This is a genomic window from Pseudomonas sp. BAY1663, from assembly GCF_000582595.1.
Classification (GTDB): domain Bacteria; phylum Pseudomonadota; class Gammaproteobacteria; order Pseudomonadales; family Pseudomonadaceae; genus Stutzerimonas; species Stutzerimonas stutzeri_AF.
In genome coordinates this window covers 1-57,426 of record NZ_AZSV01000021.1, presented here as the reverse complement: position 1 = coordinate 57,426, position 57,426 = coordinate 1, and the positions used below count along the sequence as shown (strand labels likewise).

Genomic DNA, 57,426 nt, shown 5'->3' with positions numbered 1-57,426 from the left:
CCTGCCGATCGGCGACGCCGGGGAACTGTTGCGCCGGCGTCCGGACATCCGCGCCGCCGAACGCCAGCTGGCCGCGGCGACCGCCACTGTCGGCGTGGCGACCGCCGACCTGTTCCCGCGGGTGAGTCTGACCGGCTTTCTCGGCTTCATCGCCGGACGCGGTTCACAGATCGGCTCCAGCGCAGCCGAGGCTTGGGGCGTAGCACCGAGCATCAGCTGGGCGGCGTTCGACCTGGGCAGCGTGCGCGCCCGCCTGCGCGGCGCCGAAGCCGACGCCGACGCTGCCCTGGCGGGCTACGAGCAGCAGGTGCTGCTGGCACTGGAGGAGTCGGAAAACGCCTTCAGCGACTATGCCCGCGCCCAGGAACGCCTGCTGTCGCTGCTGCGCCAGTCCACGGCCAGCCGCGCGGCCGCGCAGCAGGCGGAAATCCGCTACCGCGAAGGCACGGTGGACTTCCTCGTGCTGCTGGACGCCGAGCGCGAACGGCTGGCTGCCGAGGACGCCCAGGCGCAGGCGGAGGTGGAGCTATACCGCGGCGTGGTGGCGCTGTACAAGGCGCTCGGCGGCGGCTGGCAAGCCGAAAGCTGAGCGTTCGGTCATGCGCGCGCGTCTGGCGCCCGAGACTCCGCCAGGCGCGTGCCTGCTGCCGTGAAAATGTGATCTGATCCCGCTCCCATCATGTTGGCCGCGCAAAGCGCTTTCGATCGTCATCCATCTTTGGCATAAGGAACGGCTGAAAGCCCGAACGCGCTCGGCGGTGGCTCCACGCCCGCACGGACGCACTGCCAACCAACCAGAATAAAGAGTCTTTCATGAAGCCGATCATTACCCTTGCCGGGCTTGTGCTGGCTGCCGCCAGCGCGTTCGCCCAGGCCGAGCCCATCGTCATCAAGTTCTCTCACGTAGTGGCCGAAGACACGCCCAAGGGCAAGGGTGCGCTGATGTTCAAGCGCCTGGCCGAAGAGCGTCTTCCGGGCCAGGTCAAGGTCGAGGTCTATCCGAACTCGACGCTGTTCGGCGATGCCACCGAACTGGAGGCGCTGCGTAACGACGAGGTGCAGTTGCTGGCTCCGTCGCTGGCCAAGTTCGAGCAGTACACCAAGCAGTTGCAGGTATTCGACCTGCCCTTCCTGTTCGACGACCTCGATGCGGTCAACCGCTTCCAGAAGCGCGCCAAGGGCCGGCAGTTGCTGCGCTCGATGGAAGACAAGAACATCACCGGCCTGGCCTATTGGCACAATGGCATGAAGCAGCTCAGCGCCACCCGCGCGCTGCGAATGCCACGCGACGCCTCCGGCCTGAGCTTCCGCATCCAGCCTTCGGCAGTGCTCGAAGCGCAGTTCGGCGCGGTGGGGGCTTCGACCCAGAAGCTGGCCTTCGCCGAGGTCTACAACGCACTCAAGGCCGGCACCGTGCAGGGTGCGGAAAACCCCTGGTCGAACATCTACAGCAAGAAGATGCACACCGTGCAGCCCTACATCACCGAGACCGATCATGGGGTGCTGGACTACATGGTGGTCACCAATACCCGCTTCTGGATGGGCATGCCTCACCAGATCCGCTATGAACTGGAAGCCATCCTCGACGAAGTGAGCTACATGGTGAACCTCGAGGCCGAGAAACTGAACCAGGCCGACCGCGAGCGCATCCGCCAGTCCGGTACCTCGGAGCTGATCACCCTCACGCCGGAAGAACGCGAAGCCTGGCGCGACGCGATGCGCCCGGTCTGGCAGCGGTTCGAATCGGTGATCGGCGCGGACATCATCAAGGCGGCGGAAACCGTCAACCGCAAGCAACGCAACTGAAGGATCGATGGGCAGGCCTACGGCCTGCATCGCCGCGGGGGCGTGCCCACAGGGGGACGGCGTGCACAGGCTGCTCTTGTGGGAGGCCCGACCTCGGGGCGAGGCTCTTGAGCTTCGGGCAGGCCTACGGCCCGCATCGCCGCGAGGGCGCGCCTCCCACTGGGTTCGGTGTGCACCGGCTGCTTCGTGGGAAGCCCGACCTCGGGGCGATGCTTTATAGACTGTCCCCGAGGCGCGCCCACGGGTTCGGGCGTATCCGCCGCGCCTGTGGCCCGCCCCTACTCGTCCACCCGCTGCAGCTGCCTGGCTTCGTACCCCGGATAGAGATGACTGACGCTGCGAATCAGCTCGTAGCGCGTCAGGCTGACGCCGGCGAAGCGTTCGGGAATGGCGCTGTGGATCACCTCGTTCATGTCCTCCCCGTTGGCCGCCGCATCACGCAGCAGGCCGTCGAGCCAGCCGAGATAGTCACGCATTTGCGCGAACGGCGCCGCATCGTCGGCGAGCGGGCCATGGCCAGGCACCAGGCGCTTCCATGGCAGGGCTTCGAGGGCGTCGAGATCCGTCAGCCAGACATCCAGGCCCGGGCTGTTGGGCGTGGTCAGGGCACGCTGGTAGAAGAGAATGTCGCCGGCGAACAGCACGCCGCTGCGTTCATCGAGAATCGCCAGATCGGCTCCGGTATGCCCGCGCAGTTCCAGCAGGCGCAACCTGCGCCCGCCGATTTCCAGTACACCGGGCTGCAGCGTCTCGGACGGCAGCAACACTTCGGTTCCGCGCATCCAGTCGCCGACCAGGCGGTACATGTTCTCGGCCATGGCATCGCCCTGCTCGCGCAGCAATTCGGTGGTGCCGGCCAGGGCGGCGATGGGCACGTCGGCGAAGGCCTGGTTGCCGAGCACGTGGTCGGGGTGATGATGGGTGAGCAGCACCTTGACGACGGGCTGTTCGGTAACGCCAGCGATGGCCGCGCGCATGGCCTCGCCGTAGCGTCGGGACGGCCCGCTGTCGATCACCAGCACACCGGCACCGGTGACGATGAAACCGGTGTTGACGATATTGCCGCCGTTGCGCTGGTCGAAGTTGTCGGTCGAGCCTTCCAGCAACCAGACGTTCTCGGCGATCTGTCGCGGCTGCAGCTGGTAGCGCAACTCGGCCTGTGCCGGCAGCGCCAGGCAGAGCGCAATGATCAGGATGGGCAGGCGCATGTCATCTCCTTTGCCTGGGTGTTTCGCCGCTGGCACGTGCCGGGGCGGGCTACAACGCCGCCTCGAACTCGTTGCCATTGTTGTCGCGCAGCCATAGCCGGGCGCCTTGCCGGTCCTTCACTTCCAGGCTCAGCGTCGGGTTTTCGCTGACGGCCGGATACAGTTCCAGCGTGGCCAGTACGTTGCCGGCCGTATCGCGCAGCTGTGCCTGGTTGAGGAAGAACTCCGGGATTCCGCCGACCAGGCCGTTGTCCATCGGGTGCGATACCTGTAGCCGCAGGCGGCTGCCGTCGCCGCGCCCGAAGCGCTTGCCGACGATCGTGCCCAGGCGGTCCTCCCATCCGGGTTGCGCCCGCACCACGCTCGGTGCGGTGCAGCCGCCACCGGCGGCATCGACCTTGGCCGACCCCACGTGCCAGAGACCATCGCGGGTCAGCACCGCCGCGCGGATCGGCGTCGCCTGTTCCACGCGGATGCGGATGGCCACCAGTGGCAATACCTGCGCGCCGGGCACGAAGCTGAACACCCGCGGAATGGGGTTGAGATCGGCCCAGGCCTCGATGCGCACCACCTCGTCGCCCAGCGCCCGGGCATCGATATGCACCGGCACCTGGCGCGCATCCTCGGCGAACGGCGGCACCTGCACCCGCACGCGTTCGTCGAACACGTAGGGTTCACCGCCGAGCAGGCCCTTGTGGTGGTATTCCCACATGACCGATTGCAGCGGATCGGGCTCGGCCGCCTGCAGGACAGCGGCCTGCACGGCCAGCAGGAACACCAACAAGACTCGAATGCTCATGTCGCCTCCTCGGCATGGGGCCATATCGCCTCAATGCCCCGCCACGTCACGCTCCACATCCTGGTACAGCCCGGGCAGCTCATAGTGCAGCCCGTAGCCGGCGTAGAGCTTTTCCATGTCCCCGTCCTGGATCAGCGTTTCCAGCACTTCCTCCAGCGCATAGGCCAGTTGCCGGTTGGACTCGTGGACCGCCATGCCCAGGTCCCAGACCTGCTTGCCCATGTTCGGATAGGCGTTCTCGGCGAGCTTCAGGTGGCTGTCCCCAGCCTGCGCGAGCAGCCACTCGATTTCACCGCGCATGGCCATGGTCGCATCGACTTCGCCCCGACGCATGGCAGCGAATGCTTCCTGCACGGTCGGATAGTGATGGGCGTTCTTGGCCAGCCGCCCCTCGAACACCGAAGACAGGTAGAACGACGGTACGCTGTCCACCTCGACGCCGATCGGGTGGTACTGGAAGATCGCCACGCTGGGAACCGCGTCGATCCGCCGGTCATCGTAGGCCGCCTGCCAGCGCTCGCGCTGGTAGGGCCCGAACATCACCACCAGTTCGTTGATCAGCTCGCCCAGCTCGTTGCGCTTGTAGGAGAACTCGCGGTCGTAGGGCACGCGCAGCATCACGTCGGCCAGTACGCCGCTGCGCAGGTAGTGTCCCTTCCAGATGAAGTTGCGCAGGTCGTCGTCCAGGGTTTCGTCCGGGGTCACCCACAGTATCTGCAGGTCCAGCCCCAGGCCTTCGGCGAGCTTGCCGGCCAGCTCCACGTCCACGCCGCGCGGCCGGCCATCCTGCAGGTAGCTGTACGGTGGGAAATTCTCGTACATGGCCACCTTGAGCACGCCCGACTCGATGATGTCGTCGTAGGCGCGCACCTTCACCACATCCGCCTGCGCGAATGCGCAGCAGAGCAGCAGGCACAGCGCCAGGACCCGCCGGCCCAGGCACCTCACTGCTTGGCTGCCTCGGATTCGATATAGGTACGGATCGCCCACAGCGCTTCCTGGCTGAGGGTGTCGGCCATGCGCGGCATGTACACCGCACCGTCGCGCACCGCACCGTTGATCACGCGCTCCTTGAACCACTCGTCACCGTCGTAGCTGGCCTCCAGCTCGCGCAGGTCCGGGGCGATGCCGCCGGAGATGGCTTCCAGGCCGTGGCAACGGGCGCAGTTCTGGTTATAGGCCGAAGAGCCGATCTCCACCGCCAGGTCATGATGTTCGCTCGGCGCGCGGTAGGGATTCTCCTCCACCCATTCCTCACCGAGCGAGGGCAGGCCCTTGGTGTTGACGGGTTGCGGCGTCACGTCGCCATGCGCCAGCACGAGGCCGGACATCCCCAGAAAGCCTGCGGTCAGCAGTGCGCGCATATGCATCTTGTTATTCATGACTACCACCTCATTTGCTAAAACCGTGCAAGGCAGCTCCCATCGGAGCGCATGGTGGTCATGTTGGCGGTGCGGCCGAGCCGGCAGAATCCTGCTTTGGACGCCTGCTTCTCCTCCCTTGGTAGTGGGTTTTGCCACCGTCTTTGGCAGCAGGTCGGATGCCACTGCGGTAGCAAGGCCAAATCACCGGGCGTTTGGGAAGTTTTCCCGGCAATCGCGGGAGCATTTCCGTATCGGCGCCGTCGTCGCGCTTTCGATAATCGAATCGCCAGGCCACCGGCAGACGGCGGCCTCGTCCGAATCGACCAAGGGAATCGCAACCATGACAACAAGATCGCACCCCGGCACAACCCGCCCGCTCGCCCTCGCGGTACTCGCCGGCAGCCTCGCGCTGGGCGGCAATGCCCAGGCCAAGCCGGTCAGTTGGGAAGACATCGCCAACGACCATCTTTCCACCGAAAGCGTCCTGCAATACGGCCTGGGCACCCACGCCCAGCGCTGGAGCCCGCTGGCGCAGGTCAACGAGCGCAACGTGTTCAAGCTGACACCGGCCTGGTCGTTCTCCTTCGGCGACGAGAAACAGCGCGGGCAGGAATCCCAGGCCATCGTCCACGACGGCGTGATCTACGTCACCGGCTCCTATTCGCGCGTCTTCGCCCTGGATGCCAGGACCGGTAAGCGCTTGTGGAGCTACGCCCACCGCCTGCCCGACGACATCCGCCCGTGCTGCGACGTGGTCAACCGCGGCGCCGCCATCTACGGCGACAAGATCTACTTCGGCACCCTCGATGCCCGCGTCGTGGCGCTGAACAAGGACACCGGCAAGGTCGTCTGGAACAAGAAGTTCGGCGATCACGCCGCCGGCTACACCATGACCGGCGCGCCGACCCTGGTGAAGGATGGTAAGAGCGGCAAGGTGTTGCTGATCCACGGCAGCTCCGGCGACGAGTTCGGCGTGGTCGGCAAGCTCTTCGCCCGCGACCCGGACACCGGCGAGGAAATCTGGATGCGGCCCTTCGTCGAAGGCCACATGGGCCGCCTCAACGGCAAGGACAGCAGCCCCACCGGCGACATCAAGGCGCCGTCCTGGCCGGACGACGCCAACTCACCCACCGGCAAGGCCGAGGCCTGGAGCCAAGGCGGCGGTGCGCCGTGGCAGAGCGCGAGCTTCGATGCCGAGACCAACACCATCATCGTCGGCGCCGGCAACCCGGCCCCGTGGAACGGCTGGGCGCGCACCGCCAAGGACGGCAAGCCGCAGGACTACGACAGCCTCTACACCTCCGGCCAGGTCGGCGTCGACCCGAGCACCGGCGAGGTGAAGTGGTTCTACCAGCACACGCCGAACGATGCCTGGGACTTCTCCGGCAACAACGAACTGGTGCTGTTCGACTACAAGGACAAGGCCGGCAAGACGGTCAAGGCCACCGCCCACGCCGACCGCAACGGCTTCTTCTACGTGGTCGACCGCAAGGACGGCAAGCTCAAGAACGCCTTCCCCTTCGTCGACGGCATCACCTGGGCCAGCCACATCGACCTCGAGAGCGGACGGCCGGTGGAGAACGAAGGCCAGCGCCCGCCCAGGCCGGAACCGGGCGAGAAGCACGGCAAGTCGGTGGAAGTCTCGCCCCCCTTCCTCGGCGGCAAGAACTGGAATCCCATGGCCTACAGCCAGGACACCGGGCTGTTCTACGTGCCGGCCAACCACTGGAAGGAGGACTACTGGACCGAGGAAGTCAGCTACAAGAAGGGCTCGGCCTACCTCGGCCAGGGTTTCCGCATCAAGCGCATGTACGACGATCACGTCGGCATCCTGCGCGCCATGAACCCCACCACCGGCAAGGTGGCATGGGAACACAAGGAGAAACTGCCGCTGTGGGCCGGCGTGCTGGCGACCAAGGGCAACCTGGTGTTCACCGGCACCAGCGACGGCTATTTCAAGGCCTTCGATGCCAGGACCGGCGATGAGCTGTGGAAATTCCAGACCGGCAGCGGAATCATCTCGCCGCCGATCACCTGGGAGCAGGACGGCGAGCAGTACATCGGCGTGACCGTCGGCTACGGCGGCGCGGTACCGCTGTGGGGCGGCGACATGGCCGTGCTGACCAAGCCGGTCGCCCAGGGCGGCTCGTTCTGGGTGTTCAAGCTGCCGCAATGGGAGAACAAGACCGCACGACGCTGAACCGGGCCGACGCCGTGCCCGCCGCCTCGACGGGCACGGCCACGCACAGGTTCGCGGGGCGATCCCATCGCATGCCCGGCTCCGGGTTGGCGCTCTCGCCGGTCATGCCGGAGCGCCCCGCGCAACCGCCCTCCTCCCCTTCGAACGAGAACTGCCATGAAGACACTTCACAGCCTGTCGTTGCCCCTGATCCTGCTCGCCGGCACCGCCGCGTTCGCCGCCGACGACTTGCCGCTGACCATCAACGGCTGCGTCATCCAGCCGCAAAGCCACTGCCCGAACGCCGACCTGCGCGGGGCCGATCTCAGCAACCAGGACCTGCGCAAGATCGATCTCGCCGGCGCCAACCTTGCCGGAGCCAACCTGCGCCACGCCAACCTCGACCTGGCCAACCTGGAGAAGGCCGACCTTTCCGGCGCCACCCTCAACCGCGCCAGCCTGCAGCAGGCCAACCTGCGCCTGGCGAACCTCACTGGCGCCCGGCTGGTCGCCATCCAGGGCTGGGGCCTGTTCGCCCAGGCCGCGCAGTTCAAGGGCGCCGACCTCACTGCCGCCTACCTCGAATTCGCCCGCATGAGCGGTGCCAGGCTGCACGACAGCAACCTGCACGCCGCCGACCTGGAAATGGCCTGGCTGAGCAAGGCCGACCTCGCCGGCGCCAACCTCACCGATGCCAACCTGCAGGAAGCCAAGTTCAACGATGCCAACCTGGCCAACGCCATCTTAAGCGGTGCCCGGCGGCATTATGCGACCTTCCAGGGAACCCATATGGAGGGTTGCCGGGACTGCCCGCTGGATTGGGAGAAGTAGCCCAGGCGCTCAACCAAGCCCACGCACCGTGCGCTGCAGCAGCGACAGCGCGGCATAGGCCAGCACCCCCAGCGTCGCCGACAGCCACAGCGCGTCGACGCCGAAATCATCGATCAGCACGGCGAACACGAACGGCGACAACGCCTGGGCGAAACGCGCCGGGACCATCAACAGTCCCTGGCGCAGGCCATAGCCCTGCGCTCCGAAGATCACCAGCGGCAAGGTGCCCTTGGCAATGGTGAGGATGCCGTTGCCACCACCATGCAGCAGCGCGAATACGGTGGTAGCGGGGGCGCCAGCCAGCATCACGCCCACCGCCCCGAGGGGATGCGCGATGGTGGCCAGCCGCGCCGAGAACAGGGGGTGGAAGCGTTGCAGCAGGACGAACTCCAGGCAGCGCGCGCCCACCTGGGCCGGCCCCACCAGCGCCGCCACCCCGATCGCTGCGGCAGCCGAAAGCCCGGACGCCTGCAACAACCGCGGCAGGTGCGCGGCCATCGCGGTGCTGGTGAACCAGGTGGCCGCGAAGACGAAGGCCAGCAGGCCCATGGTCAGCCCGGCCCGGGAGTTTTCCTCGTCCGGGGGCCTGCCGGTGGACGCGGGGATGGGCTGGACACCCACCGGAAGCATCAGCCGGTTGAGCGGCAAGCCGAGGAACACATGCATCGCGGCCCAGGCCAGGCAGGTCGCGCGCCAGCCGTAGTGTGCCTCCAGCCAGCCGCTGATCGGCCAGCAGACGGTGCTGGCGAAGCCCGCGAGCAGCGTGATGCCGGTGATCGCGCCGCGCGCATCGCGGCCATAGATGCCGGCCAGGGTCGCGAACGCCGCCTCGTACAACCCCAGCGCCATGCCGATGCCGATCACCAGCCAGCCGAGCCAGAGCATCGACGGGCCGCTCGCCAGGCCCAGCGTGGCCAAACCGACCGCGAAGACGATACTGGAAAGCGCCAGCACATCGCGGCCGCCGTGGTGGTCGATGCGCTTTCCGCAGAGCGGCCCGAGCATGGCGGTGACGATCAATGCCAGGGAGAATGCGGCGAAGACATTGCCACTGCTGATGCCGAGGTCGCGTGCCATCGGCTCGGCGAGAATCGCCGGCAGGTAATAGGTCGAACCCCAGGCCAGGGTCTGGGCGGTACCGAGCGCAAGGATGATACGCAAGCGTGGCACCATGCTCTCAGCCTCTCTGGTCGGCTGCTGGCGCCATGCGGGAGCGAGGGGCTGCATGGATGCGGATCATTCGGACTCCTGTCGCTGCCGCCGGGGACGGCGGCCAAGCTCGCCAGCATACGCCATCCGTCGCGATGATCCTGCATCCAGCAGTCCATGCGCGGCGTGGTGCCGGGCATGGGCGTTTCCGCCGGCTTACAGCGCCCCCCAGCGATAGCGCACACCGACCCAGGCGGCACGCGGTGCGCCGGGGGCGATGAACTGTTCGTGGCGCCATTCGTCCGGGTCTGCCTCGAAGGCATGGCCAGCCCCCACGAAAGGGTTCTCGGCCAGGGCGCCGCCCGTGGCGTAGCGCTTGTCGAACAGGTTGTCGACGCGACCGAACAGCGTCCAGTCGCGGGTGAAGCGGTAGTCGGCCGCCAGGTTGACCACGGCGTACCCCGGCAGCTTGCCGCGGCCTTCGAACTCGTCGTTGGCCTGGTGACGGTTGTTCTCGTTGCCACGCACGTATTGCGCGGAATAGGCCAATACGCTGGTGCCGATGCGCAGCCGGTCGTTGAGATTCCAGTCCAGGCCGAGCTTGAGGTTGTGTTTCGGCAGCCCCGGCAGATAGTCGCCGCTGGAAATGCGGATCTCGTCCTCCGGGCAACCGCCCTCGCCTTCGGTGCTGTTGTTCTCGGCAAGGATGCATGCCGAAGAACGGAAGGTCGCATGCAGGTAGGTGTAGTTCACCTGCCAGTCGAACGGCCCCTGCTCGCCCGCCAGGCCCAGTTCGATGCCCTGGCGCCGGGTGCGGCCGAAGTTGCTGAAGTAGCCTTTGCTGCCGCCCGTACCGACGAACAGCAGGTCGTCATGGTTGATGCTGCGAAAAGCCGTGGCGTTCCAGCGCGTGCCGCCGGCCAGTTCGCCGCGCAGGCCGAATTCCAACGTGCGGGTGACCACCTGTTCGAGAAAGGGATCGGCGGCCATGGCGTTGGGCAGGCTGCAGGGGTTCGCCGGGTCGGCACAGCCCAGCTCGATCGGCGTCGGTGCCCGGTTGCCCTGGGAGAAGCCGCCATAGAGGGTCAGCGCCTGCCGCAGCTGCCAGGCGAACCCCAGTGCCGGGTTGAGCTTGCGGTAGCTGAAGTCGCCATCGAGCGCATCCCCCATGCGGTCGGTGTTGATCACCCGGGTACGGTTGTAGCGCAGCGAGCCGGTCACATGCAGGCCCTCGCTCAGTGCCCAGGTATCGGTGGCGTAGAGGCTGGCGGTGCGGGTGCGGCCCAACAGGCTGTTGACCTGCTCCACCTCCTCGCTGGCGAGGATGCCGCGGGTGGCAGTCAGCTCGCCGCCCTGCTCGCTCTGGCGGAAACTGGCGCGGGTGTTGTCGTAAGCCAGGCCGAAGGCGAGCCGATGCGCACCGGCCTGGCGGGCCCACTGCAGTGCCAGGCCGTAGGCGCGCTGGGCAGTGCGCGTGCGGTTCAACACCCCGCTTTGCGGCCCTTCGCCGAGGAAGCCGCCGTCCGCCCATTGCTCATATTCGTCCTCGTATTCGTCGTTGCCATCGCCATTGAGGGTGTTGGTTCGCGTGCGGCGCAGGTAGAGCGTGGCGGAGAGGCGATCGCTGTCGCTCAGCCAGTGGCTGCCGGACAGCGCCAGCAACTGGCTGCGGTTCTCGGTCTGGTCGGGATGGGTGAAGATCGCCTCGCGTTCGTGGTCGTGCAGGCTCTCGGGAACCAGGCCGTTGCCGATCAGGTCGTTGTCGGCGTGCGCCAGGGTCAGCGCGAGGTCCGTGGTCTCGCTGGTCCAGGCGAACTTGCCGAACAGCTGGCCGACCTCGGACGGCGAATGGTCGCGCCAGCCGTCCTCATCCATGCCTTCGGCCGCCAGATACCAGGAGAACTGCTCATGCCTGCCGCCATGCTCCACCGAGCCCCCATGGCGGCCGAAGGAACCGCCGTAGAGTTGCGCCGTGCCGCCCGGGTGCGTGTCACCGCGCTTGGTCCGCAGCGCCAGGGCGCCGCCCAGGGTGTTCAGGCCGTACAGCGGGTTGGAGCCCGGCACCAGGGCCATGTCGGCGATGGCGGTGCCAGGGATCAGGTCCCAATGCACCACGTCGCCGAAGGCTTCGTTGACACGCACGCCATCGAGAAACACCGACAACCCCTGCGGCGTACCCAGTAGCGGCGAGGCGGTGAAACCGCGGTAATTGAGGTCCGCCTGATAGGGGTTGCCCTGGGTTTCGTTGATATTCACGCTGGGCAGCCCGCGCTGCAGGTTCTCGGCAAGGGACTGTCCGCCCAACTGGCGCAGGCGTTCGCCATCCAGCGTCTGGATATTGGCCGGTACCCGGTCCTTCGGCAGGTCGATACCGGGCAACGGTGTCGTGGCGACCACCTCGGCGCTGCCGAGCTCGAGCGGCCCGGCGGCGTGAACGAAGCCAGGCAGGAGACTGGCGATGGCTAGGGAAAACAGCGTGCGCGGGGGCATTCCGCTGCGACGGAGCTGATACGGCATGGGCGTTCCTTGTTCTTGTTGGCGAGTCAGGCCGGGCGATCCGCCAACAATCTGCGCGGGCCTCCGGCTCTACGGCAGGATGCCTACTGGCAACCTGCCAGGAACGATTATCGGAAGCCGCCGCAGGGCATCGACAGGGAAAATCTCCCGGCTCTGGCGGGAAAAATTCCCGATCGCGCGGCGATTGGTCTTACTACCGGCGAACCAAGACGGAGCAAGGCTTCGGGACGAAGGCGGCCAGTCGCTACCCGCAGCCGCGCGCAGCAACCGCGGGCCGAACGGGGCCGTTGAACAAGGAAGGGGCCAGAACAGAACCGATCGAGGGCTCAGGCTAGCAGGCGCTCACCGACGCGCAGCAAGCCCTGGTCGATGGCCAGATGCACCAGCTCCGCCTGGGAGCTGACCTCCAGCTTGCTTTTCAGCAGCGCCATGTGGTTGGAGACGGTCTTGCTGCTGATGCACAAGCGCTCGGCGATCTCGCGGTTACCGATGCCGCGGGCGAGCATGATGAAGATCTCCATCTCGCGCGGGGTCATCTCGGCCAGCCGCCCCTTGATCGGCGACTGCGAAGGCCGTTGGCAGGCCAGTTCGGTCGCCAGCGGCTGTTCGATGAAGGTCTGTCCGGCCAGCACCTTGCGCACCGCCTCGACCAGGACGTCCGGTGCGCAACGCTTGGTCAGGTAGCCGGATGCACCGGCATCCAGTGCCTGGCGGACCAGCGCCAGTTCGTCGTGCATGCTGAAGACCAGCACCGGCAGCAACGGCAGCCGCTGGCGCAGGCGCCGGCAGGTTTCCAGCCCGCTGATGCCGGGCAGGCCCAGGTCGAGCACGACGAGGCTGGGAATCGTCTCCTGCACCTGCTGCAGCGCCAGCTCGCCGCTCGCCGCTTCGCTGACCACAACCTCGGGGAGCAATGCCCTGAGCAGGCTGGCATAGCCCTGACGTACCACCGCATGGTCGTCCACCAGCAGGATCTTCATGATGTCGCTCCTTCCACAGGCAGCTTGAGATAAAGCGCCCAGCCTGCGCCCGGGCGATGCCGCAGGCGCAACCGGGCACCGAGACAGCGCGCATGCTCGCCCATCGAGCGCAGGCCGACGCCCGCCCGCTCGGGAGGCTGGCCATGGCCGTCGTCGCGAAGCAGCAGGCGCAGCCCGTTGCGGCCGCCACGCAGGTGCAGCTTCACGCGGCTGGCCCGCGCATGCCGCGCCACGTTGGTCAGCGCTTCCTGCACCATGCGATACAGATGCAGCTTGGCCTCCATCGGCAGCGCGGGGATCGGCCCCTGCAGCTGGAGCTGGCACTCGATGCCCTGTGCGCTCTGCCATTGGTCGGCAAGCTGGCCGAGCGCTTCCTCCAGCCGCAGGTGATCGAGCATCACCGGATAGAGATCGCGGACCAGGGTGCGAAAGCCGTTCTGCAGGTCGAGGCTGTGCTGCTCGAGATGAGTCGCGGTTTCACGCACGGCGTCCGGCTTGTCGGCTTGGACCCGCAGGAGGCAGACCCGCGCGCGAATGCCGGCAAGGTACTGGCCGAGATCGTCATGCAGCGCCTGCGCCAGCCGGGTGCGCTCGCGCTCCTGCAGGGCGAGCAGCGCCTGGGTCAGGCGGTCGTTGTCCGCCCGTGCATCCTCGAGCGCCGCGGCCATGTGGTTGAAGCGCTCGGCCAGTTGGCGGGCTTCCGCGAAGCGGTGAGGCGGCAGCCGGGTGTCGAGCCGGCCGGCGGCGATGCGCACCAGCGCGGCGAGCAGTTCGCGCAGTACGCGCATGCCCGGGCGCACCGCCCAGCGGATCGCCAGCAGGCTGAGCAGTAGCGCCAGCGCGAACAGCGCCAGCAGTTGCAACAGCGAATCCCTCACCTCGTCGACTTCGTCGATCGGATCGACGCTGATATGCAGGCGCTGGCCGTCCGCCAGCTGCAGCACCCTGGGCGCGGCCTGCTCCATCGGATACAGCCAGGCGGCGAGCCAGTCGCCGGAGACCGTCGCGGTGCCGGCCATTGCCGGCTCCTCGGCCTTCGACCAGCGCACGCGCACGTGCCTCAGGCTATCGGTGAGCTCAGGCCGCAGCGAGCCGGGGTCGCGCTCGGCCATTTCACCCAGGTATTCGGCGACGGTGGCCGCCGCGCTCAGCTCACGCTGCACATCGTGGCTGGCCTGGCGCAACAACACCGCCAGGCAGACTGCCGCCACCAGGATGAAGAACAGCGTGACCAGCAGATTGATGCGCCAGAGTGCGGACATGCCGGAACCTCGGAAGCGGGATTCACTTCACCACGAAGCGGCCTTCCATGCCCTTGTTCTGCAGCCCCTTGCAGTAGAACGGGTAGCTGCCCGGTTTGATCGGCAGGAAGAAGATCTCCGCCTCGCCGGCCTCCTCGAACTCCAGCTCGACCAGGGTGATGGCCTTGATCTCCACGCCGCCGGCCTCGACCTTGCGCAGGAAGATCGCCTGGGCGAACTCGGGCGCCTGGAAAGCGCACTCCTTCTGGCCATCGGAACTGATCTTGAGCTGGTAGGCGATGCCGGTTTCCAGCTGGTACTCCTTCTGCGAGACCGCGTAGTCGCTCTCCTCGGAGCCGAACGCGAGATCCGGCAGCGCCTGGGTGCGACGCGTCAGGTCGCCGGCGGCATGGCCCTGATCGAAACCGACCAGGCTGACGATGAACAGCAGGTTGAGCAGCAGGACTTTGCAGGTGGGCATGGGACGGCCTCGTTATTGTTATCGGACAGCTACATGCTAGGGGCAGGCGCCGGCTGCGGGCCTACTACCTTGGTACCGTCGGAGCGGTACTTTCTGCATATTCCCCCACCTCCTGGCGATTCCTATGCTGGGGCCACCCTCACATGGAGTTGCCCATGCGCCTGCTCGCGATCCACGCCGCCGTCTGCCTGGCCGCCCTGGTCTGCCCCGTCACGTTCGCCGAGGCGGCCAGCCAGCCATTGACGGTCCGCATCGGCTACCTCGGCTACCGTCCCGACCCCGGGCCGCTGCTATCCAATGTCATTCCCGAACCGGAGGATGCCGGCCTGCGCGGCGCCGAGCTGGCCGTGGTCGACAGCAACAGCACGGGACGCTTCCTCAAGCACCACTACGAACTCGAGGCCGCCACCGGCGAAACGCCGGAAGACCTGCTGGCACAAGCCGCGCAACTGCATGCCGACGGCCTGCGCCTGTTCGTGGTGAATGCGCCCGCCAACACCCTGCGCCGGCTCGCCAAGGCCCTGCCGGACAGCCTGCTGCTCAACGCCGGCAGTGCCGACGATGCGTTGCGCAGCCAGAGCTGCCTGGCCAACGTGCTGCACACCCTGCCCAGCCGCAGCATGCTCGCCGATGCGCTCGGCCAGTTCCTCGCCGTACGCCGCTGGAACCACTGGCTGCTGATCGTCGGCCCGACCGCCGAGGACCAGGCCTACGCCGACGCATTGCGCCGCGCGGCCAAGCGTTTCGGCCACCGGATCGTCACGGAAAAGCCCTGGAGCTTCGATAACGACCAGCGCCGCAGCGCCCAGGCCGAGATGCCGCTGTTCACCCAGGCGGACGAGTACGACGTGGTACTGGTGGCCGACGAACGTGGCGACTTCGGCGAGTACGTCCCCTATCACACCTGGCTGCCCCGGCCCGTTGCCGGCACCCAGGGGCTGACCCCGACCGGTTGGCACAAGACGGTGGAAACCTACGGCGCCGCGCAGTTGCAAAAGCGCTTCGAAGCCCATGCCGGGCGCTGGATGAACGATCGCGACTTCGCCGCCTGGCTGGCCGTACGCAGCCTCGCCGCCGCCGTCACCAAACTGCGCGCCGACGATGCCACGGCGATTCGCGCGCTGTCGTTGAGCGACGCGCTGCCGCTGGACGGCTTCAAGGGGCGCAAGCTGAGCTTTCGCCAATGGAACGGCCAACTGCGCCAGCCGATTCCGCTGGTCCATCCGCGGGCACTGGTTTCCAACTCGCCCCAGGAAGGTTTCCTGCATCCCACCAGCGAACTGGACACCCTGGGCTTCGATGCAGCGGAAAGCCGCTGCCGCCTTGACCAGAAGGAGTTTTGAGCATGCGATGCGCACTGCTTGTGTTGGCCTTGGGTGCCCGCTTGGCATCTGCCGAAACCAGCGATTTGAGTTACGAGGCTTACGTCGACAGCGATAAGCGCATCAAGTGCCTCTACGGCTACGCGGCCGAAAAGACAGGGGACCACGCATCCGCCAGGAGAATCTTTGAAGACTGCATCGAGCGCTGGAACGATGTGTACTCGATGATCTGGCTTGCTCAGATGTACGAATCGGGCGCCGGTGTAGCCGTAGACCAGGCGAAAGCTGCGGCCCTCATCAAACGAGGTGCGGAGCAGCCGGACGATGCCAGCTACGTCGACCTTGCACGCTATCACTGGGGCGTGGCGCTGGCCGAAGGCCGCGGTGTCGAAACCGATCGCGCGGCCGCGCGCAGCTGGTTGCAGCGCGCGGCCGCCGGAGGCCAGCAGGACGCCGATGAATACTTGCAGCAGCTGGATGACAGCCGCGCCGCACAATAACGACAAGAGAGCCCGACCATGCCCCGAACCCTGCTAGCCACCGCCATTGCCTGCGCCCTGACCTGTTCCACCGGCGCCGCCACGGCCGCCACCGCCTATGTCTCCAACGAAAAGGACGACAGCATCAGCGTGATCGACCTGGAGCGCATGGAAACGGTCGAGACGCTGGAAGTCGGCATGCGCCCGCGCGGCCTGACGCTGTCCCGTGACCACAAGCTGCTCTATATCTGCGCCAGCGATTCGGACACCGTGCAGGTCATGGACCTGGCGACCCGGCAGATCATCAAGCAGCTGCCCTCCGGTGCCGATCCCGAGCAATTCGCGCTGCACCCGAACAACAAGTGGCTGTACATCTCCAACGAGGACGATGCGCTGGTCACCGTGGTCGATGTCGACAAGGAGGAGGTGCTGGCGCAGATCGACGTCGGCGTCGAGCCCGAAGGCATGGCCGTCAGCCCCGACGGCAAGTGGGCGGTGAACACCAGCGAAACCACCAACATGCTGCACTGGATCGACACCGGTACCCATGAACTGGTGGACAACACCCTGGTCGACCAGCGCCCGCGCCATGTGGAGTTCTCCAAGGACAGCAAGCTGCTCTGGGCCTCGGCCGAGATCGGCGGCACGGTCAGCGTGGTGGATGTGGCCAAACGTGAGGTGCTGAAAACCCTGACCTTCAAGATCAAGGGCATCCACCCGGACAAGGTGCAGCCAGTGGGCATCAGGCTCACGTCCGACGGCAAGTACGCCTTCGTCGCCCTCGGCCCGGCCAACCACATCGCGGTCGTCGATGCCAGGACCTACGAGGTGCTGGATTACTTGCTCGTCGGCCGACGTGTCTGGCACATGGCGTTCACCCCGGACGAGCGCCTGCTGCTGACCACCAATGGCGTCAGCGGCGATGTATCGGTGGTGGATGTGGCCAGCCTCAAGGTAACCAAGTCGATCAAGGTCGGCCGTTATCCATGGGGTGTGGTGGTCGCGCCATGAATGCCCTGGACGTCGAACAGCTCGGCTTCGCCTATGGCGCGCGGCGCGCACTCGACGGCGTCACGTTCGGCGTCGCCGCCGGGCATTTCACCGCCCTGCTCGGCCCGAACGGCGCGGGCAAATCGACCCTGATCGCCCTGCTCACCCGCCTGTACGACCTGCAGCGCGGTAGCATTCGTGTCGCCGGCTTCAGCCTGAGCGAACGACCGCGCGAAGCGCTGCGCCGGCTTGGCGTGGTGTTCCAGCAGAGCACGCTGGATCTCGACCTGACGGTGGAGCAGAACCTGCGCTACCACGCCGCGCTGCATGGCATGCCGCGGGCGGTGGCCAGCGACCGCATCGAACTGGAGCTGCAGCGCCAGCAGCTCGGCGAGCGGCGGCGGAGCAAGGTGCGCGAGCTCAATGGCGGCCATCGGCGCCGCGTCGAGATCGCCCGCGCGCTGCTGCACAAACCAAGCCTGCTGCTGCTCGACGAAGCCAGTGCCGGGCTCGACCCGGCCAGCCGCCAGGCGCTCAACCAGCACGTGCGCGAATTGTGTCGCGAGGAAGGCATGAGCGTGCTGTGGACCACCCACCTGCTCGACGAGGTACGCGCCGAAGACGATCTGCTGATCCTCAACCGCGGCCGGTTGGTCGCCCAGGGCCGAGCCCACGAACTCGCGCAGGGCGACGATACGCTGGAGCAGACCTTCAGCCGCCTCACCCATGCCGCCGAGGCGATCGGATGACGCCTGTCGCCACCTTCTCCCGTCGCCATCTGGAGTACCGCCGATGAGCCTTTACTGGGAATGCCTGCGCGGGATCGTGCTGCGCGAATGGCTACGTTTCGTGCAACAGCGCTCGCGCTTCTTCAGCGCCCTGGTGCGCCCGCTGCTGTGGCTGGTGGTGTTCGCCGCCGGCTTCCGCGCCGCGCTGGGTATCGCGATCATCGAGCCGTACGATACCTACATCACCTACGAGACCTACATCGTGCCGGGCCTGGCCTGCATGATCCTGCTGTTCAACGGCATGCAGAGCTCGCTGTCGATGGTCTATGACCGCGAGATGGGCAGCATGCGCGTATTGCTGACCAGCCCGCTGCCGCGCAGCTTTCTGCTGGCGGGCAAGCTGCTGGCCACGGCGCTGATCTCGCTGCTGCAGGTCTATGCCTTCCTCGCCATCGCCTGGGCCTATGGCGTGCAACCGCCTCCGCTCGGCCTGCTGGCCGCCCTGCCCGCCCTGCTGCTGGTGGCGCTGCTGCTCAGTGCGCTGGGGCTGCTGCTGTCCAATGGCATTCGCCAGTTGGAGAACTTCGCCGGGGTGATGAATTTCGTCATCTTCCCGATGTTCTTCCTGTCTTCGGCGCTGTATCCGCTGTGGAAGATGCGCGAGGCCAGCGACTGGTTGTACTGGATCTGCGCCTTCAATCCCTTCACCCATGCGGTGGAGCTGGTGCGCAATGCGCTTTACCTGCGTCTGGCACCGACCGCGCTGATGGTGTGCCTCGGCTTGACCCTCGCTTTCAGCCTGCTCGCGGTGCTCAGCTTCAATCCGCAGCACGCGGCGTTGCGCCGCTCGGCATGAGCCACTTACTACTTTGGTACCGGTTTTCCCCTCCATCGTAGGATTTAAAAGACGTGCCCGTTGTTCTGTAATCGACCCAACGAAACGCTAAGGGATACGGACCATGTTCAGGTCGCTGCTGCCATTGTTGATCGCCGCGCTGCCTGGGTTCGGCATGTCCCTGGGCGTCTCGGCCGAGGAGCAGCTCGCCCTGTTCTCTGCCGACGGCTACCGCCAGACGCAATACCGCAGCCCCACACCGGCCACGGCCGAGGGCGCCAGAACGCTGGATACAGCGGCGTTGCAGGCACTGCTGGCGGAAAACCCCGATGTGGTCCTGGTGGACGTCTACCGCAGCCAATGGTTGGCGGGGCGCTTCATCGAAAGCGAGCCCCACGCCAATCTGCCCGGCAGCGTGTGGCTCGCCAATACCGGCGATGGCACACTGCAACCCGAATGGGCGAACCATTTCAGCGAAAGCCTGGCCCGTATCACCCAGGGCAATAGCGACCGGCCGCTGGTGTTCTATTGCCGCTCCGACTGCTGGCTGGGCTGGAATGCCACCAGGCGCGCTCACGCGCTGGGCTATACGAAGCTGTACTGGTACCGTGACGGCGTGGACGGCTGGGAGCAGGCCGGTCTGCCGCTACACCCCGCGACCCCGGAGCCCTTGCGTAGCACCGAATGAACATGCCCCACCATAATCACAACAAAGAGGTGACCGGCCTTGTACAAGATTCTCATTGCCGACGACCATCCGCTGTTTCGCGAAGCCATCCATAACGTCATCCGCGACGGCTTCCCCGACAGCGAAATCCTGGAAACCGCCGACCTCGAAAGCGCGCTGGCACTGACGCTCGAGCACGACGACCTCGATCTGGTCCTGCTCGACCTCAACATGCCCGGCATGCACGGGCTGAACGGGTTGATCAACCTGCGCAACGAGGCCCCGACGATTCCCGTGGTAATCGTCTCGGCCGAGCAGGACAAGCAGATCGTGCTGCAGGCGATCACCTACGGCGCGGTCGGTTTCATCACCAAGTCCTCGCCGCGGGCGCAGATGACCGAGGCCATCGAGCAGATTCTCAACGGCAACGTCTACCTGCCCTCGGACATCATCCGCAGCCAGAAGAGCGCCAGCCGCCATGCGCATCACAACGAGCCGTCGATCCCGCCGGAGCTGTTGCAGGCGCTGACCCGCAAGCAGCTGCTGGTGCTCGAACGCATGACCAAGGGCGAATCCAACAAGCAGATCGCCTACAACCTCGACATCGCCGAGACCACGGTCAAGGCCCATGTCTCGGCGATCCTGCGCAAGCTCAACGTGCACAACCGGTACAGGCGATCCTCTCGGCCGGCGACATCGACTTCACCGCCTATCTGCGTCGCTGACCCCCTCCCCGAAGTGCGGCTGCGGAGCCGGACTAGTCGCTCGTCCGGCTCCCCTCGAACCAGGCCAGCTTCTCGCGCAGCTGTACCACCTCGCCGACGATCAGCAACGTCGGCGCCTGCACGTTTTCCCGCGCAACGAGTTCAGCAAGCGTGTCCAGGGTGCCGGTGAAGACCCGCTGGCTGCTGGTGGTCCCCTGCTGCACCAGCGCAGCGGGCGTTTCCGCCGCTCGGCCATGGGCGATCAACTGCCGGCAAATCACCGGCAGCCCCACCAGGCCCATGTAGAACACCAGCGTCTGCCCCGGCGCCGCCAGTTCCGCCCATGGCAGGTCGCAACTGCCGTCCTTGAGATGGCCGGTAACGAAGCGCACCGACTGGGCGTGGTCGCGATGGGTCAGCGGGATGCCGGCATAGGCCGCGCAACCGCTGGCGGCGGTGATGCCGGGCACCACCTGGAACGGCACGCCATGGGCGGCCAGTTCCTCGATCTCCTCGCCGCCACGGCCGAAGATGAACGGGTCGCCGCCCTTCAGGCGCAGCACGCGCTTGCCCTGCCGGGCCAATGCGACCAGCTTCTGGTTGATCTGCTCCTGCGGCACGGCATGCGCCGAGCGCTGCTTGCCGACATAGATGCGATCCGCATCGCGCCGGCAGAGGTCGATGATCGCCGGGGCGACCAGCCGGTCGTAGAGCACCACGTCGGCCTGCTGCATCAGCCGCAAGGCGCGGAACGTCAGCAGGTCCGGGTCGCCCGGGCCGGCGCCCACCAGATAGACCTCCCCCAGCGCCCGCGGCGCGGCACCGGCCAGCTTCTCCGTCAGCAGGCGTTCGGCCTCGGCCACGCGCCCGGCCAGCGCCTGTTCGGCGATGGGGCCCTGGAAGGTTTCCTCCCAGAACACCCGGCGCTGCTGGACGTTGGAAAACGCCGCCTTGACCTGCGCCCGAAACTGCTTCGCCAGCCCGGCCAGCTGCCCATAGGCCGCGGGAATCCAGGTTTCGATGCGCGCCCGGATCAACCGCGCCAGCACCGGCGCATCGCCGCCGCTGGAGACGGCGATCACCAGCGGCGAACGATCGACGATGGCCGGGAAGATCACGCTGCACAGCTGCGGCGAGTCGACCACGTTCACCGGTATGCCGAGTGCGTGGGCATCTTGCGACACCGAGGCGTTCAGCGGCTCGTCGTCGGTGGCGGCGATGGCCAGTACGCAGCCTGGCAGGTCCCGCTGGTCATAACCGCGATCGAGACACTCCCCGCCGCCCTGCGCCACCAGCTCGGCCAGTTGGGCCTCGATGCTCGGCGCCACCACCCGTAGCCGGGCGCCGGCCTCGTTCAGCAGGCGGGCCTTGCGCAGGCGACCTCGCCGCCCCCGACGATCAGCACCGTGCGGCCCTTGAGGTTGTGGAACAGCGGGAGGTATTCCATGGGCGAATCCTGGAAGTCGTTGAAGATACGGGCATCACAGCCGTTACGGCGGTGATGCCCCTTGTCGAAGATCAAGGATCCCTGATCGACCGTCAGCCCCGCGCCGCGGACCTAGCCGATGATTTCGATTCCGCCCATATAGGGCTTGAGCACGTTCGGCACGAGGATGCGGCCGTCGGCCTGCTGGTAGTTCTCCAGTACCGCGACCAGCGTACGGCCGACCGCCAGGCCCGAGCCGTTGAGGGTGTGCACCAGCTCCGGCTTGCCGGTTTCCGGGTTGCGATAACGCGCTTGCATGCGGCGTGCCTGGAAGTCGCCGCAGTTGGAGCAGGAGGAAATCTCGCGGTACTTGTCCTGGCTCGGCACCCAGACTTCCAGGTCGTAGGTCTTGGTCGCGCCGAAGCCCATGTCGCCGGTGCACAATGCCAGCACGCGGTACGGCAGCTCGAGCAGCTGCAGGACCTTCTCGGCATTGGCGGTCAGTTCCTCCAGCGCCTCGAACGACTTCGACGGTTCGACGATCTGCACCATCTCGACCTTGTCGAACTGGTGCTGGCGGATCATGCCGCGGGTGTCGCGGCCGGAAGCACCGGCCTCGCTGCGAAAGCACGGGGTATGCGCGACGAACTTCAGCGGCAGTTGCCTGGCATCGAGGATCTCGCCGGCAACGATGTTGGTCAGCGAGACTTCGGCGGTGGGAATCAGGTAGAAGTCCGCCTCGCCTTCACGGGCGATCTTGAACAGGTCTTCCTCGAACTTCGGCAGCTGGCCGGTGCCCTGCAGCGCCGGCGCCTGCACCAGGTACGGGGTGTAGGCCTCCTCGTAGCCGTGCTCGCGGGTATGCAGGTCGATCATGAACTGCGCCAGCGCCCGGTGCAGACGTGCGATCGGTCCGCGCATCAGGCGAAACGCGCGCCCGAGAGTTTCGCCGCGGTCTCGAAGTCGAGCCAACCGTGCTGCTCGCCGAGGGCGACGTGGTCCTGCACGGTGAAGTCGAAGCGCTTCGGCGTGCCCCAGCGGCGCACCTCGACGTTCTCGTCCTCATCCGATCCGACCGGCACCGATTCGTGCGGCAGGTTGGGAATGCTCAGCATCAGCTGGTCCAGCTCGCCCTGGATATGCTCCAGTTCCTGCTTGCCGGATTCGAGTTCCGAGCCCATGCGATCCACGTCGCGAGCAGCGGCGCGATGTCTTCGCCGCGCTGCTTGGCCTGGCCGATGGACTTGGAGCGGGCGTTGCGCTCGGCCTGGAGTTGTTCGGTGCGGGTCTGCACGGTCTTGCGCTGGGCTTCCAGCGCCTCGATGCGCGCCACGTCCAGCTGGTAGCCACGGGTCGCCAGGCGGGCTGCCACGTCCTGTAGCTGGGTGCGTACCAGTTTCGAATCAAGCATTGTCGGTCTCGTCTATGAAAGCTTGGATGATGAGCGAAGAGGGAGCGAAGTTTACTGTGAACCGGCGAGCGTTCATAACCTGGCGAGCGCCAGCCCGGCCCAGGCCGCCAGCAGGCCGCCGAACACACTGATGCCGACGTAGGCGAAGGCGATCGCCAGTTGGCCGCTTTCCAGCAGCCGGAGCGCATCCAGCGAGAAACTGGAGAAGGTCGTCAGCGCCCCGAGAAAGCCGATGATCAGTGCGCCGCGCAGCTCCGGGGAAACATCCGGCCGAGTGAGAAACGTCGCGTAGAGATAGCCGATCAGCAGGCAGCCGAGCAGGTTCACCGCCAGCGTGGCCAGGTAGAAATGGCGTGGCCACTGCGTGCCGACCCAGTTGGCGGCGGCGAAGCGCAGCAGCGTACCGATCACGCCCCCACAGGCGACGGCAAAGGCCATGCGGATCATCATTTTCTCCGTTGTATCGGGCTTTCGCGGTCGAGCCGCGCCAGGTGTTCGAGTTTGTCGCGAATCTTGCTTTCCAACCCACGCGGCACCGGCTGGTAATACCGCCGTGGCGTCATGGCCTCGGGGAAATAGTCCTCGCCGGCCGCATAGGCATCCGGCTCGTCATGGGCATAGCGGTATTCGTTGCCATAGCCGAGTTCCTTCATCAGCTTGGTCGGTGCATTGCGCAGATGCAGCGGCACCTCCTGCGAACCGTTCTCGGCGGCATCGCGCATGGCTGCCTTGAAGGCGGTGTAGACCGCGTTGCTCTTCGGCGCGCAGGCCAGGTAGACGATGGCCTGCGCCACCGCCAACTCCCCTTCCGGGCTGCCCAGGCGTTCCTGCACGTCCCAGGCATTCAGGCACAGTGGCAAGGCGCGCGGATCGGCATTGCCGATATCCTCGCTGGCCATGCGCACCACGCGGCGGGCGATGTACAGCGGGTCGCAGCCGCCATCGAGCATGCGTGCGTACCAGTACAGCGCCGCATCGGGATTGGAGCCGCGCACCGACTTGTGCAACGCGGAGATCTGGTCGTAGAACGCCTCGCCGCCCTTGTCGAAGCGCCGGCGGCTGTCGCCGAGCAGGTCCTGCAGCAGCTCGGTGCTGATGGTGCCGCCCTCCTCGGCCAGGTCGGAGGCGTTCTCCAGCAGGTTGAGCAGCCGCCGACCATCACCGTCGGCCGCCGCCAGCAGCATCTGGAAGCTCTCCTCCGGCAGTTCGAGGTGCAGATCGCCGAGGCCCTTCGGTTCGTTCAGCGCCCGCCCGACCAGCTTGCGCAGCGCCGCCTCGTCCAGGCTTTTCAGTACATAGACGCGGGCCCGCGAGAGCAGTGCGTTGTTCAGTTCGAACGAGGGGTTCTCGGTGGTGGCGCCGATGAAGATCAGCGTGCCGTCTTCCACATACGGCAGGAAGGCATCCTGCTGAGACTTGTTGAAGCGATGCACCTCGTCGACGAACAGAATGGTGCGGCGCCCGTACTGGGCCGCCTGCTGCTTGGCGATCTCCACCGCCTGGCGGATCTCCTTGACCCCGGCGAGCACCGCGGAAACCGTCTCGAAGTGCGCGTCGGAGACCTTGGCCAGCAGCCGCGCCAGGGTGGTCTTGCCGACCCCGGGCGGGCCCCAGAACACCATCGAATGCAGCGCGCCCTGCTCCAGCGCCTCGCGCAGTGGCTTGCCGCGGGCAAGCAGGTGCTCCTGCCCGACGTACTCGTCGAGGCTGGCGGGGCGCAGCCGCGCGGCGAGCGGCTGGGCGACGGGTTCGCGGCTGAACAGGTCCATTGCGGACGGTTACCTCTGCTGTCGGGGCCCGCGCGTGCGGGCCCCTCGGAACGGATGCCGGGTCATTCGGCGATGACGTCGGCGCCCTCGGGGATCTTGAAGGTGAACAGGTCGGCCTTCAGCGGCTGGTTCATCTTCACGCCCATGAACAGGATGTTGGTGCGCTGGCCGACGCTGTCGACCAGTTGCATGTCGTTGATCACCCCGCCCCGGAACGACAGCCGCAGGTTGTCGAACAGCGTGTCCTTGGCCTTGGGTTTCAGGGTGAAATCGACGACGTCGCCGGCTTCCTTGTGCGACACCTCGAAGTTCTCGCTGATGCTGGAAACGTCACCGGAGAGCAGCAGCGCCGGCGTATGGGTCAGGCGCTGGTCGAGCTGCTGGATGGTGACCTGCTCCAGGTCCGGGTCGTACAGCCAGACCTGCTTGCCATCGGACACCAGCAGCTGCTCCATCGGCGCATCGGTGTGCCAGCGGAACTGGCCGGGGCGCTTGAGCGCCAGTTCGCCGGAGGTTTCCTGCAGCTGGGTGCCGCTGCCATCGAGCGAAAGCTGGGAAAAGCGCCCGGTCAGGGTTTCGGCCTGGTTGAGCAGGCCGGTCAGGCGTTGGGTGGACGCGGCCTGATCGGCCTGAGCCGGAACCAGGGCGAACATCAGGACAGATGCACACAGCAGGCGGATCAATTGCATGAAGCCCTCGAAGCGATTCAATCGCGGATAGGCGGCGGCGCGATGACTTCGCGCGAGCCATTGGTATTCATGGATGTCACCACGCCGGCCATTTCCATGGCCTCGATCATCCGTGCGGCGCGGTTGTAGCCGATCTTCAGCTTGCGCTGCACGGCGGAGATCGATGCGCGGCGGCTCTCGGTGACGAAGCGCACGGCCTCGTCGTACAGCGGGTCCTCCTCGCTGCCTTCGCCACCGCCCTCGCCACCGCCGCCATCGAAGCCGCTGCCGGACTCTTCCACGCCGGCGAGGATGTCTTCGATATAGTCGGGCGCGCCACGCGCCTTCCAGGCCTCGACCACGCGGTGCACCTCGTCATCGGAAACGAAGGCGCCGTGCACGCGGATCGGCAGGCCGGTGCCCGGCGGCAGGTAGAGCATGTCGCCGTGGCCGAGCAGCTGTTCGGCGCCCCCCTGGTCGAGGATGGTGCGCGAGTCGATCTTGCTCGACACCTGGAACGCCATGCGGGTCGGGATGTTGGCCTTGATCAGGCCGGTGATCACGTCCACCGAGGGCCGCTGGGTGGCGAGGATCAGGTGGATGCCCGCCGCCCGCGCCTTCTGCGCGATACGCGCGATCAGCTCTTCGACCTTCTTGCCGACGATCATCATCATGTCGGCGAATTCGTCCACCACCACGACGATGGTCGGCAGGGGTTTCAGTGGCGGCGGCTGGTCATCCATGTTCTCGCGGCGGAACAGCGGGTCGGTGAGCGGCGTACCCGCCTCCTCGGCTTCCTTGACCTTGCGGTTGAAGCCGGCCAGGTTGCGCACGCCCATGGCCGCCATCAGCTTGTAGCGCCGTTCCATCTCGGCGACGCTCCAGCGCAGCGCGTTGGCCGCCTCCTTCATGTCGGTGACCACCGGGCAGAGCAGGTGCGGGATACCCTCGTAGATCGACAGCTCGAGCATCTTCGGGTCGATCATGATCAGCCGCGCCTCTTCCGGCGTCGACTTGAACAGGATCGACAGGATCATCGCGTTGACCCCCACCGACTTGCCCGAGCCGGTGGTGCCCGCCACCAGCAGGTGCGGCATCTTCGCCAGGTCGGCGATCACCGGGTGGCCGCCGATATCGTGGCCCAGGGCGAGGGTGACCGGCGACTTGGCGTCGTCGTAGGGCGCCGACGACAGCACTTCGGAGAAGCGCACGATCTGCCGGTCCTCGTTGGGCACCTCGATGCCCACGGTGGTCTTGCCGGGGATCACCTCGACCACGCGCACGCTGACCATGGCCATCGAGCGCGCCAGGTCCTTGGCCAGGTTGGAGATACGGCTGACCTTCACCCCCGCGGCGGGCTGGATCTCGAAACGGGTAATCACCGGACCGGGATGCACCGACTCGACCACCACCTCGACGCCGAACTCCTTGAGCTTGATCTCCAGCAGCCGCGACATGGCCTCCAGCGACTCGGGGGAGAACTGCTTCTGCTTCTTCTCGGCGACGTCGAGAATGGAAATCGGCGGCAGGCTGCCTTCGATGGCGCTGTCGACGAACAGCGGCGCCTGCTTTTCCTTGAGCACGCGCTTGCTCGGCTCGGCGGCCTTCGGCGCTGGCGGTGGCGCGATCACCGGGGCGATGCGCTTGTCGCGCTCGCTCATGTGCTTGGCCAGGGCTTCGTCACGCTCAATGATGCGCTCCTTGACCTTGGCCTGTTCGCGGCGGTCACGCACCATTAGCGCCGCCACCTCGTTGACGACCTCGTCCGCCTCGCGCAACTGGGCCACCAGTTGCTTGCGCTCGGCGCGGGCATCCCACCAACGGCTGAAGAAGCTCTGGATCAGCTCGATCAGGTCCAGGGTGATCTTGCCGGTGATGTCCATCACCTTGAACCAGGAAAGGTCGGTAAAGACCGTCAGGCCGAAAAGAAAGAACGCCAGCAGTGCGAGCGTACTGCCCTGCACATTCAGCGACAGCACCGCCAGTTGGCCGAGGCTTTCCCCCAGCGCTCCCCCCGCGGAGGCCGGCAGGCCGTTGGCCGACTGGAAATGGATATAGGCCAGCGCCGAACCGGAGAGCACCAGGAACACCAGGCCGATCAGACGCCAGGAGAACAACCAGCCATTCCAGCTCCAGGCTGATGGCGCGCGCGAAAGATCTGCCAGGTCTTGATACCCAGCAGCAGGGGGAACAGGTAGGCGAAATAGCCAGGGCCATGAACAGGATGTCGGCGAACCAGGCGCCGGCACGGCCCGCGGCATTGTGGACCTGCTCGACATTGCTGGTGTGGGTCCAGCCCGGATCGGCCGGGTCGTAGGTGAGCAAGGCCATCCACAGGTAGGCGCAGAGCGCACCGAGCGCTATCAACGCGCCTTCCTTGAGGCGATAGTGCAATTGTTGTCGCCAGACGGACGCCGGCGCGGTAGATGAGGAATTCTTCAAAACGCTTTCTATCCTGCGCCTGGGGCGCTCGATGATCCGTAGTCAGCCAGAACGCTGGCATTGTACGGGTTTGTCGATTCGATGGCATGCCGGTTCCGCGGCGGCTCGGGCTTTTGTCGAGGCTTCGGTGTAGCATAAACGCCCGATTTCGCAGCGCGGCTCGACTGGAGCACGCTTCTCTATTTGCAACAAAGGCTTATGAGGGCTTTTTATGAGTGAAGTCAAGCATTCGCGTCTGATCATCCTCGGCTCGGGCCCGGCCGGCTATACCGCTGCGGTATATGCTGCCCGCGCCAACCTGAAGCCGCTGATGATCACCGGCATCCAGCCCGGCGGCCAGCTGACGACCACCACCGAGGTCGACAACTGGCCCGGCGACGTCGAAGGCCTGACCGGCCCCGACCTGATGGTGCGCATGCAGAAACACGCCGAACGCTTCGATACCGAGATCGTCTTCGATCACATCCATACGGCGGAGTTGCAGCAGCGCCCCTTCATCCTCAAGGGCGACAGCGGCAGCTACAGCTGCGACGCGCTGATCATCGCCACCGGCGCCTCGGCGCAGTATCTGGGCCTGCCGTCGGAAGACGCCTTCGCCGGCCGCGGCGTATCCGCCTGCGCCACCTGCGATGGCTTCTTCTACCGCAACCAGGTGGTCGCGGTGGTCGGGGGCGGCAACACCGCCGTCGAGGAAGCGCTGTACCTGTCCAACATCGCCAAGGAAGTGCATCTGATCCACCGTCGCGACAAGCTGCGTTCGGAGAAGATCCTGCAGGACAAGCTCATGGACAAGGCGACCAACGGCAATATTCGCCTGCACTGGAACCATACCCTCGAGGAAGTGCTGGGCGACGCCAGCGGCGTGACCGGGGTACGCCTGAAGAGCACGCTGTCCGGCGAAGAGACCAAGCTCGGCCTGGCCGGCGTATTCATCGCCATCGGCCACAAACCGAACACCGACCTGTTCCAGGGCCAGCTGGAGATGAAGGACGGTTACCTGAAGATCAAGGGCGGCGGCGAAGGCGATGCGACCTGCACCAGCATTCCCGGCGTGTTCGCCGCCGGCGACGTGGCCGACCACGTCTATCGCCAGGCGATTACCTCCGCCGGCGCCGGCTGCATGGCCGCGCTGGATGCCGAAAAATACCTCGACAACTGATCGACCGGCGGGTGCTCGCACCCGCCCTCCCCTATTCCGCGTAGCGATATGCTGACCTGGCTGAAACGCGACGAACTCATCTTTCCTCCCCTCGACAAGGCACTGCGTGAGCCCAACGGCCTGCTGGCGGCCGGTGGCGACCTGAGCCCCGAGCGCCTGCTGGCCGCCTATCGCCATGGCTGTTTTCCCTGGTACCAGGACGGCCAACCCCTGCTCTGGTGGTCGCCCGATCCACGTACCGTGCTGTACCCGAATGAACTGCATGTCTCGCGCAGCCTGCGCAAGCGGCTGCGCCAGGGAGGCTACCGAGTCACCTTCGACCAGGCCTTCGCCGACGTGATCAAGGGCTGCGCAGGCCCGCGCAGCTACACCGACGGAACCTGGATCACCACACCCATGCAGCAGGCCTACCTCAGGCTGCATGCAATGGGCGTGGCGCATTCGGTTGAAGTCTGGCAGGGCGAGCAGCTCGTCGGGGGACTCTACGGACTGGCGATGGGTGGGCTATTTTTCGGCGAGTCGATGTTCAGTCGAGCCACCGATGCGTCGAAGGTGGGGTTCGTAACGCTGGTCGAGCATCTGCGCGATTGGGGCTTCGCGCTAATCGACTGCCAGATGCCCACACGCCACCTGGAAAGCTTCGGCGCCCGCAGCATTCCCCGCGCAGTGTTCGCCCAGGCGCTCGCCGAACATCTGGATCGCCCCAGTACCGCCGACTGGAGCGCCTAGTCTGCTACGGCAAGCTGACCTACACTTGAGCTCATGATTTCTGAGAGTTGACCATGACTTCACTGGCTCGCCTCAAGTTCTACGCCACCCAGCCGCATGCGTGCAGCTACCTGCCCGACGAACAGGCCACGACGCTGTTTCTCGACCCAAGCCAGCCGATGGATGTTCAGGTATATGCGGAATTGTCGGAGATGGGCTTCCGGCGCAGTGGCGACCACCTCTACCGCCCGCATTGCCAGCGCTGCTCGGCGTGCATCCCGGCGCGCATTCCGGTGCGCGCACGCAACCTCAGCCGCCAACAGAAGCGCATCCTCAAGCGCAATGCCGACCTGCAGGTCAGGGGCGTGCGCCCGAGTTTCAGCGAAGAACTCTATGCGCTCTACGCCACCTATATCGAACGCCGCCATGCCGACGGCGACATGTATCCTCCCAGCCGCGACCAGTTCAACACCTTCCTCGTGCGCGATCTGCCTTTCTGCCGCTTCTACGAGTTCCGTCTGCATGGCCGCCTGCTGGCCGTCGCGGTGACCGATGTGCTGCCAAACGGGCTTTCCGCGGTCTACACCTTCTACGACCCGGATGAAGAACGGCGCAGCCTGGGCCGCTATGCGATTCTCTGGCAGATCGGCGAGGCGGCCCGCCTCGGTCTGGAGGCCGTTTATCTCGGCTACTGGATCAAGAACTGCCGGAAGATGAACTACAAGACCGAATACCGTCCGATCGAACTGCTGGTCAACCAGCGCTGGGTGACGCTCAGCTGAAGCCCTTGGCTCACCGGCCCATTTCGGGCACAATGCTTGCCGCTTTTGCCCGCGCAGGCTTGTGCCGGGCCAATCATTAGAACACCGAGGACTTTACTGAATGTCGAAAGAAGACAGCTTCGAAATGGAAGGTACTGTCGTCGACACCCTGCCCAACACCATGTTTCGTGTGGAGTTGGAAAATGGGCACGTCGTTACTGCGCACATCTCCGGCAAGATGCGCAAGAACTACATCCGGATTCTTACCGGTGACAAGGTTCGCGTGGAGCTGACCCCCTACGATCTGAGCAAGGGTCGCATCACCTACCGCGCCCGCTAAGCGAGACGCGAGAAAAACGCCCGGCCCTGACCGGGCTTTTTTGTGTCTGCTATCCCTGGCGCTCACCCTTCGGGCCGTCGCTGCACGACGTCAAAAACTTCTCCCGGACGTTTTTTGTGTCTACCATCAGCGCCCGGCGGTATGGAAAAGCCCCGCAGGGTGTAATGCTGTTCACTTAACGGCTCAAGCTGGATGCCGGATCACATGTAGGAGCGGGCCACGCCCGCGATTCGCGCGCATGGCGCGCTCCTACAACGTACTCTCTGTGCTTATCTGAACAGCATTACCGTAGAGGGTGGGCTGAAGCGGAACGCCGCCCGGCCCACCCTACCAGTCGACGCCCCGATAAGGGCGAGCCCATCCAATTACTGCGTGCGGGCCCTGCAACAGATAGAAGAAAGAAAAACGCCCGGCATTTGCCGGGCGTTCGACGCTACGAAACGATCAGGCCAACTCGGCCGTGGTTTCGAACTCGAAGAACGGCTCGCCGTCTCGAATATCGACATGCACCACGCCGCCATGCTCGGCCAGCTCGCCGAACAGGATCTCCTCCGCCAATGGGCGCTTGATCTTGTCCTGGATCAGCCTGGCCATAGGCCGCGCCCCCATCTGCGCATCGTAGCCATGCTCAGCCAGCCAGCTGCGCGCGGCATCCGAGACCTCCAGCGTCACATGCTTGTCCTCGAGTTGCGCCTGCAGTTCGATGAGGAACTTGTCGACGATGCTCTTGATGACTTCGTGACTCAGCCGGCCGAACTGGATGATGGTGTCCAGACGGTTGCGGAACTCCGGCGTGAAGCTCTTCTTGATCACTTCCATGGCATCCGAGGCATGGTCCTGCAAGGTGAAGCCGATGGAAGCCCGCGCCGCGGTTTCCGCCCCCGCATTGGTGGTCATGATGATGATCACGTTGCGAAAATCGGCCTTGCGCCCGTTGTTGTCGGTAAGCGTACCGTGGTCCATGACCTGCAGTAGCAGGTTGAAGACTTCCGGGTGGGCCTTCTCGATCTCGTCGAGCAGCAGCACGCAATGGGGCTGTTTGGTAATCGCTTCCGTCAGCAGACCGCCCTGGTCGAACCCGACGTACCCCGGAGGCGCACCGATCAACCGAGAAACGGTATGCCGCTCCATGTATTCGGACATGTCGAAGCGTATCAGCTCCACCCCCAGCGCCCGCGCCAGCTGCCGCGCCGCCTCGGTCTTGCCGACACCGGTCGGCCCGGCGAAGAGGAACGAGCCGACCGGCTTGTCGGGCGCCTTGAGTCCCGCACGGGACAGCTTGATGGCAGTGGCCAGCGAATCGATCGCATCGTCCTGGCCGAACACGGTGAGCTTGAGATCGCGCTCGAGATTGCGCAGCAACTCCTTGTCCGAACTGCTGACGTGCTTGGGCGGAATGCGTGCGATCTTCGCCACGATGTTCTCGACCTGTTCGACGTCGATGCACTTGACTCGCTTCTCTTCCGGCTGCAGGCGCTGATAGGCACCCGCCTCGTCGATCACGTCGATCGCCTTGTCCGGCATGTGCCGATCATTGATGTAGCGCGACGCGAGTTCGGCGGCCGCACGGAGCGCCTCGTCGCTGTACTCGATATGGTGATGCTGCTCGAAACGCCCCTTGAGTCCGCGCAAAATCCCGATGGTGTCCTCGACCGACGGCTCGCTCACGTCCACCTTCTGGAAGCGCCGCGCCAGGGCGCGATCCTTCTCGAAAATGCCGCGGAACTCCTGGAACGTGGTGGAACCGATACAACGAATTTCGCCGGAAGAGAGCAGCGGCTTGAGCAGGTTCGAAGCATCCATCACGCCGCCGGATGCCGCGCCGGCACCGATGATGGTGTGGATCTCGTCGATGAAGAGAATGGCATGCGGCCGCTTACGCAGCTCACCGAGCAACGCCTTGAAGCGCTTCTCGAAATCGCCGCGGTATTTCGTACCGGCCAGCAGCGCCCCGAGGTCCAGCGAGTAGACGACGCTATCGGCCAACAGATCGGGCACCTGATTGTCGACGATTCGCTTCGCCAGCCCTTCGGCGATGGCGGTCTTGCCGACACCGGCCTCGCCCACCAGCAGCGGATTGTTCTTGCGACGGCGCGCCAGAATCTGCGCCACCCGCTCGACTTCGTGCTCACGCCCCACCAGCGGATCGATCCGCCCCTGGCGCGCCAGCTCGTTCAGGTTGCTGGCATAGGCATCCAGCGGATTGCCCGAGGTTCCCGGTTCGCCGCCTTCTTCATCCTGCATTTCCGTGTCACCCTCTGGATTGCCGGCGCTGCCAGGAACCTTGGAAATACCATGCGCGATGTAGTTGACCACATCGATACGCGCCACATTCTGCTGCTTGAGCAGGAACACGGCCTGGCTTTCCTGTTCGCTGAAAATGGCCACCAGCACGTTGGCTCCGGTGACTTCGCGCTTGCCGGAACTCTGCACATGGAATACCGCGCGCTGCAGGACACGCTGGAAGCCTAGGGTGGGCTGGGTTTCTCGCTCCTCATCATGCTGCGGGATGAGCGGCGTGGTGGAGTCAATGAACTCCTGGAGATCATGCCGCAACTTGTCCAGGCTGGCGCCGCAGGCACGCAATACCGTTGCGGCCGCTTCATTGTCCAGTAGGGCCAACAGGAGGTGTTCAACCGTCATGAATTCATGGCGCTTGGTACGTGCCTCTTTGAAAGCCAGATTCAGAGTGACTTCGAGTTCACGGTTCAACATAGCTTTCACCTCTTCCCCAGCAGTCGGGAGTTAACCGTCCTTCTCGATCTCACAAAGCAGCGGGTGCTGGCATTCCCTTGCATATTGATTGACTTGCATCGCTTTGGTTTCGGCAACGTCACGGGTATACATCCCGCACACCGCTCGCCCCTCGGTATGAACAGCCAGCATGATCCTGGTCGCCTGCTCCCTGCTGTGGTTGAAGATGTCTTCCAGCACCTCGACGACGAAGTCCATGGGCGTGTAGTCATCATTGAACATGACAACTTTGTACATCGGAGGTGCCTTCAATTCCGGCTTGGCTTCCTGAACCGCCAGGCCGGAGGCGTCATCCTCGTCCCCTAGAGGCCGATCCTGATTGAATGTTAGTCGAATCTGAGCAATTGCATGCATGCGCATAACGGTTCTAGGTCGTGGCGTCGGGGCCAGATGAAAGGTGGACAGCTTCGCAGCCAGCTGACGAGTCGCCTTGACTATCGGCAAAACGGTGATACAAACAGTATGTGCCTACAAGGGCAAACGGGTTGCGCAACATGAGGCCTCGGGCTGCATAAGCGCGGAATGAAATGGATGTTACTCCAGTAATGGACTCCTTTGCAGAGGGACAACAGCATGCTAAGCGGTAAGGTCAAGTGGTTCAACAACGCCAAGGGCTACGGCTTCATCGTAGCAGACGGCGGCGATGAGGACCTGTTCGCCCACTACTCGGCCATCCAGATGGAAGGCTATCGCACTCTCAAGGCTGGGCAAGCGGTCATGTTCAATATTCTGCAGGGTCCCAAAGGCCTTCATGCGACCGATATCAGGCCGCAGCAGACCACATCCGAAGCTGCAACCCCGGCTTCCCAGACGGCCTCCGCGGTGGACGCCTGACTCTCTCGAGGCAATAAATAAAAAAGGCCGATCGCACGATCGGCCTTTTTGTCATCAGCCGGATTACATATGGCTGATCATGGCATCGCCGAACTGCGAGCAGGACATCAACTGCGCGCCCTCCATCAGGCGCTCGAAGTCGTAGGTGACGGTCTTCGCCGCAATGGCGCCTTCGGTCGCCTTGATGATCAGGTCGGCCGCCTCGATCCAGCCATATGCCGCAGCATCATTTCGGCGGAGAGAACCAGCGAGCCGGATTGACCTTGTCCTGGCCGGCATACTTCGGCGCCGTGCCATGAGTGGCCTCGAACATCGCCACGGTATCGGAGAGGTTGGCCCCCGGGGCGATACCGATACCACCCACCTCTGCCGCCAGGGCATCGGACAGGTAGTCGCCGTTCAGGTTGAGCGTGGCGATCACATCGTATTCGGCAGGACGCAGCAGGATCTGCTGCAGCATGGCGTCGGCGATCGCATCCTTGACCACGATGTTCTTGCCGGTATTGGGGTTCTTGAACTGCATCCACGGGCCGCCGTCCAGCAGCTCCGCAGCGAACTCGTCACGCGCCACCTCGTAGCCCCATTCCTTGAAGGCACCCTCGGTGAACTTCATGATGTTGCCCTTGTGGACGATGGTCACGGAGCTGCGGTCGTTGTCCACCGCGTATTGCAGCGCCTTGCGGACCAGCCGCTTGGTGCCCTCCTGCGAAACCGGCTTGATGCCAATGCCGCAATTCTCGGTGAAGCGAATCTTCTTGACGCCCATTTCCTCGGTGAGGAACTTGATGACCTTTTCCGCCTCGGGGGAACCGGCCTTCCATTCGACGCCGGCGTAGATGTCCTCGGAGTTCTCGCGGAAGATCACCATATCCACGTCACCCGGCTTCTTGACCGGGCTCGGCACGCCGGTGAACCAGCGAACCGGGCGCTGGCAGACATAGAGGTCCAGCTCCTGGCGCAAGGCAACGTTCAGCGAGCGGATACCACCGCCTACCGGAGTGGTCAGCGGTCCCTTGATGGACACCACGTAGTCGCGGACGGCTTCCAGGGTTTCCTTCGGCAACCAGGTATCCTGGTCGTAGACCTGGGTGGCCTTCTCGCCAGCAAAGACTTCCATCCAGGCGATCTTGCGCGCACCGCCATAAGCCTTTTGAACCGCCGCATCCACGACCTTGATCATCACCGGACTGATGTCGACGCCGATACCGTCCCCCTCGATATAAGGGATGATCGGATTGTCGGGAACATTCAGGGTGTTATCGGCATTGACGGTGATTTTGTCACCGCTGGCAGGCACCTGGATCTTTTGGTATCCCATGCTGGACTCCGTCTTCGTGGTTGAACATCGTCGTCTTTGAGAGTAACCCACTCGAATTGACTGAAACTATATGTGCGTTCGTCTTATGTGCAAGGCCATTCTGTGAGATGCCGGCGCGATGGTATACTGCGCCGATGACTAACAAGTCATAAGGGACGAGCCTGTCTTTCAGTAGAAGACCCGCCTCTTGAAACCGTCGAGTTGCTACCACGCTCATCGGTTCCAAACGCTCGACACTCTATTGGTGTATCCATCATCACCGCGGCGAAATCCCGCTTCTGGCTCGACGAGAAGAAAAGCCAGAGCGCCCTACCCTGCGCACCCGGGATTCTGTGCACGCCCAGCAAGAAGAGAGTTAACGCTAAATGTCCACCCCTTCGAAGATCATCTATACCTTCACCGACGAAGCCCCAGCCCTCGCCACCTATTCGCTTCTTCCCATTGTAGAAGCCTTCGCAGCCTCCGCTGACATTGCCGTCGAAACACGCGACATCTCTCTTGCAGGGCGCATTCTTGCAAGCTTTGCTGACCAGTTGGCTGCCGACAAACGAGTGGACGACGATCTGGCCAAGCTGGCCGAACTGACCACCCAGCAGACGCCAACATCATCAAACTGCCGAACATCAGCGCCTCGGTTCCCCAGCTCAAGGCCGCTATCGCCGAACTGCAGGGCCTCGGCTACAACATCCCGAACTTCCCCGAAGACCCGCAGACCGACGCCGAGAAAGAAATCCGCGCGCGTTACAGCAAGGTCCTCGGCAGTGCCGTGAACCCGGTGCTGCGCGAAGGCAACTCCGACCGCCGCGCCCCGGCCGCCGTGAAGGCCTACGCCCGCAAGCACCCGCACTCCATGGGCAAGTGGAGCAAGGCTTCGCAGTCCCACGCCGACTACATGCGCGGCGGTGATTTCTTCTCCAGCGAACAATCCATCACCATGGACAAGGCTGGCGACGTGCGCATCGAGTTCGTCGGCAAGGACGGCCAGGTCGAGGTCAAGAAACAGCTCGCCCTGCTGGAAGGCGAAGTGCTCGACGGCATGTTCATGAGCTGCAAGAAACTGCGGGCCTTCTTCGAAGACACCCTGCAGGACTGCAAGGAAACCGGCGTGATGTGGTCCCTGCACGTCAAGGCGACCATGATGAAGATCTCCCACCCGATCGTCTTCGGCCATGCCGTGAGCGTCTACTACAAGGACGTGTTCGACAAGTATGGCGATCTGTTCAAGGAGCTGGGCGTCAACCCGAACAACGGCCTGAGCAGCGTCTACGACAAGATCAAGTCGCTACCCGCCTCGCAGCAGGAAGAGATTCTGCACGACATCCACGAGGTCTACAGCCACCGTCCGGAAATGGCGATGGTCGACTCGGTCAAGGGCATCACCAACCTGCACATCCCGAGCGACGTGATCGTCGATGCTTCCATGCCGGCGATGATCCGCAACTCCGGCCAGATGTGGGGCAAGGACGGCAAGCAGAAAGACACCAAGGCGGTGATGCCGGAAAGCACCTACGCCCGCATGTACCAGGAGATGATCAACTTCTGCAAGACCAACGGCGCCTTCGACCCGACCACCATGGGCAGCGTGCCGAACGTCGGCCTGATGGCGCAGAAGGCCGAGGAATACGGCTCCCACGACAAGACCTTCGAGATGACCGCCGATGGCACCATGCGCGTGGTCGACGCCGACGGCAAGGTGCTGATGCAGCATGAAGTGGAAGCCGGCGACATCTGGCGCGCCTGCCAGACCAAGGACGCACCGATCCGCGACTGGGTCAAGCTGGCCGTCACCCGCGCCCGCCAGTCCAGCACCCCGGCGATCTTCTGGCTGGACCCGGAGCGCGCCCACGACAACGAGCTGCGCAAGAAGGTCGAGCTGTACCTGAAGGACTATGACCTGACCGGCCTGGATATCCGCATGATGGGCTACAACGAAGCCATCCGCGTGTCCATGGAGCGCATGATCCGCGGCCAGGACACCATCTCGGTGACCGGCAACATCCTGCGCGACTACCTGACCGACCTGTTCCCGATCATGGAGTTGGGCACCTCGGCCAAGATGCTGTCGATCGTTCCGCTGATGGCCGGCGGCGGCATGTACGAGACCGGTGCCGGCGGCTCGGCCCCCAAGCACGTGCAGCAGCTGCTGGAAGAGAACTACCTGCGCTGGGACTCCCTGGGCGAGTTCCTGGCCCTGGCCGTCTCTCTGGAAGACACCGGGATCAAGACCGGCAATACCAAGGCCAAGATCCTGAGCAAGACCCTCGACGAAGCCACCGGCAAGCTGCTGGACAACAACAAGTCCCCGGCACGCAAGGTCGGCCAGATCGACAACCGCGGCAGCCACTTCTACCTGGCTCTGTACTGGGCCCAGGCGCTGGCCGCCCAGGACGAGGACGCCGAACTGAAGGCACACTTCGCCCCGCTGGCCAAGGCCCTGACCGAGCAGGAAGCGACCATCGTCGCCGAACTCGCTGCCGTCCAGGGCAAGCCGGCGGATATCGGCGGCTACTACCGCTCCAACCCGGAACTGACCAGCAAGGTGATGCGCCCCAGCACCACCTTCAACGCTGCCCTGGCTGCGTTGAACGCCTGAGTCGCTCGCTGAGCGTCACCACGAACCCCGGCCTTGCGCCGGGGTTCGTGTTTCCAGGGGCTTGCGACTGCTATGATCGCGGCATTTCCCGCAAGGCACCCTCTTTTATGGACTGGCACCCTCACGTCACCGTCGCCACCGTGGTCGAAGACCAGGGGCGTTTCCTGCTGGTGGAAGAACTCAAGGCCGGGCGCTTGGTCTTGAATCAGCCGGCAGGCCATCTGGAAGCCAATGAGACCTTGCGCCAGGCCGCCGTGCGCGAAACGCTCGAGGAAACCGGCTGGGACGTCGAGCTCACGGGGGTCATAGGCATCTATCTGTACACCGCGCCGAGCAACGGCGTGACCTATCAACGCGTCTGCTTCGCCGCCAAGGCACTGCGGCACGACCCGCAACGCCCGTTGGACGATGGCATCGTCGGCGCACCCTGGCTGAGCCGCGAGGAGCTGGTTGCGCAGCCGGAACGCTGGCGCAGCGAGCTGGTGGCACGCTGCATCGACGATTACCTATGCGGCCCGCTGCACCCACTGGATGTGGTTCGCGATTGAACGCGACTTAGTCTTGCCGCCGCCGGCCTGCTAGAATTCGGTCCTTTTTGCAGCCCCTTCAGCGAATCCCTATGTCTGTTTCGATCCTCACCGCCCCGGAAAAAACCCGCGTCATCGTCGGCATGTCCGGCGGCGTGGACTCTTCCGTTTCCGCCCTCCTGCTCCTCGAGCAGGGCTACCAGGTCGAAGGCCTGTTCATGAAGAACTGGGAAGAGGACGATGGCACGGAATACTGCACCGCCAAGGAAGACCTGGCCGACGCCCAGGCCGTGTGCGACCGGATCGGCATCAAGCTGCACACCGCCAATTTCGCCGCCGAGTACTGGGACAACGTCTTCGAGCACTTCCTTGCCGAATACAAAGCCGGGCGAACCCCCAACCCGGACATCCTCTGCAACCGTGAAATCAAGTTCAAGGCCTTCCTCGACTATGCGCTGATGCTCGGCGCCGACCTCATCGCTACCGGTCATTACGTGCGCCGCCGCGATGTGGATGGCCGCAGCGAGCTGCTCAAGGGGCTGGATCCGAACAAGGACCAGAGCTACTTCCTGCACGCGGTCGGCGGCGAGCAGCTGGGCAAGACCCTGTTCCCCGTTGGCGAGCTGGAAAAGCCCGAGGTACGCGCCATCGCCGAGAAATACGGCCTGGCCACCGCCAAGAAGAAGGATTCCACAGGTATCTGCTTCATCGGCGAACGCCGCTTCAGCGACTTCCTCAAGCAGTACCTCCCGGCCCAACCAGGCGACATCGAAACCATCGATGGCGAAGTGATCGGCCGCCACCATGGCCTGATGTACCACACCATCGGTCAGCGCCAGGGCCTGGGCATCGGCGGCCTCAAGGATGCCGGCGACGAGCCTGGTACGTGCTGAGCAAGGACCTGCAGCGCAATGTCCTGGTGGTCGGCCAGGGCAATGATCACCCTTGGCTTTTCTCGCGTGCCCTGCTGGCTTCGGAAATCTACTGGGTCAACCCTCTGGACGTTGTCGAGCCACTGCAGCTGACCGCCAAGGTGCGCTATCGCCAGAGCGACCAGCCCTGCAGCCTGGAGAAGACTGCCAGCGGCTACCGCGTGGTGTTCGACGCGCCCCAGCGCGCAGTAACGCCTGGGCAGTCGGTCGTGCTCTACGACGGCGAGGTCTGCCTGGGCGGTGGCGTGATCGAACAGGCGGAGCCCTGGTTCGAGGGTCGCCCATGAGCACGCTGAACGAACAACTGGTCGCCCTTGGCGCGGTCTTCGAGGCCGCCACCCTGGTAGACCGCATCGCTCGTACCGGCCAGGTACCCGCCGCTGCGCTCGGCTGCCTGCTCGGCAGCCTGCTGGTGCGCAACCCGCAGACCACGCTGGAGATCTATGGCGGCGACGACCTCAACCTGCGCGACGGCTACCGGGCGCTGGTCGGCGCACTGGAGCGCGACAGCAGCAGCCTGCAACGCGAGCCGCTGCGCTATGCGCTGGCGATGATCGGACTGGAGCGCCAGTTGGCCAAGCGCGACGACATGCTCCAGGTGATCGGCAGCCGGCTGGACTCGATCCAGCAACAGGTCGAGCACTTCGGCATCGCTCACGAGAATGTCATCGCGTCCTTCGGTGGGCTGTATCAGGACACCCTCAGCACCTTCCGCCAGCGCATCCAGGTCCAGGGCGACATGCGCCACCTGCAGCAGACGAACAATGCCGCCAAGATCCGCGCGCTGCTGCTCGCCGGCATCCGCTCTGCCCGCCTCTGGCGCCAGCTCGGCGGGCACCGCTGGCAGATGGTGTTCGGGCGCCGCAAGCTGCTCGATGCGCTCTATCCGAAAGTGCGCTCACCCCAGGGCGACGACCGCTGAACCCGGACGAACCGTGCTATTGCGCGGTTTTCACCGCCTCTACCGTGGCGCCGTCGACGATGCTGTCCGGCGGATGTACGACTACCCGGTCGTGTTCGCTCAAGCCCGTCAACACTTGGGCGTGGATGCCGTTGTTGCGACCGATCTCCACTTCCCGCAGGCGCGCCGTTGCCTCCTCGACCACGAAGGTCATCCAGCGATTGCCTCGGCGGAAAAGAGCCCCGGTGGGCACCTGCAACACCTGATCGTCATGCCAGGTGACGATGCGGGCCTCGACCCTGTAGCGATCCCCCAGCATCCGGGCCGGCAGATCGAGGAAATCCACCCGCACCTTGACGCGCTGCTCCTCGACGCCGAGCGCGGAAATCTTGGTGAAGCCGCCCTGCTCGACCAATGCGACCCTGCCGCGTAGCGGGTGGTCGCCGCCCCATTGCTCGATGATCACCTCAGCGCCCGGCGCTACCCCGACGGCGTCGCTGGATAACAGCTCGATCTCGGCTTCCAGGTCCTGCAGGTCGCCCACCTCAAGCAGCGGCTGGCCAGCGGCGACGACCCGGGCATTTTCCTCGAATACGTTGAGCACGTGACCGCTGACCGGAGCGACGAGCTGCAGCGGTGACCCCTTGCCTGCCGGCGCCACGCCCTGCATCAGAGCCGCCTGTGCCTGCTCGACCTCGAACCCTGCGACATCCAGGGCAAAGCGAGCAGCGCTCGTCTCGCGCTTGCGCACCTGCAACTGGCTGCTCGCCTGGTCCCAGGCCTGCTCGGTAACGGTGCCGCTCTTGCGCAGCACGTCGGCGCGCGCGAATTCCTTCTGCGCCAGTTCGAGCACGGCTTCGCTGCGCTCGAACTCGGCCTGGCGCTGCAGCCTGAGCCGCTGTGCCGCCTGCAGCGCCGCTTCCGCCTGCGCCTTGCTGCGCGGGTCGAGAAAACCGGCCGACTCCGGATGAAGTACCGCCAAGACAGTCTGCCCGGCAGTCACCGGCGCCCCCGCGCGCAATGGGATGCGCTCGAGAAAGCCCGCCACCGGCGGCGATACCACGTAGCGCTGGCGGATGCGCGTCTTGCCCTCCTCGAAAACACTGACGGTAAGCGGCCCGACGCTGACGGCAGCGGTTTCCACCGGAATCGGCTTCGGCCAGAAGCTCACCACCAACAGCGCCAGCAGCAACGCTGCGAAGCCCCAGGGTAGCCACTTCTTCCAACCTTTCGAATTCTTCTTCATGAGCAGCTCAATCCCGCGCCTTCAATACATCCAGCAAGTCCAGTTGGCGGATACGACGTCCGATCACGATAAACGACAGTGCCGAGGAAAGCAGTATGACCAGCACCGCGCTGGCATAGGTTCTAGAGGTGAACAGCAACGGGAAGCGCACCGTCTCGGTACTCGACAGTTCGACCATCAGCTGGGTCAGCTGATTGCCGGCGTACAGGCCGAAAGGAAGCGCCAGCAATGTCAGCATGGCAAGTTCGCTGAGCAGCACGCCCGTCACTTCTCGCGGCGTGAAACCCACCACACGCAGCGTCGCCAGTTCCCGGCTACGCTCGGACAGGGCAATGCGCGCGCCGTTGTAGACGACACCACAGGCAACGACCACGGCGAACAGCAGGTAGATGCCCTGCATGATGCCCATCATCTCCCCGGTGGTCTCCTCGAAGCTGGCGCGTGCGTTGGCGGAAATGCTCAGGCCGGCGATACGCGGCGCCTCCTTGACCTTCACCAGGAAGGCATCCCAATAGGCCTGGTCTACCGTCAGGTGCGCCCCGCTCAGCGTGCCGCCTTCGCGCATGTACCGGCGCAGCACGTCGATATCGAGATAGGCCCCCAGCCCGGCGAAGTCGGTAATGCTGCCGACCACCGTGACGTGCAGAACGGGCCTGCGCCCCTCCTGTACCTCGACCTGCACCGTATCGCCGGGCGAAACGCCGAGCACATCGGCCAGCTTCTCGGACAGCAGCATGCCTTGTAACGGCATGGCCACCGCCCGCCCCTGCACATCCAGCACCCGGTTCAACTGGCTGTCGCGCCCCATCCCGGTCAACGACACGCGCCGCTCGTGGTGCCCGAAGCGCAGCCGCGCCGGCACGCTGCGGAACGGCTCGACGTGCAGTACCCCGGGCAGTTGCCCGATGGCGCTGAGCGCCGAGGCGGAACCGGGCTCGATGAGCGACAGCGTGACATCCTGGCGCTGCGCCTGGTTCCACTGGAAATCCATCAGGTAGTCGATGCTGTCCCTCATGGCCCCAGGCAGGATCGGTATGGCCGTCGCCAGCATCAGCCCAGCACCGTGAACAGCGCCTGCCAGGCTTGCGCTCGAGATTGCGCAGCGCCATGCGCAATGTCGGCGAAGCCAGTTTCTGCAGGCCGAGCCGCTCGAGCAGCGATGTCCGGAACGCTGCAGGCGGCTCCGGACGCATGGCCTCGGCCGGGGGCAGCCTGACCGCCTGCCATACCGCACCGATGACGCCCAGCAGCGACAACGCCGCCGCGCCCAGAAAGCCGAGCACCAGCGCCAGCCAGTCAGGCCGGAACGGTAGATTCGGCAGTTGGAAGAAGCGCGTGTAGAGCTCGGTCATCATCTGCCCCATCCACAAACCGAGCAGGCTGCCCAGCACGCTGCCGAGCAGCACGATCGCCAGGGCGAACTTCAGGTAATGCCAGCCGACCGCCGCGGATGAGTAGCCGAACGCCTTGAGTTGGGCGATCTGTTCGCGCTGCAGGCGGATCATCCGGGTCAGCGCCGCACTGGTCATGAAGGCGGCGACGCTCAGAAACAGCACGGGAAACGCGATGGAGAACTGGACCAGTTGCCGGATCTCGTCGGCGATCTGCTTGCTGGCGACATGGCCGCTGCGGTCGTACGCCACCTGCCCGCCATAGGGCAACAACAGGCGGTCGAGCGCAGCCATCACCGCCTGGGCATTGGCACCCGGAGCGATGTCGACGATCACGCTGTTGAAGGCCCCGGACAGGTCGAAGGCGCTGGCCAGCTTGCGCTCGTTCATCCAGAACACCCCGAAACGCTTGGGGTCCGGGATCATCTGCCCCGGTTGCAGCTCATAGACGAATTCCGGCGACAGGCCTATCCCGACGATATGCAGGCGCTCGCGCGCGCCATAGATCACCGCCTCCACGCTGTCACCCGGGCGAAAACCGTGGGCTCGGGCAAACGCCTCGCTGACGACCACCTCGTAGCGATCGCCGATATCGGGCAAGCGCCCCTCACGTAGAAACAGTAGATTGAGCTGTTGTGGCCGATCGTCCGGCAGCGAGTGGATCACGCCGTCTGCCGGCTCCTTCATTCCCGGCAGATCGAGCCGCAAGTTGCCGGTTATCCGGGTATCCACCGCGGCGACACCGGGAATCCGCTCCAACTGCACTCGCAGGGTGTTCGGCGCCCGCTTCAGTTCGCTGAACACCATGGCGAAGCGATGCGCCTGGTAGTACGCATCGATACTGCCGCCCAGGGAAAGCACCAGGCTGCGCGCCATCACCATGACTGCCAGCCCACAGGCCATCACCAGCGCCACCGCGATCATCTGGCCCTTCATCCGACCCAGGTCGCGCATCAACTTGAGGTCGAGCGGGCGCATCCGCTGCCTCCCTACCAAGACAGCGTCGCAGCGGGTTGCCGCTGGCTGTTGCGCTCGATACTCGCCACCCGGCCATCCGAAAAACGGATCACGCGATCCGCCATGTTCGCGATCACCGCATTGTGGGTGATGATCACCACCAATGCGCCGGTGCTGCGGTTGACCTGCTCGATGGCTTCGAGCACGGTGATGCCGGTCTTGACGTCGAGCGCCCCGGTCGGCTCGTCGCACAGCAGCACCTGCGGCCGCTTGGCGATGGCGCGGGCGATGGCCACGCGCTGCTGCTCACCACCGGAGAGCTGCGACGGGAAATTATCCAGGCGCTCGCCCAGGCCCACCATCGTCAATGCCTCCTTGGGGCTCATGGGGGCTTCGGCCAGCTCGGTAATCAGTGCGACGTTCTCACGGGCGGTAAGGCTGGGAATCAGGTTGTAGAACTGGAAGATGAAGCCCACCGAATCGCGGCGGTACTGGGTCAGGCGCTTCTCATCGGCATGGGTGAGATCCTCGCCGGCATAGTGCAGCGTCCCCTCGGTCGGCACATCGAGGCCGCCGAGGATGTTCAACAGGGTGGATTTTCCGCTGCCGGAGGCGCCCAGCAACACCACCAGTTCGCCGGGAAAGAGCTCGAGGTCGACACCGTTGAGCGCCCTGACTTCGGCCTCGCCGGCACCGTAGATCTTGGTCAGGCCGCGCGCCTGAAACAGCGATGTAGTTAGACTCATGATTCCCGGGCATCCGGAAGGTCCGTTCAGGACGATAGCAGGCGGGCGAACCACCATTCATCCGGCCGGCGATATGCCAGGCAGTGTTCATCAGCACCCGGCGACGGGTCAATGACTCCATCGCCGCGCTGGTTGCGGAACGATCGTCCACCCGGCTGCCGCATGCGACAATGGCGCCCCCGTTCATGGATCCGGGTTCAAGCAGCACATTCGTGTATAATCTGCGCCCCCTTTTCGTTGCCCGACTGTCCGAGAATGCCCTCTATGCAGCTTTCCTCGCTCACGGCGGTTTCCCCCGTCGATGGCCGCTACGCCGGCAAAACCAGCGCCCTGCGCCCGATCTTCAGCGAATTCGGCCTGATCCGTTGCCGGGTCCAGGTCGAGGTCCGCTGGCTACAGCGCCTGGCCGCCCACCCGGGCATCCCGGAAGTCGCGCCCTTTTCCGCCGAAGCCAATGCGCTGCTGAACCAGCTGGCCGAGAACTTCCAGCTGGAGCATGCCGAACGCGTCAAGACGTTCGAGCGCACCACCAACCACGACGTCAAGGCCGTGGAGTACCTGCTCAAGGAGCAGGCCAAGCAGTTGCCGGAGCTGGCCAAGGTCAACGAGTTCATTCACTTCGCCTGCACCAGCGAGGACATCAACAACCTGTCCCACGCGCTGATGCTGCGTGAAGGCCGCGACAACGTGCTGCTGCCGCTGATGCGCCAGCTGGCCGACGCGATCCGTGCCCTGGCCGTGCAGTTCGCCGACGTGCCGATGCTTTCGCGCACCCATGGCCAGCCAGCCTCGCCGACCACCCTCGGCAAGGAGCTGGCCAACGTGGTATACCGCCTGGAACGGCAGATCGCCCAGGTCGCGGCCGTACCGCTGCTGGGCAAGATCAACGGCGCCGTGGGCAACTACAACGCGCATCTGTCGGCCTACCCGAACATCGACTGGGAAGCTAACGCCCGCGAATTCATCGAGGGCGACCTGGGCCTGACCTGGAACCCCTATACCACCCAGATCGAACCGCACGACTACATCGCCGAACTGTTCGACGCCATCGCGCGCTTCAACACCATCCTGATCGACTTCGATCGCGACGTCTGGGGCTACATCTCCCTCGGCTACTTCAAGCAGAAGACCGTGGCCGGCGAAATCGGCTCCTCGACCATGCCGCACAAGGTCAACCCGATCGACTTCGAGAACTCCGAAGGCAACCTCGGCATCGCCAACGCGCTGTTCCAGCATCTGGCCAGCAAGTTGCCGATCTCCCGCTGGCAGCGCGACCTGACCGATTCCACCGTACTGCGCAACCTCGGCGTCGGCTTCGCCCACAGCGTCATCGCCTACGAGGCGAGCCTCAAGGGCATCGGCAAGCTGGAGCTCAACGCCGCGCGCATCGCCGAGGACCTGAACAATTGCTGGGAAGTGCTGGCCGAGCCGGTACAGACCGTGATGCGCCGTTATGCGGTGGAGAATGCCTACGAAAAGCTCAAGGATCTCACCCGCGGCAAGGGCATCACGCCCGATGCCCTGCAGGCCTTCATCGACGGACTGGACATCCCGGCCGAGGCCAAGGCCGAGCTGCGCAAGCTGACGCCGGCCAGCTACATCGGCAACGCCGTCGCCCAGGCCAAGCGAATCTGATCGACCTCCTGTATGCACGCCCGGCTGTGCCGGGCGTTTTTATTTGCAGCTCTGTATATAGAGCAAGGTGTTAGGCATGACTTCTGATATTCCACTTCAAATTCTGGGCGGCATCAGCGCCCGGGAATTCCTGCGCGACTACTGGCAGAAGAAACCGCTGCTGATCCGCCAGGCCATCCCGGGTTTCCAGAGCCCGATCTCGCCGGACGAGCTGGCCGGTCTTTCCCTCGAGGAAGAAGTCGAGTCCCGCCTGATCGTCGAGCATGGCGACAGCCCCTGGGAGCTGCGCCGCGGCCCCTTCGCCGAAGACACCTACCAGCAGTTGCCGGAGCGTGACTGGACCCTGCTGGTACAGGCTGTGGATCAGCTGGTGCCGGACGTCGCCGAACTGCTCGAGCACTTCCGCTTCCTGCCCAACTGGCGCATCGACGATGTGATGATCAGCTATGCCGCGCCGGGGGGCGGTGTCGGCCCGCATTTCGACAACTACGATGTCTTCCTGCTGCAGGCCCATGGCCAACGCCGCTGGCGCATCGGCCAGATGTGCGACAGCGAAAGCCCTCTACTTGCGCATGGCGACCTGCGGATCCTCGCCGACTTCCAGGGTACCGACGAGTGGATTCTGGAGCCGGGCGACATGCTTTACCTGCCGCCGCGCCTGGCCCACTTCGGCACCGCCGAGGATGCCTGCATGACCTATTCGGTCGGTTTCCGCGCCCCGAGTGCAGCCGAAGTCCTGACCCACTTCACCGATTTTCTCGCACAGTTCCTGCCGGACGAGGATCGCTACGGCGATGCCGACCTGCAACCGAGCGACGACCCCTACCAGATTCAGAGCGACGCGCTGGACCGCCTGAAGGCGCTGCTCGCCGAACACATGGGTGACGAACGCCTGCTGCTCACCTGGTTCGGCCAATTCATGACCGAGCCGCGCTACCCGGAGCGCGTCGAAGGCCCGGAGATCGATGAATCCGACTTCCTTCCCGCCCTCGAAGACGGTGCCGTACTGGTGCGCAACCCTGCAGCCCGCCTGGCCTGGAGCGAGGTGGACATCGGCCTGCTGTTGTTCGCCAGCGGGCAGAGCCGCCTGCTGCCCGCGCACCTACGGGAGTTGCTGAAGCTGATCTGCTCGGCCGATGCGTTACACGTCGAAAATCTTGACCAATGGCTGAGCGACGAGGATGCGCGTAATCTTCTGTGGCAACTGGCCCAACAAGGAAGTCTGGAGTTCGCAGATGAATAACATTCAGGTCCGCATCGCCGATTGGCAGAAGGACAATGCCGAGCTGCGACGCATCCGGGAAACCGTTTTCATCGCTGAACAGGCCGTTCCCCCGGAACAGGAATGGGACGCCGACGACGCCGAGGCCGTGCATTTTCTCGCCCTGGAGGACGATTACCCGATCGGCACCGCTCGCCTGTTGGCCGACGGACACATCGGCCGCGTAGCGGTCCTGCGCGACTGGCGCGGCATGAATGTCGGCGATGCGCTGATGCGTGCGGTGCTCGCCGAAGCCGAACGCCGCGATTTGAAGGAGCAGAAGCTGACCGCTCAGGTCCACGCTACCGCCTTCTATGAACGGCTGGGCTTCAAGGTCGTCAGCGACGAATTCCTCGAAGCCGGCATCCCTCACGTCGACATGCTTCGCCAGAGCCGCTGAGGTCGCCATGCGTGACGACGCCCCGGACGAAAGGAGCCAGTGCGCCGAACTCCCGGCCATCGACTTCCATTCTCCGGGGCGTTTTGCCGTGCACAATCCACAGGCGGAGCTTGCCGAGCCGCTGCCCTGGGAGCCCGCGCCGTTTCTGCTTGGCGAAAGCGCGGAACTGCAACGGTTCAGCACACCCCTGGAGATTCGCCAGCATGCGCTGGCCCTGTTGCAGCAGGCGACCCGGACGGTATGCATCTACAGCCCGGATCTCGAGCCCTGGCTGTACCACCACGGCAGCATCCAGCAAGCCTGCGCGCGGCTGTTGCTGGCCCATCCGCGCAACCAGCTGCGCATTCTCGTGGGCGACCCCGCGCGCGCCGTCAAGGAGGGTCATCGCCTCCTGCATCTGGCCCGGCGGCTGACCAGTAATCTTCATATCCGCCGGCTGAACCCCGAGTACCCAGACGATAGCGGTGCCTATGCCATCGTGGACGGTTGCGGTCTGCTGTCACGCCCGAAGCCGGATCAGTACACCGGCTATGCTCTTTATCGGGATCCCGCCCGTGTGCGCCTGCGCCAGGCACAATTCGACAAAGCCTGGGATCATGGCCTATCCGATGCGAACCTGCGGAGCTTCCTGTTATGACCCTACGTACCTGCTGCTGGCCATCACCCTTGCGCTCAGCCTACCCCTGCATGCTGCGACGGAAGTCATACAACTCAATCATCGCATGGCTGAGGATGTGCTTCCGGTCGCCGCGTCCGTAGTCGGCGAGCAGGGCCGGGTGACCGCCTATGGCAACCAGCTGATCGTCAACGCCCCAGGCCCGGTGATCAGCGAACTGCGCCAAGTGCTCGAGCAGTTGGATACCGAACCGAAACGCCTGCTGATCAGCGTCGACACCCAGGATTCGGCAAGCGGCAGCAGCAGCGGTTACCGGGTTGACGGCTCACTGCGCGCCGGCGATGTCGAGTTCGAGACCGGACGAGGTGAAACAGGGGGACGCGACCAGGTGCGCATCATTCGCCGCAGCACCAGTACCGGGATGGCGGCATCCAGCAGATCCAAGCCAACGAAGGCTACCCGGCCCTGATCCAGGTCGGCCAGAGCGTACCGCTGACCACCCGTGGCACCGATGTCTACGGCCAGGTCTACCAGCAGACCCAGTACCGCGACGTGATGCGCGGCTTCTACGCCACCGCGACCGTGCACGGCGACCGTGTACAGATCACCATCAGCAGCACCCGCGATCGGCTCAGTCAGAACCGTTCCGGCGTTATCGATACCCAGAGTGCCGATACCCGCGTCAGCGGTCGGGTCGGCGAATGGATTTCCATCGGCGGCGTAAGCGAAAACGCCAGCTCCCAGCAAGACGGGACTCTTCGACGCTACTCTACGCAGGGCAGCCAGGACGTCTCGATGCGCTTGAAAGTAGACGTCCTGGATTGACCCTCGATCCGCCCGACAGGCGACCCCGCATGAAATGTAGTGCCTAAAAAAAAACACTACAAAACGATTGACGACGCTTTTCCAGCGGCGCATCATTGCCCCGCTCCCGCTAACCAGGGGCCCTGGCAAGGGTCTCCGGAGTGCGCTCAAGCCAACCAGCCGAGCCGCTCCGTGACTGTACTGCCCACAAGGTGGACTGACGAGGTTGCGACTGGAACGAGTCGTCCTGAGGGACGGGGAAGCGATTAGCGTATCAGCCAGACAGTTCCTCGTTGTTCCGCCCCACGGCAGCCACGCCGGCTGTGGGTACAGCAACCGGAGCCGGCCCGGCGGTCGTGTCCACCCCTCCTCCAGGTTTCAATCCTCGTCCCGGTCGATATTTCGACATTCTGCCGCGTGTTGCCCGCAACGATCAGCGATAGCACGTAGGTTTCGGTGGGAAAAGTCGGTGCTCAACCACACTCATTTTTTGAAGGATTGAACATGTCTGCATATCAAGACGACATCAAGGCCGTCGCCGCCCTGAAAGAGCAATATGGCAGCAGCTGGGCCGCTATCAACCCTGAATCCGTGGCTCGCATGCGCGCCCAGAACCGCTTCAAGACCGGTCTGGAAATCGCGCAATACACCGCCGACATCATGCGCAAGGACATGGCCGAGTACGACGCCGACTCGTCCATCTACACCCAGTCGCTGGGCTGCTGGCACGGCTTCATCGGTCAGCAGAAGCTGATCTCCATCAAGAAGCACCTGAAGACCACCAACAAGCGCTACCTCTACCTGTCCGGCTGGATGGTCGCCGCCCTGCGCTCCGACTTCGGCCCGCTGCCGGACCAGTCGATGCACGAGAAAACCGCCGTTTCCGGCCTGATCGAAGAGCTGTACACCTTCCTGCGCCAGGCCGACTCCCGCGAACTGGACCTGCTGTTCACCGCCCTGGACGCCGCCCGTGAAGCCGGCGACAAGGCCAAGGCTGCCGAGATCCAGAGCCAGATCGACAACTACGAAACCCATATCGTACCGATCATCGCCGATATCGACGCCGGTTTCGGCAACCCGGAAGCCACTTACCTGCTGGCCAAGCGCATGATCGAAGCCGGTGCCTGCTGCATTCAGATCGAGAACCAGGTATCCGACGAGAAGCAGTGCGGCCACCAGGACGGTAAAGTGACCGTTCCGCACGCCGACTTCCTCGCCAAGGTCGCAGCCGTACGCTACGCCTTCCTCGAACTGGGCATCGACAACGGCGTGATCGTCGCACGTACCGACTCCCTGGGCGCCGGCCTGACCAAGCAGATTGCCGTGACCAAGGAACCGGGCGACCTGGGCGACCTGTACAACTCGTTCCTGGATTGCGAAGAAATCTCCGAAGCCGAACTGGGCAACGGCGATGTCGTCATCAAGCGCGAAGGCAAGCTGCTGCGTCCGAAGCGCCTGCCGTCCAACCTGTTCCAGTTCCGCAAGGGCACCGGCGAAGACCGCTGCGTCCTGGACTGCATCACCTCGCTGCAGAACGGTGCCGACCTGCTGTGGATCGAAACCGAGAAGCCGCACGTGGGCCAGATCAAGGCCATGGTCGACCGCATCCGCGAAGTCATTCCGAATGCCAAGCTGGTGTACAACAACAGCCCGTCGTTCAACTGGACCCTGAACTTCCGTCAACAGGTGTTCGACGCCATGGTTGCCGAAGGCAAGGACGTTTCCGCCTACGACCGCGCCAAGCTGATGAGCGTGGAGTACGACGAAACCGAACTGGCCCAGATCGCCGACGAGAAGATCCGCACCTTCCAGCGCGACGGCTCGGCTCATGCCGGTATCTTCCACCACCTGATCACCCTGCCGACCTACCACACCGCCGCGCTGTCGACCGACAACCTGGCCAAGGGCTACTTCGCCGAAGAAGGCATGCTGGCCTACGTCAAGGGCGTTCAGCGTCAGGAACTGCGCCAGGGTATCGCCTGCGTCAAGCACCAGAACATGGCTGGCTCCGACATCGGCGATAACCACAAGGAGTACTTCGCTGGCGAGGCTGCTCTGAAGGCAAGCGGTAAAGACAACACCATGAACCAGTTCCACTAAGGAACGATTCCCGGCCCGACCGGCCATGGTGTTCAAGAAGACCTCGCAAATGCCGAGGTCTTTTTTTTGAAAGAGAACACGTCTTCGTGAGCGCGGCGCGGCGCTTCGTCGGGCATCCCCCAGCCAGTCATAAGATTGTCGCACGCAGAATCTAGCGTCATGGCTCCGACAACAATCGTATGGAGCTGCGCCGTGATTACTGAGAAAAACGAAATTCTGTTCGGCAACGGGGACGAATTGCCCAGTAACCATTCCACGAATCCGCATATCCAGGATGTGATCTCGAGCAGTCGCCGCCAGATACTCGCCGGAGGCGCAGCCATGGGTGCCCTGGCCTTCATGGGGGCCTCGCTACCGGGCATTGTCCAGGCCGCGGAACCGGCCGCGAAAGGGCTCAAGGACTTTCCGCTCAAGCGCCGCAGCCGCCTCCCCTTCATTCCGGTTGACGTTACCCGTGCCGACACCATCACTGTTCCACGAGGCTATACCGCGACCACTTTCATTCCTTGGGGCACGCCGATCACCGGTCGTTATCCCGCCTATCTGGAAGACGCCAGCAACAGTGCCGACGACCAGGAGCAGCAGGTCGGCATGCATCACGACGGCATGCATTTCTTCCCGATGAATGCAAAGCTCGGTGGGCAGCAGAGCGACCATGGCCTGCTGGTGCTCAACCACGAGTATATCGATGCACCGTTGCTGCACCCGAACGGCCCGAACGTAAGCGACGGCAAGCGGGTGAATGTCGACGAGGTGCGCAAGGAGATCAATGCCCACGGCGTTTCCGTGGTCGAAATCCGCCGCGGGCTGCGAGGCGAATGGTCGGTACTGCCCTCGGCGCGCAATCGCCGTATCACCGGTGCCACGCCCATGCGCATCGAGGGCCCTGCCCGCGGTCATGCACTGTTGATGACGCGCTACAGCCCGAGTGGCACCTCGGCTCGCGGTACTCTGAACAACTGCTCCAACGGCTACACCCCTTGGGGCACCTACCTGACATGCGAAGAGAACTGGGCCGGCTATTTCGCCAGCAAGGACGGAGAACTTCCACGGGAACTGAGCCGCTATGGTGTACGCGATACCAGTCGCTACGGCTGGGAAACGATTGCCGGTGATGAATTCGAACGCTTCAACGCAACCCGCATCGCCGACGACGCGCGCGCCGATTACCGCAACGAACCGAACGCCTTCGGCTGGATTGTCGAGATCGACCCGTTCGATCCCAACGCGACGCCGGTCAAACATACGGCACTGGGGCGCTTCGCCCACGAAGGGCTGGTCTTCGCCCCAGTGAAGCCAGGGCGACCAGTGGTCTGCTATTCGGGCGACGATTCGCAAAACGAATACATCTACAAATACGTCAGCCGGGACAAATACCGCCCGCAGCGTAGCGATGGTCGCCTGCTGGACGACGGCACGCTCTACGTCGCGCGTTTCAACCCCGACGGTAGCGGCGACTGGCTTGCCCTGGATCATGCCGATCCAGCCTTCCAGCAAGCCTGCACGGCTGCGGGGGTACAGTTCGCCGATCAGGGGGAAGTCTTGATCAATACGCGTCTAGCCGCCGATGTCGTTGGTGCAACCAAGATGGATCGCCCCGAATGGGGTGCGATCCATCCGGACACCGGCGAGGTTTACTTCACCCTCACCAACAACAGCAGCCGCGAGACGGCAGATGCTCCCAATCCACGAGCGCCCAACGCATTCGGACACATTATCCGCTGGCGCGAAGCCAGCCGGGACTTCGTCGGTCCCCGCTTCGAGTGGGATATCTACCTGCTTGCAGGACCGCAGGAGAACAGCCGGGATCCCAAAGGACGCGCACTCAACGATAGCAACATCATGGCAAGTCCGGATGGACTCTGGTTCGACGTTGAAGGTCGCCTTTGGATCCAGACCGACATGAGCGGCAGCCAACTGAGCTCGGGCCCCTTCGGCAACAACCAGATGCTGGTATCCGACCCTGGAAGTGGTGAAACCAAGCGCTTTCTGGTCGGCCCGCTGGGCGCGGAGGTTACCGGTATCACGGCGACGCCGGATTTCAGGACCCTGTTCGTCAATATCCAGCACCCGGGCGAAGGTTCCAGCTCGACAAATTTCACAAGCAGTTGGCCGGATGGTCCTGGCCGGCGGCCCCGCTCGGCCACCGTCATCATCACCCGTGAAGATGGCAAGCGCCTGATGTAAGCCGCCAGGAAGGCGGGCTCGAAGCCCGCCTTCTACACTATTCCGCGGGCAGCTCCGGTGAAGTGAAAAGGCCCCAGGCCGATATGAACAATGCTGCGACCAGCGGGCCGATGACAAAGCCGTTCAGGCCGAACAGAGCCAGTCCACCGAGCGTCGAAATCAGAACCACATAGTCCGGCATCTTCGTATCCTTGCCGACCAGGATGGGACGCAACACGTTATCCACCAGACCGATCACCAACACACCGTAGAGTGTGAGAATCACGCCCTGCCAGATCGCGCCGGTAATCAGAAAGTAAATCGCGACAGGCGTCCAGATCAGGCCTGCGCCCACTGCCGGCAACAAGGACAGGAAAGCCATCAGAACGCCCCAGAGCAATGCTCCGGAGATTCCCAGGACGGCGAAGATGATACCGCCCAGCGCTCCTTGGGTAGCCGCGACCACGATGTTACCTTTTACCGTGGCACGCACCACGCGGGTGAACTTGCTGAACAGGCGCCGCTTCTGCGCATCGCTCAACGGAATTGCCTTCCTGATACGTGCGACCAGCTCGCGCCCATCCCGTATGAAGAAAAACAGCAGGTAAAGCATCACGAAGAAGCTGATGAAGAACTGAAAGGTTCCCTGACCAAAGCTGAATGCCTTGGTTGCGAGAAACTGACTGCCCTCGAGGGCGCTGCTTGCCAGGCGTTCACGCATGGACTCCAGGTCCCCCAGGCCGAAGCGCTGCAGTTGTAGTTGCAAGGATTGCGGTAACAGTTCTCTGGCCCTGATCACCCAATTGCCGATATCCAGTTCGCCACTTTCGAGCTGCTTGTAAAGTGCCGCACCCTCCTGGACCAGCATCCCGGTGATCAGGATCACCGGTAGCACTGCAACCAGCAAGCAGACCAGCAACGTCAACAACGCCGTGAGATTGGGACGCTGACTGAATCGGCGATACAGGTAACATTGCAATGGCGCGAAGATGATCGCGAGTATCACCGCCCAAAATACTGCACCGTAGAACGGCAGCAAGATCCAGCCAAAGGCAAGGGAGACCACGATCAGCAGCGAAAGAAAGACCTTTTGCTCGAGCGTCGTATTGACCATCGTTTGCCCTATCGCTGCATTTCCTCCTGTTTAGTCAACGATCGAGCATATGAGTGCGGCATAGCCCATTCGCCATCAGAGCGAAAGGGCTATGCCCTGCTATCAGGCTTGCTAACGAGGTTTCAAAGAGTCATCGCGGCCAGCCAACCGAATGCCAGCAACGGCAGGTTGTAATGCAGGAAGGTCGGCACGACGGTGTCCCAGATATGGTTGTGCTGGCCATCGACATTCAGGCCCGCCGTCGGCCCGAGCGTGGAATCCGATGCCGGCGAGCCGCCGTCACCCAAGGCCCCTGCCGTGCCGACCAGGCTCACGATGGCCAAGGGACTGAAGCCAAGCTCGACACCAAGCGGTACGAAAATCGCCGCGATAATTGGCACGGTCGAGAAGGAGGAGCCGATCCCAATGGTCACCAGCAAACCAACCAGCAGCATCAGCAACGCCCCTGCAGCCTTGCTATTGCCGATCCACTGGGCCGATGCATCCACGAGCAACTTCACTTCCCCCGTCTCACGCATGACCTCGGCGAAACCTGCCGCAGCGATCATGATGAAGCCGATCATGGCCATCATCTTCATCCCCTCGGTGAAGAGATCATCCGCCTCGCGCCAACGCACTACCCCCGAAACAGAGAAGATCACGAACCCCGCGAGCGCACCGAGGATCATCGAATCCAGCCAAAGCTGAATGACGAATGCGGCGGCAATCGCCAGCCCGGCGACCAACAGGGTAAGAGGGCTGTAGCTGATGCTGACCTTCTCGACCTGCGCGATCAGGCTCAGATCATATTCACGCGGTTTCCGGTAGCTGTAGAAAGCGAACAGCAGTCCAGCGAGCATGCCCATCGCCGGAATGAACATCGCGTGTGTGACGCTTATCCCCGTGGTATCGACTCCGCTTTTGGCAACGTTGGCCAGCAGAATCTCATTCAGGAAAATGTTGCCAAAACCTACCGGAAGAAACATATAGGGAGTAATCAGACCAAAAGCGAGTACACAGGCGATCAAGCGCCGATCGACTTTCATTCTGGAGAGAACGTATAGCAGCGGCGGTACCAGAAGCGGAATAAATGCGATATGGATCGGCAGGATATTCTGAGAGGAAATCGCCACGGCCAAAAGCAAGGCGACCATCATCCATTTCACCACACCGGCCCCCTGGCCCCCTTGCCTGCCGATAAGGGCCAAAGCCTTGTCCGCCAGCGCATGTGCCAGGCCGCTCTTGCCTATGGCAACCGCGAATGCCCCTAGCAAAGCATACGAAAGGGCTACCGTCGCACCGCCGCCCAAGCCTTTATTGAAAGCCGCCAGGCTGCCTTCGATTCCCAGGCCCCCAATCAACCCTCCGGCCATGGCGCCTGCAATAAGCGCGACCACCACGTGCACGCGACAAAGACTGAGGATCAGCATGATGCCGACCGCTGCAACAACTGCGTTCATTTGATCTCCCCTGTAAACGACCGAAGTCGCTTTGAAAAGCGCCGTACTCTGCAGCAAGGACAGTCAGGTGTCAAAGAGCAACCACGAATAAAACAGGCAAATACTGGCTCGATAGGAGATGCCGATCATCCGGTCCCTGGAGGATTCTTGTGCCGGCATATGACGAGCTGCAGTCGAGAGGCAACTCCTGCTCGATGTACCTATCAAGCAAAAAGCGTAAAATTCTCCCTGCCCCTAGCGACCATATTGCGAGTCCATCTGTGGAAATATTCAAAGAGTTCACCTTCGAATCGGCACACCGGCTGCCCAATGTTCCGCAAGGACATAAATGCGGGCGCTTGCATGGCCATTCCTTCCGTGTCGCCTTGTACATCAGCGGTGAGGTCGACCCGCATACCGGATGGATTCGCGATTTCGGTGAAATCAAAGCTATCTTCAAGCCCTTGTACGAGCAACTCGACCACAACTATCTGAACGATTTGCCCGGCTTGGAAAATCCGACCAGCGAGAATCTGGCCAAATGGATATGGAAGGAACTCAAGCCTCTGCTTCCGGAGCTCTCTCGCATTCGCATCCATGAAACCTGCACGAGTGGCTGCGAATACCAGGGCGACTAGACCTCACCCACCCTTCTCCGTGAAAGCGAAGCCGCTCTTCAGACCGGCTTCGCCCTCTCCCCGGCACCAGTCGTCTCCGCCCTTTGCCCCAACGCCCATGAGAGTGGAGCA

General features: G+C 64.1%; 44 protein-coding genes and 9 pseudogenes. 28 read left to right on the top strand and 25 right to left on the bottom strand.

The window, feature by feature from the left end; all coding sequences use genetic code 11:
* Together BAY1663_RS08640 and BAY1663_RS08635 are read left to right on the top strand one after the other, a co-directional pair.
* A partial coding sequence (locus BAY1663_RS08640; RefSeq protein ID WP_037039547.1) for a TolC family protein occupies positions 1-589 on the top strand: 589 nt, incomplete at its 5' end.
* A 224-nt stretch (positions 590-813) separates the two neighbouring features.
* Positions 814-1,806 carry a TRAP transporter substrate-binding protein gene (locus BAY1663_RS08635; protein ID WP_037039543.1) on the top strand — a complete coding sequence of 331 codons (993 nt, stop codon included), beginning with the start codon at positions 814-816 and terminating at the stop codon, positions 1,804-1,806.
* Positions 1,807-2,084: 278 nt separating this feature from the next.
* On the opposite strand, the gene BAY1663_RS08630 is transcribed toward BAY1663_RS08635, so the two are convergent.
* The 4 genes from BAY1663_RS08630 to pedF are packed head-to-tail and all read right to left on the bottom strand — an operon-like array spanning position 2,085 to position 5,195.
* Entirely contained in the window at positions 2,085-3,014 is a 930-nt protein-coding gene (locus BAY1663_RS08630) for a quinoprotein relay system zinc metallohydrolase 1 (protein ID WP_037039541.1), read from the bottom strand.
* 49 nt (positions 3,015-3,063) lie between these two features.
* On the bottom strand, positions 3,064-3,813 hold the full coding sequence (locus BAY1663_RS08625) for a quinoprotein dehydrogenase-associated SoxYZ-like carrier (RefSeq protein ID WP_037039539.1): 750 nt from the start codon (positions 3,811-3,813) through the stop codon (positions 3,064-3,066).
* 30 nt (positions 3,814-3,843) lie between these two features.
* Positions 3,844-4,761, bottom strand: coding sequence for an ABC transporter substrate-binding protein (locus BAY1663_RS08620; RefSeq protein WP_256206623.1), 918 nt, complete (start codon positions 4,759-4,761; stop codon positions 3,844-3,846).
* On the bottom strand, positions 4,758-5,195 hold the full coding sequence (pedF, locus tag BAY1663_RS08615) for a cytochrome c-550 PedF (RefSeq protein ID WP_037039537.1): 438 nt from the start codon (positions 5,193-5,195) through the stop codon (positions 4,758-4,760). The genes BAY1663_RS08620 and pedF overlap by 4 nt, the downstream gene beginning before the upstream one ends.
* A 322-nt stretch (positions 5,196-5,517) precedes the next feature.
* On the opposite strand from pedF, the gene exaA reads away from it, so the two are divergent.
* Entirely contained in the window at positions 5,518-7,377 is a 1,860-nt protein-coding gene (gene exaA, locus BAY1663_RS08610; protein WP_037039535.1) for a quinoprotein ethanol dehydrogenase, read from the top strand.
* A 156-nt stretch (positions 7,378-7,533) separates the two neighbouring features.
* On the top strand, positions 7,534-8,187 hold the full coding sequence (locus BAY1663_RS08605; protein ID WP_037039534.1) for a pentapeptide repeat-containing protein: 654 nt from the start codon (positions 7,534-7,536) through the stop codon (positions 8,185-8,187).
* 9 nt (positions 8,188-8,196) lie between these two features.
* Here the strand turns inward: BAY1663_RS08605 and BAY1663_RS08600 are convergent, their stop codons facing one another.
* The 5 genes from BAY1663_RS08600 to BAY1663_RS08580 form a co-directional block, all read right to left on the bottom strand.
* Positions 8,197-9,357, bottom strand: coding sequence for an MFS transporter (locus tag BAY1663_RS08600; protein ID WP_256206624.1), 1,161 nt, complete (start codon positions 9,355-9,357; stop codon positions 8,197-8,199).
* A 195-nt stretch (positions 9,358-9,552) separates the two neighbouring features.
* Positions 9,553-11,853 (bottom strand): TonB-dependent receptor, encoded by a 2,301-nt coding sequence (locus BAY1663_RS08595; protein WP_037039531.1) that lies wholly within the window; start codon positions 11,851-11,853, stop codon positions 9,553-9,555.
* 326 nt (positions 11,854-12,179) lie between these two features.
* Positions 12,180-12,833, bottom strand: a complete 654-nt coding sequence (locus tag BAY1663_RS08590) for a response regulator transcription factor (RefSeq protein WP_037039530.1) — start codon at positions 12,831-12,833, stop codon at positions 12,180-12,182.
* Positions 12,830-14,095, bottom strand: a complete 1,266-nt coding sequence (locus BAY1663_RS08585; RefSeq protein ID WP_037039529.1) for a sensor histidine kinase — start codon at positions 14,093-14,095, stop codon at positions 12,830-12,832. Before BAY1663_RS08585 ends, BAY1663_RS08590 begins: the two co-directional genes overlap by 4 nt.
* Positions 14,096-14,117: 22 nt before the next feature.
* Positions 14,118-14,555 carry a copper-binding protein gene (locus BAY1663_RS08580; RefSeq protein ID WP_037039528.1) on the bottom strand — a complete coding sequence of 146 codons (438 nt, stop codon included), beginning with the start codon at positions 14,553-14,555 and terminating at the stop codon, positions 14,118-14,120.
* A 155-nt stretch (positions 14,556-14,710) separates the two neighbouring features.
* Between BAY1663_RS08580 and BAY1663_RS08575 the strand changes: the two genes are divergently transcribed.
* The 7 genes and pseudogenes from BAY1663_RS08575 to BAY1663_RS23530 all read left to right on the top strand — a co-directional run bounded on the left by BAY1663_RS08575 (position 14,711) and on the right by BAY1663_RS23530 (position 20,301).
* Positions 14,711-15,898, top strand: coding sequence for an ABC transporter substrate-binding protein (locus BAY1663_RS08575; protein ID WP_037039527.1), 1,188 nt, complete (start codon positions 14,711-14,713; stop codon positions 15,896-15,898).
* Positions 15,899-15,900: 2 nt separating this feature from the next.
* A complete protein-coding gene (locus BAY1663_RS08570) occupies positions 15,901-16,377 on the top strand; it encodes an SEL1-like repeat protein (RefSeq protein ID WP_037039526.1) in 477 nt (158 codons plus the stop codon).
* 18 nt (positions 16,378-16,395) lie between these two features.
* Positions 16,396-17,367, top strand: a complete 972-nt coding sequence (locus BAY1663_RS08565) for a YVTN family beta-propeller repeat protein (RefSeq protein ID WP_037039525.1) — start codon at positions 16,396-16,398, stop codon at positions 17,365-17,367.
* A complete protein-coding gene (locus BAY1663_RS08560) occupies positions 17,364-18,095 on the top strand; it encodes an ABC transporter ATP-binding protein (RefSeq protein ID WP_037039524.1) in 732 nt (243 codons plus the stop codon). The genes BAY1663_RS08565 and BAY1663_RS08560 overlap by 4 nt, the downstream gene beginning before the upstream one ends.
* 43 nt (positions 18,096-18,138) lie before the next feature.
* Positions 18,139-18,930, top strand: a complete 792-nt coding sequence (locus tag BAY1663_RS08555; RefSeq protein ID WP_037039523.1) for an ABC transporter permease — start codon at positions 18,139-18,141, stop codon at positions 18,928-18,930.
* 103 nt (positions 18,931-19,033) lie between these two features.
* Positions 19,034-19,597, top strand: coding sequence for a PQQ-dependent catabolism-associated CXXCW motif protein (locus BAY1663_RS08550; protein WP_037039522.1), 564 nt, complete (start codon positions 19,034-19,036; stop codon positions 19,595-19,597).
* A 39-nt stretch (positions 19,598-19,636) separates the two neighbouring features.
* Positions 19,637-20,301, top strand: a pseudogene (locus tag BAY1663_RS23530) (response regulator).
* Positions 20,302-20,333: 32 nt separating this feature from the next.
* Here BAY1663_RS23530 and cysG read toward each other — a convergent pair.
* The 7 genes and pseudogenes from cysG to BAY1663_RS25880 all read right to left on the bottom strand — a co-directional run.
* Positions 20,334-21,727, bottom strand: a pseudogene (cysG, locus tag BAY1663_RS08540) (siroheme synthase CysG).
* 111 nt (positions 21,728-21,838) lie between these two features.
* Positions 21,839-23,117: pseudogene (gene serS, locus BAY1663_RS08535) on the bottom strand (serine--tRNA ligase).
* A gap of 72 nt (positions 23,118-23,189) precedes the next feature.
* Positions 23,190-23,564: a fluoride efflux transporter CrcB gene (gene crcB / locus BAY1663_RS08530; protein ID WP_037039519.1), complete on the bottom strand. Its 375-nt coding sequence runs from the start codon at positions 23,562-23,564 to the stop codon at positions 23,190-23,192.
* On the bottom strand, positions 23,564-24,886 hold the full coding sequence (locus BAY1663_RS08525) for a replication-associated recombination protein A (RefSeq protein ID WP_037039518.1): 1,323 nt from the start codon (positions 24,884-24,886) through the stop codon (positions 23,564-23,566). The genes crcB and BAY1663_RS08525 overlap by 1 nt, the downstream gene beginning before the upstream one ends.
* Positions 24,887-24,948: 62 nt before the next feature.
* On the bottom strand, positions 24,949-25,575 hold the full coding sequence (gene lolA / locus BAY1663_RS08520; RefSeq protein ID WP_037039553.1) for an outer membrane lipoprotein chaperone LolA: 627 nt from the start codon (positions 25,573-25,575) through the stop codon (positions 24,949-24,951).
* A gap of 17 nt (positions 25,576-25,592) precedes the next feature.
* A complete protein-coding gene (locus BAY1663_RS08515; protein WP_371257598.1) occupies positions 25,593-27,671 on the bottom strand; it encodes a DNA translocase FtsK 4TM domain-containing protein in 2,079 nt (692 codons plus the stop codon).
* Between the two features lie 85 nt (positions 27,672-27,756).
* Positions 27,757-27,885, bottom strand: a pseudogene (locus BAY1663_RS25880) (DNA translocase FtsK 4TM domain-containing protein); the annotation flags it as partial.
* Between the two features lie 322 nt (positions 27,886-28,207).
* On the opposite strand from BAY1663_RS25880, the gene trxB reads away from it, so the two are divergent.
* The 4 genes from trxB (at position 28,208) to infA (ending at position 30,964) form a co-directional block, all read left to right on the top strand.
* Entirely contained in the window at positions 28,208-29,155 is a 948-nt protein-coding gene (gene trxB, locus BAY1663_RS08510) for a thioredoxin-disulfide reductase (protein ID WP_037039517.1), read from the top strand.
* Between the two features lie 48 nt (positions 29,156-29,203).
* On the top strand, positions 29,204-29,884 hold the full coding sequence (gene aat / locus BAY1663_RS08505; RefSeq protein ID WP_037039516.1) for a leucyl/phenylalanyl-tRNA--protein transferase: 681 nt from the start codon (positions 29,204-29,206) through the stop codon (positions 29,882-29,884).
* Positions 29,885-29,937: 53 nt separating this feature from the next.
* Positions 29,938-30,645: an arginyltransferase gene (locus tag BAY1663_RS08500; RefSeq protein WP_037039515.1), complete on the top strand. Its 708-nt coding sequence runs from the start codon at positions 29,938-29,940 to the stop codon at positions 30,643-30,645.
* Between the two features lie 100 nt (positions 30,646-30,745).
* The gene (infA, locus tag BAY1663_RS08495) at positions 30,746-30,964 is read left to right on the top strand and encodes a translation initiation factor IF-1 (protein WP_002553999.1); all 219 of its coding nucleotides are present in this window, start codon (positions 30,746-30,748) and stop codon (positions 30,962-30,964) included.
* A gap of 444 nt (positions 30,965-31,408) precedes the next feature.
* Here the strand turns inward: infA and clpA are convergent, their stop codons facing one another.
* On the bottom strand, positions 31,409-33,679 hold the full coding sequence (gene clpA, locus BAY1663_RS08490) for an ATP-dependent Clp protease ATP-binding subunit ClpA (protein WP_037039514.1): 2,271 nt from the start codon (positions 33,677-33,679) through the stop codon (positions 31,409-31,411).
* Positions 33,680-33,709: 30 nt separating this feature from the next.
* Positions 33,710-34,072, bottom strand: a complete 363-nt coding sequence (clpS, locus tag BAY1663_RS08485; protein WP_037039552.1) for an ATP-dependent Clp protease adapter ClpS — start codon at positions 34,070-34,072, stop codon at positions 33,710-33,712.
* Positions 34,073-34,291: 219 nt separating this feature from the next.
* Between clpS and cspD the strand changes: the two genes are divergently transcribed.
* Entirely contained in the window at positions 34,292-34,552 is a 261-nt protein-coding gene (gene cspD, locus BAY1663_RS08480; protein ID WP_037039549.1) for a cold shock domain-containing protein CspD, read from the top strand.
* 63 nt (positions 34,553-34,615) lie between these two features.
* On the opposite strand, the pseudogene icd reads toward cspD, so the two are convergent.
* A pseudogene (gene icd / locus BAY1663_RS08475) lies at positions 34,616-35,870 on the bottom strand (NADP-dependent isocitrate dehydrogenase).
* A 365-nt stretch (positions 35,871-36,235) separates the two neighbouring features.
* Here icd and BAY1663_RS08470 point away from each other — a divergent pair.
* The 4 genes and pseudogenes from BAY1663_RS08470 to hflD all read left to right on the top strand — a co-directional run bounded on the left by BAY1663_RS08470 (position 36,236) and on the right by hflD (position 40,844).
* Positions 36,236-38,463, top strand: a pseudogene (locus tag BAY1663_RS08470) (NADP-dependent isocitrate dehydrogenase).
* A gap of 107 nt (positions 38,464-38,570) precedes the next feature.
* Positions 38,571-39,011: an NUDIX hydrolase gene (locus BAY1663_RS08465; RefSeq protein ID WP_037039513.1), complete on the top strand. Its 441-nt coding sequence runs from the start codon at positions 38,571-38,573 to the stop codon at positions 39,009-39,011.
* 71 nt (positions 39,012-39,082) lie between these two features.
* A pseudogene (gene mnmA, locus BAY1663_RS08460) lies at positions 39,083-40,209 on the top strand (tRNA 2-thiouridine(34) synthase MnmA).
* Positions 40,206-40,844: a high frequency lysogenization protein HflD gene (gene hflD, locus BAY1663_RS08455; RefSeq protein WP_037039512.1), complete on the top strand. Its 639-nt coding sequence runs from the start codon at positions 40,206-40,208 to the stop codon at positions 40,842-40,844. Before mnmA ends, hflD begins: the two are co-directional and overlap by 4 nt.
* A gap of 16 nt (positions 40,845-40,860) precedes the next feature.
* Here the strand turns inward: hflD and BAY1663_RS08450 are convergent, their stop codons facing one another.
* From BAY1663_RS08450 to BAY1663_RS08440, 4 genes and pseudogenes are all read right to left on the bottom strand, one after another.
* On the bottom strand, positions 40,861-42,069 hold the full coding sequence (locus BAY1663_RS08450; RefSeq protein ID WP_037039511.1) for an efflux RND transporter periplasmic adaptor subunit: 1,209 nt from the start codon (positions 42,067-42,069) through the stop codon (positions 40,861-40,863).
* 7 nt (positions 42,070-42,076) lie between these two features.
* Positions 42,077-43,120 carry an ABC transporter permease gene (locus BAY1663_RS25125; RefSeq protein ID WP_256206620.1) on the bottom strand — a complete coding sequence of 348 codons (1,044 nt, stop codon included), beginning with the start codon at positions 43,118-43,120 and terminating at the stop codon, positions 42,077-42,079.
* 211 nt (positions 43,121-43,331) lie between these two features.
* Positions 43,332-44,336 (bottom strand): annotated as a pseudogene (locus BAY1663_RS25875) (ABC transporter permease); the annotation flags it as partial.
* Positions 44,337-44,449: 113 nt separating this feature from the next.
* Positions 44,450-45,163 carry an ABC transporter ATP-binding protein gene (locus BAY1663_RS08440; RefSeq protein ID WP_037039510.1) on the bottom strand — a complete coding sequence of 238 codons (714 nt, stop codon included), beginning with the start codon at positions 45,161-45,163 and terminating at the stop codon, positions 44,450-44,452.
* Between the two features lie 264 nt (positions 45,164-45,427).
* Here BAY1663_RS08440 and purB point away from each other — a divergent pair, with 264 nt between their 5' ends.
* The 7 genes and pseudogenes from purB (at position 45,428) to BAY1663_RS08405 (ending at position 54,166) form a co-directional block, all read left to right on the top strand.
* Positions 45,428-46,798 carry an adenylosuccinate lyase gene (purB, locus tag BAY1663_RS08435; protein WP_037039508.1) on the top strand — a complete coding sequence of 457 codons (1,371 nt, stop codon included), beginning with the start codon at positions 45,428-45,430 and terminating at the stop codon, positions 46,796-46,798.
* Positions 46,799-46,874: 76 nt separating this feature from the next.
* Entirely contained in the window at positions 46,875-48,041 is a 1,167-nt protein-coding gene (locus BAY1663_RS08430) for a cupin domain-containing protein (RefSeq protein ID WP_037039507.1), read from the top strand.
* Positions 48,034-48,459 (top strand): GNAT family N-acetyltransferase, encoded by a 426-nt coding sequence (locus BAY1663_RS08425; RefSeq protein ID WP_037039505.1) that lies wholly within the window; start codon positions 48,034-48,036, stop codon positions 48,457-48,459. The genes BAY1663_RS08430 and BAY1663_RS08425 overlap by 8 nt, the downstream gene beginning before the upstream one ends.
* 7 nt (positions 48,460-48,466) lie before the next feature.
* Positions 48,467-49,096 carry a hypothetical protein gene (locus BAY1663_RS08420; protein WP_037039503.1) on the top strand — a complete coding sequence of 210 codons (630 nt, stop codon included), beginning with the start codon at positions 48,467-48,469 and terminating at the stop codon, positions 49,094-49,096.
* Positions 49,068-49,900: pseudogene (locus BAY1663_RS08415) on the top strand (secretin N-terminal domain-containing protein). The gene BAY1663_RS08420 and the pseudogene BAY1663_RS08415 overlap by 29 nt, the downstream one beginning before the upstream one ends.
* 483 nt (positions 49,901-50,383) lie before the next feature.
* Complete coding sequence (locus tag BAY1663_RS08410; protein ID WP_037039500.1) at positions 50,384-51,979, top strand: isocitrate lyase; 1,596 nt, start codon at positions 50,384-50,386, stop codon at positions 51,977-51,979.
* Positions 51,980-52,171: 192 nt separating this feature from the next.
* On the top strand, positions 52,172-54,166 hold the full coding sequence (locus tag BAY1663_RS08405) for a PhoX family phosphatase (RefSeq protein WP_037039498.1): 1,995 nt from the start codon (positions 52,172-52,174) through the stop codon (positions 54,164-54,166).
* A gap of 37 nt (positions 54,167-54,203) precedes the next feature.
* On the opposite strand, the gene BAY1663_RS08400 is transcribed toward BAY1663_RS08405, so the two are convergent.
* Positions 54,204-55,259, bottom strand: coding sequence for an AI-2E family transporter (locus tag BAY1663_RS08400; RefSeq protein ID WP_037039495.1), 1,056 nt, complete (start codon positions 55,257-55,259; stop codon positions 54,204-54,206).
* Between the two features lie 122 nt (positions 55,260-55,381).
* Entirely contained in the window at positions 55,382-56,698 is a 1,317-nt protein-coding gene (locus BAY1663_RS08395) for a Na+/H+ antiporter family protein (RefSeq protein ID WP_037039492.1), read from the bottom strand.
* A 260-nt stretch (positions 56,699-56,958) separates the two neighbouring features.
* Here BAY1663_RS08395 and queD point away from each other — a divergent pair, with 260 nt between their 5' ends.
* Entirely contained in the window at positions 56,959-57,315 is a 357-nt protein-coding gene (gene queD / locus BAY1663_RS08390) for a 6-carboxytetrahydropterin synthase QueD (RefSeq protein WP_037039489.1), read from the top strand.
* Positions 57,316-57,426: the final 111 nt, after the last annotated feature.

Bases quoted from the DNA above. Each gene is read 5' to 3' on its own strand.
- BAY1663_RS08635 (WP_037039543.1), top strand. From the start codon at position 814: ATGAAGCCGATCATTACCCTTGCCGGGCTTGTGCTGGCTGCCGCCAGC.
- BAY1663_RS08630 (WP_037039541.1), bottom strand. From the start codon at position 3,014: ATGCGCCTGCCCATCCTGATCATTGCGCTCTGCCTGGCGCTGCCGGCA.
- BAY1663_RS08625 (WP_037039539.1), bottom strand. From the start codon at position 3,813: ATGAGCATTCGAGTCTTGTTGGTGTTCCTGCTGGCCGTGCAGGCCGCT.
- pedF (WP_037039537.1), bottom strand. From the start codon at position 5,195: ATGAATAACAAGATGCATATGCGCGCACTGCTGACCGCAGGCTTTCTG.
- exaA (WP_037039535.1), top strand. From the start codon at position 5,518: ATGACAACAAGATCGCACCCCGGCACAACCCGCCCGCTCGCCCTCGCG.
- BAY1663_RS08605 (WP_037039534.1), top strand. From the start codon at position 7,534: ATGAAGACACTTCACAGCCTGTCGTTGCCCCTGATCCTGCTCGCCGGC.
- BAY1663_RS08595 (WP_037039531.1), bottom strand. From the start codon at position 11,853: ATGCCGTATCAGCTCCGTCGCAGCGGAATGCCCCCGCGCACGCTGTTT.
- BAY1663_RS08590 (WP_037039530.1), bottom strand. From the start codon at position 12,833: ATGAAGATCCTGCTGGTGGACGACCATGCGGTGGTACGTCAGGGCTAT.
- BAY1663_RS08585 (WP_037039529.1), bottom strand. From the start codon at position 14,095: ATGTCCGCACTCTGGCGCATCAATCTGCTGGTCACGCTGTTCTTCATC.
- BAY1663_RS08580 (WP_037039528.1), bottom strand. From the start codon at position 14,555: ATGCCCACCTGCAAAGTCCTGCTGCTCAACCTGCTGTTCATCGTCAGC.
- BAY1663_RS08575 (WP_037039527.1), top strand. From the start codon at position 14,711: ATGCGCCTGCTCGCGATCCACGCCGCCGTCTGCCTGGCCGCCCTGGTC.
- BAY1663_RS08570 (WP_037039526.1), top strand. From the start codon at position 15,901: ATGCGATGCGCACTGCTTGTGTTGGCCTTGGGTGCCCGCTTGGCATCT.
- BAY1663_RS08565 (WP_037039525.1), top strand. From the start codon at position 16,396: ATGCCCCGAACCCTGCTAGCCACCGCCATTGCCTGCGCCCTGACCTGT.
- BAY1663_RS08560 (WP_037039524.1), top strand. From the start codon at position 17,364: ATGAATGCCCTGGACGTCGAACAGCTCGGCTTCGCCTATGGCGCGCGG.
- BAY1663_RS08555 (WP_037039523.1), top strand. From the start codon at position 18,139: ATGAGCCTTTACTGGGAATGCCTGCGCGGGATCGTGCTGCGCGAATGG.
- BAY1663_RS08550 (WP_037039522.1), top strand. From the start codon at position 19,034: ATGTTCAGGTCGCTGCTGCCATTGTTGATCGCCGCGCTGCCTGGGTTC.
- crcB (WP_037039519.1), bottom strand. From the start codon at position 23,564: ATGATCCGCATGGCCTTTGCCGTCGCCTGTGGGGGCGTGATCGGTACG.
- BAY1663_RS08525 (WP_037039518.1), bottom strand. From the start codon at position 24,886: ATGGACCTGTTCAGCCGCGAACCCGTCGCCCAGCCGCTCGCCGCGCGG.
- lolA (WP_037039553.1), bottom strand. From the start codon at position 25,575: ATGCAATTGATCCGCCTGCTGTGTGCATCTGTCCTGATGTTCGCCCTG.
- trxB (WP_037039517.1), top strand. From the start codon at position 28,208: ATGAGTGAAGTCAAGCATTCGCGTCTGATCATCCTCGGCTCGGGCCCG.
- aat (WP_037039516.1), top strand. From the start codon at position 29,204: ATGCTGACCTGGCTGAAACGCGACGAACTCATCTTTCCTCCCCTCGAC.
- BAY1663_RS08500 (WP_037039515.1), top strand. From the start codon at position 29,938: ATGACTTCACTGGCTCGCCTCAAGTTCTACGCCACCCAGCCGCATGCG.
- infA (WP_002553999.1), top strand. From the start codon at position 30,746: ATGTCGAAAGAAGACAGCTTCGAAATGGAAGGTACTGTCGTCGACACC.
- clpA (WP_037039514.1), bottom strand. From the start codon at position 33,679: ATGTTGAACCGTGAACTCGAAGTCACTCTGAATCTGGCTTTCAAAGAG.
- clpS (WP_037039552.1), bottom strand. From the start codon at position 34,072: ATGCATGCAATTGCTCAGATTCGACTAACATTCAATCAGGATCGGCCT.
- cspD (WP_037039549.1), top strand. From the start codon at position 34,292: ATGCTAAGCGGTAAGGTCAAGTGGTTCAACAACGCCAAGGGCTACGGC.
- BAY1663_RS08465 (WP_037039513.1), top strand. From the start codon at position 38,571: ATGGACTGGCACCCTCACGTCACCGTCGCCACCGTGGTCGAAGACCAG.
- hflD (WP_037039512.1), top strand. From the start codon at position 40,206: ATGAGCACGCTGAACGAACAACTGGTCGCCCTTGGCGCGGTCTTCGAG.
- BAY1663_RS08450 (WP_037039511.1), bottom strand. From the start codon at position 42,069: ATGAAGAAGAATTCGAAAGGTTGGAAGAAGTGGCTACCCTGGGGCTTC.
- BAY1663_RS25125 (WP_256206620.1), bottom strand. From the start codon at position 43,120: ATGCTGGCGACGGCCATACCGATCCTGCCTGGGGCCATGAGGGACAGC.
- BAY1663_RS08440 (WP_037039510.1), bottom strand. From the start codon at position 45,163: ATGAGTCTAACTACATCGCTGTTTCAGGCGCGCGGCCTGACCAAGATC.
- purB (WP_037039508.1), top strand. From the start codon at position 45,428: ATGCAGCTTTCCTCGCTCACGGCGGTTTCCCCCGTCGATGGCCGCTAC.
- BAY1663_RS08430 (WP_037039507.1), top strand. From the start codon at position 46,875: ATGACTTCTGATATTCCACTTCAAATTCTGGGCGGCATCAGCGCCCGG.
- BAY1663_RS08425 (WP_037039505.1), top strand. From the start codon at position 48,034: ATGAATAACATTCAGGTCCGCATCGCCGATTGGCAGAAGGACAATGCC.
- BAY1663_RS08420 (WP_037039503.1), top strand. From the start codon at position 48,467: ATGCGTGACGACGCCCCGGACGAAAGGAGCCAGTGCGCCGAACTCCCG.
- BAY1663_RS08410 (WP_037039500.1), top strand. From the start codon at position 50,384: ATGTCTGCATATCAAGACGACATCAAGGCCGTCGCCGCCCTGAAAGAG.
- BAY1663_RS08400 (WP_037039495.1), bottom strand. From the start codon at position 55,259: ATGGTCAATACGACGCTCGAGCAAAAGGTCTTTCTTTCGCTGCTGATC.
- BAY1663_RS08395 (WP_037039492.1), bottom strand. From the start codon at position 56,698: ATGAACGCAGTTGTTGCAGCGGTCGGCATCATGCTGATCCTCAGTCTT.